At 62.0% G+C, this 55,374-nt stretch carries 54 protein-coding genes, 1 tRNA gene and 1 riboswitch (2 of these 56 running past the window's edge); of the genes, 25 read left to right on the top strand and 30 right to left on the bottom strand.

What is annotated here, in order from left to right; translation table 11 throughout:
* Positions 1-367, bottom strand: the 5' portion of a protein-coding gene (locus tag HFC70_RS09760; protein WP_168473047.1) for a DUF1203 domain-containing protein. The gene continues 107 nt to the left of window position 1, outside the view; only the first 367 of its 474 coding nucleotides appear in the window; its start codon is at positions 365-367; its stop codon lies beyond the left edge, outside the window.
* Positions 368-536: 169 nt separating this feature from the next.
* Between HFC70_RS09760 and HFC70_RS09755 the strand changes: the two genes are divergently transcribed.
* Positions 537-1,364: a DUF4344 domain-containing metallopeptidase gene (locus HFC70_RS09755; RefSeq protein ID WP_168473046.1), complete on the top strand. Its 828-nt coding sequence runs from the start codon at positions 537-539 to the stop codon at positions 1,362-1,364.
* Between the two features lie 29 nt (positions 1,365-1,393).
* Here the strand turns inward: HFC70_RS09755 and sseA are convergent, their stop codons facing one another.
* The 4 genes from sseA to HFC70_RS09735 all read right to left on the bottom strand — a co-directional run bounded on the left by sseA (position 1,394) and on the right by HFC70_RS09735 (position 6,231).
* On the bottom strand, positions 1,394-2,827 hold the full coding sequence (sseA, locus tag HFC70_RS09750; RefSeq protein ID WP_168473045.1) for a 3-mercaptopyruvate sulfurtransferase: 1,434 nt from the start codon (positions 2,825-2,827) through the stop codon (positions 1,394-1,396).
* Positions 2,828-2,850: 23 nt separating this feature from the next.
* Positions 2,851-3,588, bottom strand: coding sequence for an alanyl-tRNA editing protein (locus HFC70_RS09745; protein ID WP_168473044.1), 738 nt, complete (start codon positions 3,586-3,588; stop codon positions 2,851-2,853).
* A gap of 10 nt (positions 3,589-3,598) precedes the next feature.
* A complete protein-coding gene (locus HFC70_RS09740) occupies positions 3,599-4,636 on the bottom strand; it encodes a cysteine synthase A (RefSeq protein WP_168473043.1) in 1,038 nt (345 codons plus the stop codon).
* A gap of 143 nt (positions 4,637-4,779) precedes the next feature.
* Positions 4,780-6,231 (bottom strand): deoxyribodipyrimidine photo-lyase, encoded by a 1,452-nt coding sequence (locus HFC70_RS09735; RefSeq protein ID WP_168473042.1) that lies wholly within the window; start codon positions 6,229-6,231, stop codon positions 4,780-4,782.
* Between the two features lie 223 nt (positions 6,232-6,454).
* Between HFC70_RS09735 and HFC70_RS09730 the strand changes: the two genes are divergently transcribed.
* A complete protein-coding gene (locus HFC70_RS09730; RefSeq protein ID WP_168473041.1) occupies positions 6,455-6,790 on the top strand; it encodes a DUF3108 domain-containing protein in 336 nt (111 codons plus the stop codon).
* Positions 6,791-6,946: 156 nt separating this feature from the next.
* Here HFC70_RS09730 and HFC70_RS09725 read toward each other — a convergent pair whose 3' ends face one another.
* Positions 6,947-7,492, bottom strand: a complete 546-nt coding sequence (locus HFC70_RS09725) for a chloramphenicol phosphotransferase CPT family protein (RefSeq protein WP_168473040.1) — start codon at positions 7,490-7,492, stop codon at positions 6,947-6,949.
* A gap of 310 nt (positions 7,493-7,802) precedes the next feature.
* Positions 7,803-7,877: transfer RNA gene (locus HFC70_RS09720), tRNA-Asn, on the bottom strand.
* 160 nt (positions 7,878-8,037) lie between these two features.
* On the opposite strand from HFC70_RS09720, the gene HFC70_RS09715 reads away from it, so the two are divergent.
* The gene (locus tag HFC70_RS09715; RefSeq protein WP_168473039.1) at positions 8,038-8,319 is read left to right on the top strand and encodes a hypothetical protein; all 282 of its coding nucleotides are present in this window, start codon (positions 8,038-8,040) and stop codon (positions 8,317-8,319) included.
* 47 nt (positions 8,320-8,366) lie between these two features.
* Here the strand turns inward: HFC70_RS09715 and HFC70_RS09710 are convergent, their stop codons facing one another.
* A complete protein-coding gene (locus HFC70_RS09710; RefSeq protein ID WP_168473038.1) occupies positions 8,367-9,902 on the bottom strand; it encodes a HAMP domain-containing sensor histidine kinase in 1,536 nt (511 codons plus the stop codon).
* Positions 9,903-10,025: 123 nt separating this feature from the next.
* Here HFC70_RS09710 and HFC70_RS09705 point away from each other — a divergent pair, with 123 nt between their 5' ends.
* The 3 genes from HFC70_RS09705 (at position 10,026) to HFC70_RS09695 (ending at position 11,832) form a co-directional block, all read left to right on the top strand.
* Positions 10,026-10,586 carry a thermonuclease family protein gene (locus tag HFC70_RS09705; protein ID WP_168473037.1) on the top strand — a complete coding sequence of 187 codons (561 nt, stop codon included), beginning with the start codon at positions 10,026-10,028 and terminating at the stop codon, positions 10,584-10,586.
* Between the two features lie 51 nt (positions 10,587-10,637).
* Positions 10,638-11,279, top strand: coding sequence for a uracil-DNA glycosylase family protein (locus HFC70_RS09700; protein WP_168473036.1), 642 nt, complete (start codon positions 10,638-10,640; stop codon positions 11,277-11,279).
* A 64-nt stretch (positions 11,280-11,343) separates the two neighbouring features.
* Positions 11,344-11,832 (top strand): Lrp/AsnC family transcriptional regulator, encoded by a 489-nt coding sequence (locus HFC70_RS09695; protein WP_168473035.1) that lies wholly within the window; start codon positions 11,344-11,346, stop codon positions 11,830-11,832.
* Between the two features lie 3 nt (positions 11,833-11,835).
* Here HFC70_RS09695 and HFC70_RS09690 read toward each other — a convergent pair whose 3' ends face one another.
* From HFC70_RS09690 to HFC70_RS09680, 3 genes are all read right to left on the bottom strand, one after another.
* Entirely contained in the window at positions 11,836-12,525 is a 690-nt protein-coding gene (locus HFC70_RS09690; protein ID WP_168473034.1) for a DNA alkylation repair protein, read from the bottom strand.
* Positions 12,522-13,394: an NAD(P)-dependent oxidoreductase gene (locus HFC70_RS09685; RefSeq protein WP_168473033.1), complete on the bottom strand. Its 873-nt coding sequence runs from the start codon at positions 13,392-13,394 to the stop codon at positions 12,522-12,524. The genes HFC70_RS09690 and HFC70_RS09685 overlap by 4 nt, the downstream gene beginning before the upstream one ends.
* 115 nt (positions 13,395-13,509) lie before the next feature.
* Complete coding sequence (locus HFC70_RS09680; protein WP_168473032.1) at positions 13,510-13,785, bottom strand: helix-turn-helix transcriptional regulator; 276 nt, start codon at positions 13,783-13,785, stop codon at positions 13,510-13,512.
* A gap of 83 nt (positions 13,786-13,868) precedes the next feature.
* Between HFC70_RS09680 and HFC70_RS09675 the strand changes: the two genes are divergently transcribed.
* Positions 13,869-15,761, top strand: coding sequence for a cation:proton antiporter (locus HFC70_RS09675; RefSeq protein WP_168473031.1), 1,893 nt, complete (start codon positions 13,869-13,871; stop codon positions 15,759-15,761).
* A 58-nt stretch (positions 15,762-15,819) separates the two neighbouring features.
* Here the strand turns inward: HFC70_RS09675 and HFC70_RS09670 are convergent, their stop codons facing one another.
* Positions 15,820-16,650 carry a class I SAM-dependent methyltransferase gene (locus HFC70_RS09670; protein ID WP_168473030.1) on the bottom strand — a complete coding sequence of 277 codons (831 nt, stop codon included), beginning with the start codon at positions 16,648-16,650 and terminating at the stop codon, positions 15,820-15,822.
* 250 nt (positions 16,651-16,900) lie between these two features.
* Here HFC70_RS09670 and HFC70_RS09665 point away from each other — a divergent pair, with 250 nt between their 5' ends.
* Positions 16,901-17,533, top strand: coding sequence for a DUF2270 domain-containing protein (locus tag HFC70_RS09665; RefSeq protein WP_246735727.1), 633 nt, complete (start codon positions 16,901-16,903; stop codon positions 17,531-17,533).
* 26 nt (positions 17,534-17,559) lie between these two features.
* On the opposite strand, the gene HFC70_RS09660 is transcribed toward HFC70_RS09665, so the two are convergent.
* The 4 genes from HFC70_RS09660 to HFC70_RS09645 all read right to left on the bottom strand — a co-directional run bounded on the left by HFC70_RS09660 (position 17,560) and on the right by HFC70_RS09645 (position 20,580).
* The gene (locus HFC70_RS09660; protein WP_168473028.1) at positions 17,560-17,826 is read right to left on the bottom strand and encodes an usg protein; all 267 of its coding nucleotides are present in this window, start codon (positions 17,824-17,826) and stop codon (positions 17,560-17,562) included.
* Positions 17,827-18,054: 228 nt separating this feature from the next.
* Entirely contained in the window at positions 18,055-18,885 is an 831-nt protein-coding gene (locus tag HFC70_RS09655; protein WP_168473027.1) for an ABC transporter permease, read from the bottom strand.
* Entirely contained in the window at positions 18,882-19,685 is an 804-nt protein-coding gene (locus HFC70_RS09650; RefSeq protein WP_168473026.1) for an ABC transporter permease, read from the bottom strand. Before HFC70_RS09650 ends, HFC70_RS09655 begins: the two co-directional genes overlap by 4 nt.
* Before the next feature lie 112 nt (positions 19,686-19,797).
* Positions 19,798-20,580: an ABC transporter substrate-binding protein gene (locus HFC70_RS09645; protein WP_168473025.1), complete on the bottom strand. Its 783-nt coding sequence runs from the start codon at positions 20,578-20,580 to the stop codon at positions 19,798-19,800.
* Between the two features lie 299 nt (positions 20,581-20,879).
* Here HFC70_RS09645 and HFC70_RS09640 point away from each other — a divergent pair, with 299 nt between their 5' ends.
* On the top strand, positions 20,880-22,775 hold the full coding sequence (locus HFC70_RS09640; protein ID WP_246735714.1) for an OmpA family protein: 1,896 nt from the start codon (positions 20,880-20,882) through the stop codon (positions 22,773-22,775).
* An 81-nt stretch (positions 22,776-22,856) separates the two neighbouring features.
* Here the strand turns inward: HFC70_RS09640 and mobB are convergent, their stop codons facing one another.
* Genes mobB through HFC70_RS09620 form a run of 4 tightly spaced genes read right to left on the bottom strand, consistent with a single transcriptional unit; the run spans position 22,857 to position 26,173 of the window.
* Positions 22,857-23,378: a molybdopterin-guanine dinucleotide biosynthesis protein B gene (gene mobB / locus HFC70_RS09635; RefSeq protein ID WP_168473211.1), complete on the bottom strand. Its 522-nt coding sequence runs from the start codon at positions 23,376-23,378 to the stop codon at positions 22,857-22,859.
* Positions 23,378-24,001, bottom strand: a complete 624-nt coding sequence (gene mobA, locus HFC70_RS09630; protein ID WP_168473023.1) for a molybdenum cofactor guanylyltransferase MobA — start codon at positions 23,999-24,001, stop codon at positions 23,378-23,380. Before mobA ends, mobB begins: the two co-directional genes overlap by 1 nt.
* A complete protein-coding gene (locus HFC70_RS09625) occupies positions 24,001-25,224 on the bottom strand; it encodes a multidrug effflux MFS transporter (RefSeq protein ID WP_168473022.1) in 1,224 nt (407 codons plus the stop codon). Before HFC70_RS09625 ends, mobA begins: the two co-directional genes overlap by 1 nt.
* A 37-nt stretch (positions 25,225-25,261) precedes the next feature.
* A complete protein-coding gene (locus tag HFC70_RS09620; RefSeq protein WP_168473021.1) occupies positions 25,262-26,173 on the bottom strand; it encodes a DMT family transporter in 912 nt (303 codons plus the stop codon).
* Positions 26,174-26,421: 248 nt separating this feature from the next.
* Here HFC70_RS09620 and HFC70_RS09615 point away from each other — a divergent pair, with 248 nt between their 5' ends.
* Positions 26,422-28,974, top strand: coding sequence for a methyl-accepting chemotaxis protein (locus HFC70_RS09615; protein WP_168473020.1), 2,553 nt, complete (start codon positions 26,422-26,424; stop codon positions 28,972-28,974).
* A 12-nt stretch (positions 28,975-28,986) separates the two neighbouring features.
* Here the strand turns inward: HFC70_RS09615 and moaA are convergent, their stop codons facing one another.
* A complete protein-coding gene (gene moaA, locus HFC70_RS09610; protein WP_246735725.1) occupies positions 28,987-29,976 on the bottom strand; it encodes a GTP 3',8-cyclase MoaA in 990 nt (329 codons plus the stop codon).
* Between the two features lie 207 nt (positions 29,977-30,183).
* On the opposite strand from moaA, the gene HFC70_RS09605 reads away from it, so the two are divergent.
* Complete coding sequence (locus HFC70_RS09605) at positions 30,184-30,543, top strand: gamma-butyrobetaine hydroxylase-like domain-containing protein (protein ID WP_168473210.1); 360 nt, start codon at positions 30,184-30,186, stop codon at positions 30,541-30,543.
* Between the two features lie 18 nt (positions 30,544-30,561).
* Here the strand turns inward: HFC70_RS09605 and HFC70_RS09600 are convergent, their stop codons facing one another.
* Positions 30,562-31,029, bottom strand: coding sequence for a MarR family winged helix-turn-helix transcriptional regulator (locus tag HFC70_RS09600; RefSeq protein WP_168473018.1), 468 nt, complete (start codon positions 31,027-31,029; stop codon positions 30,562-30,564).
* Between the two features lie 47 nt (positions 31,030-31,076).
* On the opposite strand from HFC70_RS09600, the gene HFC70_RS09595 reads away from it, so the two are divergent.
* On the top strand, positions 31,077-31,979 hold the full coding sequence (locus HFC70_RS09595; RefSeq protein ID WP_168473017.1) for an alpha/beta fold hydrolase: 903 nt from the start codon (positions 31,077-31,079) through the stop codon (positions 31,977-31,979).
* 80 nt (positions 31,980-32,059) lie between these two features.
* Complete coding sequence (locus tag HFC70_RS09590; protein ID WP_168473016.1) at positions 32,060-32,668, top strand: pyridoxamine 5'-phosphate oxidase family protein; 609 nt, start codon at positions 32,060-32,062, stop codon at positions 32,666-32,668.
* A gap of 13 nt (positions 32,669-32,681) precedes the next feature.
* Here the strand turns inward: HFC70_RS09590 and HFC70_RS09585 are convergent, their stop codons facing one another.
* The 5 genes from HFC70_RS09585 to fumC form a co-directional block, all read right to left on the bottom strand.
* Positions 32,682-34,361 carry a hypothetical protein gene (locus HFC70_RS09585; protein WP_168473015.1) on the bottom strand — a complete coding sequence of 560 codons (1,680 nt, stop codon included), beginning with the start codon at positions 34,359-34,361 and terminating at the stop codon, positions 32,682-32,684.
* 37 nt (positions 34,362-34,398) lie between these two features.
* On the bottom strand, positions 34,399-35,463 hold the full coding sequence (locus HFC70_RS09580; protein ID WP_168473014.1) for a GGDEF domain-containing protein: 1,065 nt from the start codon (positions 35,461-35,463) through the stop codon (positions 34,399-34,401).
* Between the two features lie 226 nt (positions 35,464-35,689).
* Positions 35,690-37,297, bottom strand: coding sequence for a fumarate hydratase (locus tag HFC70_RS09575; protein ID WP_168473013.1), 1,608 nt, complete (start codon positions 37,295-37,297; stop codon positions 35,690-35,692).
* A gap of 105 nt (positions 37,298-37,402) precedes the next feature.
* Positions 37,403-37,663, bottom strand: coding sequence for a ribbon-helix-helix domain-containing protein (locus HFC70_RS09570; RefSeq protein WP_168473012.1), 261 nt, complete (start codon positions 37,661-37,663; stop codon positions 37,403-37,405).
* 85 nt (positions 37,664-37,748) lie between these two features.
* Positions 37,749-39,140 (bottom strand): class II fumarate hydratase, encoded by a 1,392-nt coding sequence (gene fumC, locus HFC70_RS09565; RefSeq protein WP_168473011.1) that lies wholly within the window; start codon positions 39,138-39,140, stop codon positions 37,749-37,751.
* 158 nt (positions 39,141-39,298) lie between these two features.
* Here fumC and HFC70_RS09560 point away from each other — a divergent pair, with 158 nt between their 5' ends.
* The 4 genes from HFC70_RS09560 to HFC70_RS09545 all read left to right on the top strand — a co-directional run bounded on the left by HFC70_RS09560 (position 39,299) and on the right by HFC70_RS09545 (position 43,074).
* Positions 39,299-39,631: a helix-turn-helix transcriptional regulator gene (locus HFC70_RS09560; protein WP_168473209.1), complete on the top strand. Its 333-nt coding sequence runs from the start codon at positions 39,299-39,301 to the stop codon at positions 39,629-39,631.
* 10 nt (positions 39,632-39,641) lie between these two features.
* Complete coding sequence (locus HFC70_RS09555; protein ID WP_168473010.1) at positions 39,642-40,139, top strand: arsenate reductase ArsC; 498 nt, start codon at positions 39,642-39,644, stop codon at positions 40,137-40,139.
* A gap of 39 nt (positions 40,140-40,178) precedes the next feature.
* Positions 40,179-40,853 (top strand): MIP/aquaporin family protein, encoded by a 675-nt coding sequence (locus HFC70_RS09550; protein ID WP_168473009.1) that lies wholly within the window; start codon positions 40,179-40,181, stop codon positions 40,851-40,853.
* Between the two features lie 322 nt (positions 40,854-41,175).
* Complete coding sequence (locus HFC70_RS09545; RefSeq protein ID WP_168473008.1) at positions 41,176-43,074, top strand: murein L,D-transpeptidase; 1,899 nt, start codon at positions 41,176-41,178, stop codon at positions 43,072-43,074.
* 28 nt (positions 43,075-43,102) lie between these two features.
* On the opposite strand, the gene gph is transcribed toward HFC70_RS09545, so the two are convergent.
* Positions 43,103-43,780, bottom strand: a complete 678-nt coding sequence (gene gph, locus HFC70_RS09540) for a phosphoglycolate phosphatase (RefSeq protein ID WP_368669604.1) — start codon at positions 43,778-43,780, stop codon at positions 43,103-43,105.
* A gap of 150 nt (positions 43,781-43,930) precedes the next feature.
* Here gph and rpiA point away from each other — a divergent pair, with 150 nt between their 5' ends.
* The 5 genes from rpiA (at position 43,931) to HFC70_RS09515 (ending at position 49,047) form a co-directional block, all read left to right on the top strand.
* On the top strand, positions 43,931-44,629 hold the full coding sequence (rpiA, locus tag HFC70_RS09535) for a ribose-5-phosphate isomerase RpiA (RefSeq protein ID WP_168473006.1): 699 nt from the start codon (positions 43,931-43,933) through the stop codon (positions 44,627-44,629).
* Positions 44,630-44,648: 19 nt separating this feature from the next.
* A complete protein-coding gene (locus HFC70_RS09530; RefSeq protein ID WP_168473005.1) occupies positions 44,649-45,197 on the top strand; it encodes a DUF2059 domain-containing protein in 549 nt (182 codons plus the stop codon).
* A 145-nt stretch (positions 45,198-45,342) separates the two neighbouring features.
* Positions 45,343-46,731, top strand: a complete 1,389-nt coding sequence (gene gor, locus HFC70_RS09525) for a glutathione-disulfide reductase (RefSeq protein ID WP_168473004.1) — start codon at positions 45,343-45,345, stop codon at positions 46,729-46,731.
* 393 nt (positions 46,732-47,124) lie between these two features.
* Complete coding sequence (locus tag HFC70_RS09520) at positions 47,125-48,501, top strand: class II 3-deoxy-7-phosphoheptulonate synthase (RefSeq protein ID WP_168473003.1); 1,377 nt, start codon at positions 47,125-47,127, stop codon at positions 48,499-48,501.
* A 120-nt stretch (positions 48,502-48,621) separates the two neighbouring features.
* Complete coding sequence (locus tag HFC70_RS09515) at positions 48,622-49,047, top strand: GFA family protein (protein ID WP_168473002.1); 426 nt, start codon at positions 48,622-48,624, stop codon at positions 49,045-49,047.
* Here HFC70_RS09515 and HFC70_RS09510 read toward each other — a convergent pair.
* The gene (locus HFC70_RS09510) at positions 48,972-49,958 is read right to left on the bottom strand and encodes a hypothetical protein (RefSeq protein ID WP_246735713.1); all 987 of its coding nucleotides are present in this window, start codon (positions 49,956-49,958) and stop codon (positions 48,972-48,974) included. The two genes, HFC70_RS09515 and HFC70_RS09510, sit on opposite strands and share 76 nt — an antisense overlap.
* A 175-nt stretch (positions 49,959-50,133) precedes the next feature.
* On the bottom strand, positions 50,134-51,978 hold the full coding sequence (locus HFC70_RS09505; protein WP_246735724.1) for an LTA synthase family protein: 1,845 nt from the start codon (positions 51,976-51,978) through the stop codon (positions 50,134-50,136).
* Positions 51,979-52,251: 273 nt separating this feature from the next.
* Here HFC70_RS09505 and HFC70_RS09500 point away from each other — a divergent pair, with 273 nt between their 5' ends.
* The 3 genes from HFC70_RS09500 to bluB all read left to right on the top strand — a co-directional run.
* Complete coding sequence (locus tag HFC70_RS09500) at positions 52,252-53,931, top strand: NAD+ synthase (RefSeq protein WP_168473001.1); 1,680 nt, start codon at positions 52,252-52,254, stop codon at positions 53,929-53,931.
* Positions 53,932-54,026: 95 nt separating this feature from the next.
* Positions 54,027-54,860: a PD40 domain-containing protein gene (locus HFC70_RS09495; RefSeq protein ID WP_168473000.1), complete on the top strand. Its 834-nt coding sequence runs from the start codon at positions 54,027-54,029 to the stop codon at positions 54,858-54,860.
* 41 nt (positions 54,861-54,901) lie between these two features.
* Positions 54,902-55,107: riboswitch (cobalamin riboswitch) on the top strand.
* A gap of 44 nt (positions 55,108-55,151) precedes the next feature.
* A protein-coding gene (bluB, locus tag HFC70_RS09490; protein ID WP_168472999.1) for a 5,6-dimethylbenzimidazole synthase crosses the window boundary here: on the top strand, positions 55,152-55,374 show its beginning. Its footprint extends 464 nt past the window's final position; the window shows 223 of its 687 coding nt (coding positions 1-223); it begins with the start codon at positions 55,152-55,154; the stop codon falls past the right edge of the window.

The following is a 55,374-nucleotide window of genomic DNA, read 5'->3' as shown; positions in this document are numbered from 1 at the left end:
TTTCCATCGGGGTGACGGCGCCGGTGCCGTAGACAATCCGGTCCTGGTGGCCATAGCCGCGCAGGATGTAGTCCGGGCTCGTCGTGAGGATTTCGGGGAGTGTGTCGCCACCGCCGAAGCGGTCGCAGGCCTCCGCGTGCAGGAAGATCGGGCCGGTTTCCGCATAGGGTTGAAGCACCGGAAACGGGCGATAGGCGAGGATGAGAAAGGGAGCACCTTTTTCGATCAGGCCCAGGCAGTGGCGGCAGGGCAGTCCGCCGCCGGGCGAGATTGCCCGTTCGGGCGCCATGTCATAGGCATCGGGCGCTCCGCCCCAGTACTGCTTTGCAGTCTCGGTCGGCATGGCGGTGAAACGGATATCGGTCATGGGGCTCTCCTTGGATGTGTGCCCCATTGTCACGGGCAGCCAACGCCCAAGCCACCCGAAACCTGCGCATCCCAGCGAATTCGCCCAATCTTGGCGTTTTATATCCTCTCGCCGCTCCGCTAACTTTGCCCGCGCCTTTGCATGACGCAGGCGGGAAACGGGGGTTTTCATGAAAACGCGGATCGTCGCACTGATTGCTGCTCTGGGATTGTGGGGAGCGCTGTCGGCGGCACCGGCCGAGGCGGTCGGCGACAGCGAAGGGCCGACGCCCGAGCAGGCGGCCGAGGCCCGCACCTTCATCGTCAACAATGCGATCTTCGTGCTGTTTCACGAAGCCGGCCATATGCTGATCTCGGAATTCGGCCTGCCGGTGCTCGGCCGCGAGGAGGATGCCGTCGATGCGCTGTCGGCCATCCTGATGCTCGAAAGCGACACCGACGAATTCGACCAGGCGATCCAGGATGCCGCCGACGGCTGGTTCCTGCTCGACGACAGCAAGGAGGTGTTCGTCGAAAGCGAGTTCCTCGATACTCACGCGCTGGACCGGCAGCGCGCCTATCAGATCCTCTGCATGATGACCGGCGCCGATGCGGAGTACTTCAAGGTATTTGCCGATTCGATGGATTTCCCGCAGTCCCGTCGCGAGGAATGCGTTGTCGAATATGAGCGGACCAAGGCGAGTTGGGCAAGCCTGCTGGAGCCTCACCTGGCGAAGAATGGCAAGGTCGCCAAGTTCGATATCCGCTACGAGCCGGCCGGCGAGGAGGCGCTGCAGATGTTCGCCGACGTGCTGCAGGACGCAAAGGTGCTGGAAATCGTCGCGGAAAGTTTTTCAGGCACCTACGCGTTCAAGGACGGCATCACGCTCACGGCGAAAAGCTGTGGCGAACCGAACGCCTACTGGCATCCGCAGGAGCGGCAATTGACGCTGTGCTACGAACTGGCGGTCCAGCATGTCTCCCTGATCGACGGCTATTTCAAGAGCCAGAAGAAATAGCCGTCGCAGGTCAGATCAAATGGGGCAGATCAGAGCGAGGCGCGATCGCGCCGCATCATCTGCAGGAGTTCCGCTTCCGAGACCGGCTCGACCAGCGCGTCATAGGTATTGACCGGCGAGAAGCCGAAGCGCTGGTAGAGCTGCAGGGCGCGCGGATGGTCCAGCGTATTGGTGGTGACCGTGACCTTCTGCGGATTGTTCTGCCAGGCGGCATAGAGCGCCTGCAGCAGGAACCATTTGCCAAGCCCCATGCCGAGCGCATGTTCGAATAGCCCGAAATAGGAGAGTTCGACCACCTCTTCGCTGACCTGCGAAAACTCGTAGAAGCCGGCCGGCGCGCCGTTGACGTAGAGCACGCTGATCGACACCTTGGGACTGTGGACGATGGCCTTCAGCTCGGCATCGCTCATGCGCAGCCGCTGGTACCAGTGCCAGCGCGCCCCGACCTGGCGGTGCAGAAAGCGGTAGAACGGCAGGGGAATGTCGATCGTGCGCATGATCGCCGTCTGGATATTGACCGGCACCGGCAGGCTCGCCTTCGGTGCTGCCGTCATCTCCAGCTGGGTGACATGGGCATGCAGCGGCCCATGCGGCGCATGGACCAGTTCCTCGGCCGCGCCGGTGACGACGGGCGTTTCCGCCCGGCTTCCCCATTCCGACCAGGAGCCGTCATAGAGCGTATTGTCGTGATGGCCGAGCGATTCCAGCGCCAGCGTGATCACGGCGGCGGTGACACCCGAGCCGCAGCTGGTGACGACCGGCTTCGAAAGGTCGATGTCGGCGGCGTTGAAGATCGAGCGGAGCGCTGCGAGGTCCTTCAACTGGCCGTTTTCGGAGAGAATGCTGGCCGGAACGCTGCGGGCGCCGGGCATATGGCCCGAGCGCATGCCCTCGCGCGGCTCGGGCTCGTCGCCGGTAAAGCGGCCGGCCGGCCGTGCGTCGGCGATCTGCCGTGTGCCGGCTTCAACGATCTCCATCATGTCGGAAAAGGACGTGACGCGGCTGCGGTCGAAGGCGACGTCGAAAATGGTGGTGGCCGGTTCCGGCAGGTCGGTCTGCAATGGCCGGTCGTCCTTCTTCCAGCCGTCCAGGCCGCCCTCGAGAATGTAGACGCTCTGAGCCCCCATGACGCGTAGCATCCACCAGATGCGTGGCGCCGAAAAGAATCCGGGGCCGTCGTAGACGACGATCGTGTCCGTGGTCCGCAGACCCAGTTTTCCCATTTCGGCGGCAAAGAATTCCGGCGCGGGCAGGGAGTGGGGAAGGTTGGTCGTGTGGTCGGCAATGGCGTCCTGGTCGAAGAATACAGCGCCGGGAATATGTCCCGCGGCGTATTCAAGCGCACCATTGCGCTTATGGGCCGGCAGATACCAGGAGGCGTCGACGATTCTGAAATCCGGCGCGCCGAGCTGTTTCTCCACCCAGTCGGCAGATACGACAAAACGGCTTTTTTCCGCTGGCATGCTATTCTCCCTTGGGCCTTGCGTCAGGCAGGATCGGCCGGGGCTCCGAAGCGAATGCGGAACCGGCGGTTCTCCTTGCCCTTCTTTTCGATTTTGGCGATGTGAATCGCGCCGACCTCTTGGGTCTCGGATACATGTGTGCCGCCGCAGGGCTGGCTGTCAACGGCGGAATTCTCGCCGATGCAGACCAGGCTGACGCGGCCAAGGCCGATCGGCGGGCGGACATTCTTCGATTTGACGATGCCCGGATTGGCGATCAACTCGTCGTCGGTGATCCATTGCAGCGTGATGGGATGGTTCTCTTCGACCAGTTTCATCAGCTCGGCCGTGACCTGGTCGCGGTCGATCGTCTCCGACATGTCGAAATCGACCCGGCTTTCCTCCTCGCCGACCGCCGCACCGGTGATGGGATAGGAGCAGACCACCGACAGCAGATGGCAGGCGGTGTGCATGCGCATCAGCCTGTAGCGCCGCGCCCAGTCGACATGCAGCACCAGCTTTTCACCGACCGAGGGCAAGACCTCGCCGTCCAGCGGCACGTGGATGATGATGTCCTTGGTTTCGCCATGCCGGGTCTGCCCGAGCGCGATCTTCGCCCCGTCGGCCCGCTCCAGAAATCCCGTATCGCCGGGCTGGCCGCCTGATGTGGCGTAAAAGCAGGTCTGGTCGAGTTCGATGCCGCCATCGTCATGCACCGCCGTCACCACGGCCTCGCAGGTCGCCAGGTAGAAGTCGTCGCGGTAAAGGGCTTGTGTCGGCATCGGTTCTGTCTCAGACAGTCTCGAGGGGCAGGGTGTAGTCAGTCACATGCGCCAGCCATTCCGGCTTCGGCAGGCCCTTGGAGGCCAGGAAGTCCGGGTTGAACAGTTTGGACTGGTAGCGGTTGCCGTAATCGCAGAGCACGGTGACGATCGTGTGCCCAGGCCCGAGGTCGCGCGCCAGCCGGATCGCGCCGGCAATGTTGATGCCCGACGAACCGCCGAGGCAAAGGCCTTCGTTCTCGACCAGATCGAAGATGACCGGCAGCGCTTCGCTATCGGGGATCTGATAGGCGAAATCCGGCGTAAACCCTTCGAGATTGGCGGTGATGCGGCCCTGGCCGATGCCTTCGGTGATCGACGAGCCCGAGGATTTCAACTCGCCATTCGTGTAGAATTCGTAGAGAGCCGCGCCTTCCGGATCGGCAAGGCCGATCTTCACGCCGGGCTTCATGGCGCGCAGGCCCATGCCGACGCCGGCCAGCGTGCCGCCCGAGCCGACCGCGCAGATGAAACCGTCCACTTCGCCGGCGGTCTGGTCAAAAATCTCGCGGGCCGTCGTGGCGATATGGGCATCGCGGTTGACGGTATTGTCGAACTGGTTGGCCCAGATGGCACCGTTCGGCTCGGATTTGGCAAGCTGGGCCGCCAGCCGGCCGGACAGTTTGACGTAATTATTGGGATTCTTGTAGGGAACCGCCGGCACCTCGACCAGCTCGGCCCCGAGCAGCCGCAGCGCGTCCTTCTTTTCCTGGCTCTGGGTTTCCGGAATGACGATGACGGTGCGATAGCCGAGCGCCTTGGCGACCAGCGTCAGGCCGATGCCGGTATTGCCGGCCGTGCCTTCGACGATCACGCCGCCCGGCCGCAGCAGGCCGCGTTTCTCCGCATCTCGGATGATGAACAGGGCGGCGCGATCCTTGACCGACTGGCCGGGATTGAGAAATTCGGCCTTGCCGAGAATGGTGCATCCGGTCGCCTGCGAGGCGCCTTTCAGGCGGATCAGGGGCGTATTGCCGATCGCGTCGAGAACGGAGGGGTGGAATGCCATGGGATCTGCCTTCTGTTTCCGCGGAAGTTAGGGCCTGTCTTTTCAGACCGCAAGCATCCGAAGGCAAGAAATGCCATTCCCTCCGTCGGTAAGGATCAGAAAAACCATGCCTCCAGCTCAGGTTTTCCGCCGGGCCGTTATCGTCAGTCGGACCCCGAAACCGCCTTATAGGCTGCAAGCGCCTGCTCGCGGGCTCGTTTGTGGTCGACGATCGGCGCCGGATAGGTCTTTCCCAGCACCACGCCGGCCCTTTTCAGCTCGCTTAAGGGAGCCTCGAACGGCTTGTGGATAAAGCGATTGTCGAGGCGGGCAAGCTCCGGCACGAACGCCCGCACATAATCGCCGTCCGGATCGAATTTCTCGCCCTGGGTGATCGGGTTGAAGATCCGGAAAAACGGAGCCGCATCGGCCCCCGATCCCGCCACCCATTGCCAGCTGGCGGCATTCGACGCCGGGTCGGCATCGACCAGCGTATCGCGAAACCAGCGCTCGCCGTCGCGCCAGTCAATCATCAGGTCCTTGATCAGGAAGGAGGCGACGATCATGCGCACCCGGTTGTGTATGATGCCATGCCGCCAGAGTTGGCGCATGCCGGCATCGACGATCGGATAGCCGGTCTCACCACGCGTCCAGCGTCTAAACAGATCCGGCGCCTCTTTCCACGGAAAGGCATCGAAGCGCGGGTTCCAGTTTTTCGTCGCAAGGTCGGGACAATGAAACAGCAGGTGATAGGAGAAATCCCGCCACACCAGTTCCTTGCGGAAATGCGTGATGTCCTCGGCGGCAATCCGATCCGACAGTCCGCGCGTCGCACGCCAGATACGCCGCGGTGAAATCTCGCCAAGCGCCAGATGCGGCGACAGCCGCGATGTCGAAGGCCGGGCCGGAAAGTCGCGCTCGGCCTTGTAGCCTGCCAATCCGTCTTTGACGAAATCACCAAGCCGCGCCAGGGCGCCGGTCTCGCCAGGCGTCCAGACCTCGGAAAAATGCCTTGCCCAATCGGGGCGCTTCGGTAGCAGGGACCAATCCTCCAAGGGCTCGCTTTGCGGCCAGTCGGTCGGTGCTGGCAGCATGTCCGGGGCGGCGATCGGTTCGGCCGGTTCGCCGCTCGCCTCCAGCGCCCGCCAGAACGGCGTATAGACCCGGTAGGGGCCGCCGCTGCCGGTCTTCACCCGTGAGGGCTCGTGCAGCAATTGCCCGGCAAAGCTCTTCACCTCGTATCCCTGCTCAGTCAGCATGGCCTTGATCGCCGTGTCGATCGCGATACCGGCCGGATCGTAGCGCCGGTTCCAGTAAACCGCTCCAGCCGAAGTCTGTTTCAGCAGATCTAGCAGCGCATCGGCACTGTCGCCGCTTCGAAGCACCAGCCGGCTGCCGATGCCTTTGAGCGATGCGTCAAGCGCCGTCAGCGAGTGATGCAGCCACCAGGCCTGCGCGCCGCCGAGAGGCCCGGTGCCGGCCGCCCCGGTATCGCGGATATAGAGGAGAATGACCGGCCGGCCGGTGGCCGCTGCCGCCGATAGAGCCAGATTGTCGTTCAGCCTGAGGTCCTTGCGAAACCACAGGAGGATGGGGGCATGGTCGGCATCTGGCATTGGCAACTCGATTTCTGGCAGGCGTTATCGGTGTGCTCTATACGGTGCGCCAACCGGTGCGGATTGGGCAGGGCACCATGCCGTCTACAACTTTCGGCGGATTTTGGCGCGAAATCGCCTCGTCGCCCGGACCATTATTGGGACAATGGGCCTGCACGATTGCGCTTTATTGCAGCTCAGATAAGAAATTTCCGCCCAATCTCGGGCTCGGAGATTTGCAGACATGACCCGCCTTCTTTCCGCTGCCGCCGTCCTGGCAATGGTGACCTTTTCCGCCGGTATCGCTCAGGCCGAAGACCTGGTCTTCACCTTGAAGAACAATACCAAATCCACACTGACCCATTTCTACACCTCACCGGTCGGCGTTGACGACTGGGAAGGCGATGTTTTCGGCTCGCAGGTGCTGGAGCCGGGCGAAACGATCGAACTGACGATCGCCGACGGCCGCACCGTCTGCGAATATGACATGCGCATGGAATTCGAAGGCAGCGCCACCCTCGACACCACCGAAGACACCCAGAACCTCTGCGAAATGGGATCGTACACCATCCACGAATGAGGCCTGAGGGCTTCGTTCAAGGACATAAAGCAGAGGCGGCCGCGAAGTCGCCTTTGTTCGTTTAGGGGGATTGGGAGTAGGGGGATACTTTTGTCACAAGTGATGCGTCAGGTGTCATGTAGAAAATGCCATTTCCCTCCAGCGGTCCTTTCGACCCTAAGCGGACTTCAGTTCGACGAAACTTGAAGAGCGACCGCCATTTCTCCATGCGATGAGTAGCTTCTCGACGTTTGCCACCGAGCCGTCCTCTGATCGCAATTCGATGTCATATGTCTTCCCGACATGTATTGTCTCGAAATCCCGCTTGGCACTCCCCATCGGCCTGTCACCTCGCGCCGCTTCGCGTTCAATCAAAAGTTCGAGCGGGCAGTGCACAGCGGCAAAGAAGACATCGTGCTTTGCCAAGAGATTGGCAAGTGTTTCTAGCCATCCCTCTGTATCAAGGATGTGTTCAAGAATGAGATCGTTACCGGCATCCGCGTAGGCCTTCAGAGACCTGTGAAATCCATCGAAGAAGGCCATCCGGGCATCAGCCCAGCGAAAATCACCGTTCTTAAATCGCTCGGTTGGAAGCACGCCGGCGTCACGCAGGTGATCAATCGATATATGCCAGAATGGTTTCTCGATGCGTTTCTGAAGAGTTTTCGCAATCGTTGATTTGCCGCTGCTCGAAGCTCCGTGCAGAAAAATTACCTGCGCCATTCAACGGCCTCCCGGTTTGAGACAGCCCCTAAGGCAATGATATGACACCATAATGACCGCAATTGGCGCAAAGTCGAAGTAGTTCTGAGTGAGGCAATTGTCCGCTTTGGGTCAAAAAAGCAGTTTTCCGAAAGCGAGCGTCGATCTGTCCAGAAGGACGCGCCGCAGAAAATGTGCGTCGCGCTATCTAATCTTACGCTTGCCGGCGTGTGACAAAGCTGACACTGATCTGTGCCAAAGGTCGCGCCGCGCCACACTCTGAATCCAAAAACCAAAAGGCCCGCTGATTGCTCAGCAGGCCTTGTGAATTTGGCTCCCCGGGCCGGATTCGAACCGGCGACCTGTCGATTAACAGTCGAATGCTCTACCGCTGAGCTACCAGGGAACAGCGCGTCGCCGCGTTGTGAGTGGGCTAATACAAATGCTTGGACGATTTGCCAAGCGGTTTTTCAAAAAAAGTGATGCCCTTGCTTTATTTTGTCCGTCTACCCATGTTTTCCCCAGGCCACGAGAACAGCCGGACAAGAGGAGAAAACGGATTCCGCATGGATAATCCCCGCAAATATCGCATTGATGCCGAGCGCGGCAAGCTGGTGCTCGGCCGCTTCGAGATGCCGTTTCCCCGCTCACCGATCGCCCGGATCGTGATCGGCAGTCTTCTGGTGTTCTTCGGCTGTCTGGGCTTTCTGCCCATTCTCGGCTTCTGGATGATCCCCTTGGGGCTTCTCGTCCTGTCCCATGATATTTCCGCCGTGCGCCGCTGGCGGCGCAAGATGGGGATCTGGTGGCGCAAGCGCTTTCCCCAGGTCAACCGCGCCGGCCGCTAGGCCATCGCCAGTCTCTCATCGGCTGGCAGGCGGTCGCAGGGGCGGCGTCAGGCGAAATGCCGCTTGCGTGGCTCCACGGCCTGAGTCTCCTCGATGGCCGGAATGCTCTGCAGCACGCGCTTGGCCGGCAGGATGGCGATCACCTCGGTGCCTTCGCGCAGCTTCGATTTCAGCTTGAACTCGCCGCCATGCTTGGCAAGGATGGCCTGCACGATCGGCAGGCCGAGGCCGGTGCCCTGTTCGGCGCTCTTGATGGCGATCGACCCTTGCCCGAAGGCCGACAGCACGACCGGGATTTCCTTCTCGTCGATGCCGGGGCCGTTGTCCTTGATCGAGATATACTGGCCGCCGCCGGCGGTCCAGCCGACCTTGACCATCACTTCGCCGCCCTGCGGCGTGAATTTGACCGCATTGGACAACAGGTTCAGCATCACCTGGCGCATCGATTTCTCGTCGGCCCAGACGGCCGGCAGGTCGGGTTCGAACTGCTCGGAAATCGAGATATTCTTCGCCTTGGCACGCAGCTGCACCATGCCGATGCAATCCTCCGCCAGTTCGAGCAGGAAGAGGGCGTCCTCGTTGAGATCGTATTTGCCCGCTTCGATGCGGGAAAGGTCGAGAATCTCGTTGATCAGGTTCAGCAGGTGCTGGCCCGATCGGTGGATGTCGCCGGAATATTCGCGGTAGAGCGGATTGTTGAGCGGCCCCAGCACTTCGCCTGCCATGACTTCCGAAAAGCCGAGGATGGCGTTGAGCGGCGTGCGCAACTCATGGGACATGGACGCCAGGAAGCGGGACTTTGCCATATTGGCTTCCTCGGCACGGCGCCGCGCCTCGTCGGACAGCGAGTTGGCTACTTCCAGTTCGGCGATCAGGTCGTCCTTTTCACTCTGGTAGGAGAGCAGCTTCAGATTGGACTGGTAGAGCCGGCCGGTAATGTAGACGAAGAAGATCAGCGAGGTGGTGAACATCGCCGTCAGGCCGATCTCCAGCACGTTTCTGGTGCTGACGGCCATCAGCAGCAGCGCGACCACCGTCGGCAGGAATCCGAACAGCACCGCCTGGCGCAGCATCAGATTGGCCATGGCCGTGACGGACAGAACGATCAGCAGGGCAGCGCCCTTGAAGAACAGGAAGGCGTCGGAGCCGCAGCTCGGGCAATCCTTCAGGCAGAACATCGCCCAGCAGAAACCCATGGTGGCCTGGCCGGCCAGCAGAATGCGCCGCCATTTCACTGTGCTGCGGGCGTTGAGTTCCTTCCTGCTGGCACGCAGGGCCAGAACGATATTGAGGGCATGGATGCTGAGGGTGAACAGCGCCCAGACATAATATTGCGGCTCGCGGGTAATATAGGCGGCGATGCCGCCGACCAGAATGATCAGGATCGGCATGACCGCAGCACCCTGCAGCATGGTATTGACATGCATGCCGAGCATTTCGCGGTCAAAGGCCGGCGTACCGGCCTGGCCCGACTGCAGCCGCTCACGCGTCGCGCGGACGGCCTTCGACACGGCCTTGTTGCGATGGCTGCGCGAACGGTCGACGATGATCTTATCGGTGGATGTGGAAACGCCTTTACTCATATGCCGATGATATGTTTGCCGCAGGTGTCGATAAGCCTATCGGCCAAGTCTTAAGAAGATACTGTCACGCAAGGATTTGTTTGCCATGATCCCACACGCTTTGTTGTTGAAGAGGGCAGGATTGTGACGCGATTTGTCCGGATACTGCGCGATGCGGTGGTCGGCGTGTCCATGCTTCTGCTGGCTTTGCTGATCGTTGCAAAGCTTGAAAAGGACAATGAGGTTCGCGTGTCCGGGGTCTTCGATGTGGTGGATGGCGACACCCTGTCGTCGCGCGACGGGCGCTTGAGATTGAGCGGCATCGACGCGCCGGAACTCGGCCAGGTCTGCCAGGACAAGGGCCGCGACTGGCCCTGCGGCCAGTCGGCCCGCCAGGCGCTGGCGGCGATGATGGCCTCGGCGGCCATAACCTGCGCCGGAGCCGCGCGGGATCGCTACGACCGGCTGCTGGTGGTCTGCAAAGCCGCAACCGCAGACCTCAATGCGCAGATGGTGCGGACGGGGATGGCTGTCGCCTACGGCGCCTACGAGGCCGAGGAGGGCATGGCGAGGGACGGGCAGATCGGCCTGTGGTCCGGCTCTTTCGAGCGGCCGGACGACTTTCGCCGCCGGCAGGGGCTGGCTGAAGAAGGGCTGGAAAGTGAGGGATTGCTCTCTATTCTCAAAGGGATCCTGCACTGGTGAATCCAACCCCGCGCATGACCCATCGCGATTGAATAGTGGTATGGAAGACGCATGACCTTGCCGAAACTTGAAACGATCGAACTGCTGCGTGCCACTATTGCCGCCTGCCGCATCTGTCGCGACTGTCCGGCCGGCGGCGAAGCAAAACGCCTGCCGCACGAGCCGCGGCCGGTGGCCGTCATCTCGGCGACGGCGCGGATCCTCATTGCCGGCCAGGCGCCGGGCAAACGCGTCCACGAAACCGGCCTGCCGTTCAACGATGCCTCGGGCGACCGGCTGCGGTCATGGCTCGGCGTCGATCGCGATCAGTTCTACGATGCGGCAAAGTTTGCCATCGTACCGATGGGCTTCTGCTTTCCGGGCTATGACGCCCAGGGTCACGATCTGCCGCCGCGGCGCGAATGTGCGCCGGCCTGGCGCCGATCCGTGCTGGCCGCCATGCCGCAGGTCGAGCTGGTGCTGGCCATCGGCCAGTATGCTCAAGGCTTTCATCTCGGCGAGCGCCGGCGCCCGACCATGACCGAGACGGTGCGTGGCTGGCGCGATTATTTTCTGACGAATCAGGACGGGCCGAAGGTGCTGCCACTGCCCCATCCGAGCTGGCGCAACACCGGATGGCTGAAGAAAAATCCCTGGTTCGAGGCCGACGTGCTGCCTTTGCTCAAAAGAGAGGTGGATCGTCTCGTTGCGTGAAACAATAGTCTTCACCTGCCGCATATATCCGATATAACGGAAAAAATTCTCGATAGGACTACGCATGGACCGTCTCGACCGTAAGATACTGCGCATTCTCCAGGAAGATTCGACGCTGGCCGTCGCCGATCTCGCCAAGAAGGTCGGCCTTTCCACCACGCCCTGCTGGCGGCGCATCCAGAAAATGGAAGAAGACGGCGTCATCCGCCGCCGGGTTGCTCTTCTTGATCCCGCCAAGGTCAATGCCAAGGTCACGGTCTTCGTGTCGATCCGCACCAACAGCCACTCGATCGAATGGCTGAAGCGGTTTTCCGAAGTGGTGGCGGATTTTCCCGAGGTCGTGGAATTCTACCGCATGAGCGGCGATGTGGACTATCTGCTGCGGGTCGCCGTGCCGGATATCGCCGCTTACGACGCTTTCTACAAGCGCATGATCGCCCGCATCGAAATCCGCGACGTCTCCTCGGCCTTTGCGATGGAGCAGATCAAATACACCACCGAACTGCCGCTCGATTACATGCTGCTCGACAACCAGAAGGCCGGCGAAGAATAGGCTTTACGGCTTGAGGCGGGCGAGGATCTTCTCGCTCGTCAACTCGCGCACCGCATCCTTGCCGATCCAGCGGGCCGTTTTGTCGGCGCTCTGCGCTAGCCTTTCGGCGAGCGCCAGTGCCGGGCCATGGCAGCGACGGTTTCGCTTGCCGATATTGCGCAGCGCCCAGTTGACGGCCTTTTTGACGAAATTGCGCGGATCGCTGCAATGGGCCTCGATCAGCGGCAGGAAGGCCAGCAGCATTTCGTCCGGCTCGGATTTCAGGTGCACGGCAGCGCCGGCGATCATTGCGAAGGCCGTCCGCCGCACGAATTCCCGCTGATCGGCGGCAAACACCGGGATGAGCACCTTTTCCAGCCGTGCCTCGACGAACAGATCGGCCGCCGTGTCGACGATCTCCCATGAATTGAAGTCGTCGGCCAGGCGTCGCGCCTCGTCCTGCGTCAGTTTGCCTGGCTCGAAGGTGTAGAGCGCCAGCATGCGCGCCTCGCGCACACCGCTTGCCCAGAGTTCAAAGGCGCGGGCATGGTTCTTCTTTGCCGCCTTTGCGATCTTCTGCATCTGCGGATTGGAAAGGCCAAGCGCCGTATCGGTGACGATGCCGAAGCGGCCCATGCCGGCGACGGTCTCCGGTGATTTCAGGCTTTCAAGATGCGCCAGAAGATCGGCGGCGCTGGAGGCGGGGCCGATCATTTCTTTTCCAACCTGGCCAGCAGCGACGACGTATCCCACCGCTTGCCGCCCATCGCCTGCACTTCGCCATAGAACTGGTCGACCAGCGCCGTGACGGGCAGGGTGGCGCCGTTGCGGCGCGCTTCGGTCAGGACGATATCGAGATCCTTGCGCATCCAGTCGACGGCAAAGCCAAATTCATATTGTCCTTTGTTCATCGTCTTGTGGCGGTTTTCCATCTGCCAGGAGCCGGCGGCCCCCTTGGAAATCACCTCGATGACCTTTTCGATATCGAGGCCGGCCTTCTTGCCGAAATGAATAGCTTCGGCAAGACCCTCAACCACGCCGGCGATGCAGATCTGGTTGACCATCTTCGTCAATTGCCCGGCGCCGGCCGGGCCCATCAGGCCCACCATGCGCGCATAGGCGTCGATCACCGGACGCGCCCGCTCGAAAACCGCATCTTCGCCACCGCACATGACGGTGAGAACGCCGTTCTCGGCGCCGGCCTGGCCGCCGGAGACCGGTGCATCGATGAAGCCGCAGCCCTTCGCCTTGGCTGCCGCATCGAGTTCGCGGGCTACTTCGGCCGAGGCCGTAGTGTTGTCGATCAGGATTGCGCCGCTCTTCATGCCGGCCAGCGCGCCGCTGTCTCCAAGCGTCACGGAGCGCAGGTCGTCGTCATTGCCGACGCAGGTGAAGACGAAGTCAGCATCTTTTGCCGCCTCGGCAGGCGTGTCCGCGGCCGAGCCACCATGCTGCTGTACCCAGGCTTCGGCCTTGGCGGCGGTGCGGTTGTAGACCGTCAGATCATGGCCGCCCTTGGCCTTGAGATGCCCTGCCATGGGATAGCCCATGACGCCCAAACCGATGAATGCTACCTTCGCCATCAACCACGCTCCTCTTTGAATGCGGGAAAAGACGTAACCGAAGAACGGCGGCGAGAAAAGGTCGGATCAAACTGCCGATGCCAGGTCGATCGCGGCAAGGCCGAATGGATCGGGCTCAGCCGGCCGGATCATCGGCGGGGTCGATCTTCTTGCAGAGCCCCATGCCGTGGCCGCTCACCTCTGTGAAAACAGCGCCGCCGTCTTCCAGGGCACGGCGTAGCTGGGCTTCGGTGGCGCGGTGCACATCGTGGCGGCTGCCTTCGTAATCGCGGATCGTGCTGCGCGACACTTCCGAATGCCGGGCCAGGTCTTCCTGCGTCCAGTCGAGCAGGCCGCGCGCCGCGCGACAGAGATCGGGCGTCAGAAGGGGTGTCTTAATGGCTTGACCCATCGCTAATAACTACCCATATTGGTCAACATAACTCATAATTATCATATTTCGGCGGAAGAATCCAGATACGGAGAGAATAGCCCATGCCTCACGAGACCCCGTTGATTTCGACGATTGTCGGTGGTCTTGTGCTGGCCTTTATTCTCGGCACCATTGCGCATCGGTTCCGCATGCCGCCGCTGGTCGGCTATCTCTTTGCCGGCATTCTGGTCGGCCCCCATACGCCCGGATTCGTCGCCGACCAGGGCCTGGCGCCGGAATTGGCCGAAATCGGCGTCATTCTGCTGATGTTCGGCGTCGGGCTGCATTTCTCGTTGAAGGATCTTCTGTCGGTGCGCGGTATCGCCGTGCCGGGGGCGATCGTGCAGATCGGCCTTGCCACGCTGCTCGGCTGGGGTATGGGGGCGATGATGGGCTGGCCGCTCGGCGGCAGCCTGGTCTTCGGCCTGGCCCTGTCCGTCGCCTCGACGGTCGTTCTTCTGAAAGCGCTGCAGGAGCGGCGGCTGGTGGAGACAGAGCGGGGCAAGATCGCGGTCGGCTGGCTGATCGTCGAGGACCTGGCCATGGTCCTGGCGCTCGTGCTCATTCCGGCCTTCGCCAGCATCAGTGGCGAGGCAAGCCATGCCGATCCGCTGGCCGTCTGGGTCGAGCACATGCTGGGGCTCGATTTCGGCATCGGTGGCATCATTGCCGTCACGCTGTTCAAGGTGGCGCTGTTCGTCGGCGTCATGCTGGTGATCGGCGGCCGGTTCATTCCCTGGACGCTGCATCACATCGCCCATACCGGATCGCGCGAGCTGTTCCGGCTTGGTGTGCTGGCGATTGCGCTCGGCGTTGCCTTCGGCGCCGCCAAGCTGTTCGGCGTGTCGCTGGCGCTCGGGGCATTTTTCGCCGGCATGGTGTTGGCCGAAAGCGAGCTGTCGCACCGCGCAGCACAGGAAAGCCTGCCGCTGCGCGATGCCTTCGCCGTCCTGTTCTTCGTGTCGGTCGGCATGCTGTTCGATCCGGCCATCGTGCTGACCAATCCGCTGCCGATTCTCGGAACCGTGTTCATCATCGTGGTGGGCAAATCGATTGCCGCCTTCGTGATTGTCCGGATGTTCGGCAAGAGCGTCTCGACAGCCCTGACGATTTCGGCGAGCCTGGCGCAGATCGGTGAATTCTCCTTCATCCTGGCCGAACTTGGCGTCGGCCTGAAACTGCTGCCGGAGGAGGGCCGCGACCTCATCCTCGCCGGCGCCATCCTCTCGATCATTCTCAACCCGGTAATGTTCTATCTCTGCGACCGCCTGGCGCCGAAGCTCGAAGCGCGGCTCATCCGGGCGCCTGGTGCAGCCGTGGAAACGGCAGCGGTCGATGCCGCCAAGCCGTCCTCTTCTGCCGGCGCGCCGCCATCACAGCCCTTGTCCAACGAGGAGGCCGCTTACACTTCCGCCGGCGAGGATGGCGAGCTGGCCAGCACCAAGCTTGCCAGCCATTCGGTCGTGGTCGGCTGCGGCCGGGTCGGCAGCCTGGTGGTCGCCAACCTCAAATCCTCGGGCGTACCCTTCCTGGTTATCGAGGATTCGGAGAGCCGCGTCGGCGAGTTGATGAAACAGGGTGTCGAGGTCATCGTCGGCAATGCGGCCTCGCCGAAGGTCACCGCCCTTGCCAATCTGGCGGCGGCAAAAAGTCTGGTGGTCGCCATTCCCAACGCGTTTGAGGCCGGCCATGTGATCGCCAATGCTCGGGCGGTCAATCCGGGCCTGCTGGTTCTCGCCCGTGCCAGCAACGACGCCGAGATCGAGCATCTGACAAAAATGGGCGCTGATACGGTGATCATGGGCGAGCGCGAAATCGCCTTTGGCATGCTAAGCCGCCTCGACCAGATCCATTATCATGTGCCGGTCGAGACGGAAGAAAGCGAAACGCCGCCTGCACCGGCCAACGACATTCCGCCCGATTCAACCATTGACGGAAAGCCCGCCGGCAACTGATTGCGGCGGGGAAGCGCGGATCCGTCAGGCGGCCGAAGCCGCCGAAACGTGTCATCGATTAATGGCTGCTTGGGATCACGCCGGCCCTTGCGATCACCAGATGGCCGGGTGACGGCTGGCCATCCTGCATGCGCACGTTGATGTCGGTGATTTCGACGAGCTCGAAACCCGTGGCGGCAAGCCGTTCCAGCACGTAGGCCTTGGAATGGGCAAAGCGCTGGTGCGGCCCGACCATATAGGGCCGGCCGGCAAGAACTTCGTCGGACAGCGTCTCGGAAGAGAAGATGAACAGGCCGCCCGTCACCAGGTTTTCGGCTGCTCCGAAGAACAACGGCTCCAGCGCGCCGAGATAGGGCAGCACGTCGGTCGCGGTGATCAGGTCGAAGGGCTCATCATCATTGTCTTCGAGAAAGTCCTCGACTTCGGCGACATAGAGCGTGTCGTAGAGATCCTTCTCATGGGCGATCTCGACCATGTTCTCCGACAGGTCGATGCCGGTGATGTCCTCCACCATGTCGCGCAACGTGCCGCCGGTCAGGCCCGTGCCGCAACCAAGGTCGAGCATGCGCTGGAACGGCCCGAGGTCGAGGGCCTGCAGGCGCTGGCGCACCATGACCGGCACGGCATATCCCAGCTGCTCGACGAGAATATCCTCGAATGCCTCGGCATGCTGGTCGAACAGGGTTTCCACATAGGCGTCGGGCGCCTTGGGCGGCGTCTCGCCGCGGCCGAGCGAGGCGATCCGCACCGATGCGCCGCCGTGATCCTCGGGGTCGATGACCAGAACCTCTTCATAGGCCTTGACGGCCGCGTCGATGTCGCCGGCCTTTTCCAGCGCCAATGCGCGGTTATAGGCCTCTGCCAGCGCTTCTTCGTCGATCTTTGCCATATCCAAACCTTCCGCCGCGATGCGTCCGTCGATTGCCGACCGTCTCAGCGTCTGCCTCTAATGGCTCGCAAAAGCTTTGGCAATGACTGGGCGCGCGGAACTGGCCGCCTTTGCCACCGTTATGCCTCATGCTAGCAGGCGTGTCAGGCAGGAGTGGATCATGGGCGAGCAGACGATAATTTCCGGCATGGAACCGACCAAGGAAACACATTCGCCGGCGCTCCCGGCATCCTCTGCCGAAAAGGCCAATATGATCATCCACTATTATCGCGGCGAGATTGGCCGGATGATCAGCTGGCGCGACCGCATCGACCGCACCTCCAACTGGGCGATGACCGTGGTCGCCGGTCTTCTGTCCGTCTCCCTGTCAACGCCGACCTCCCATCACGGGGTCGTGCTCTTCGCCATGCTGCTGATCTCGGTGTTCCTGATGATCGAGGCGCGGCGATACCGGTTCTTCGACGTCTACCGGGCCCGCGTCCGCCAGCTGGAACGCTATTATTTTGCCCAGGCCCTCAACCCGCAGGCCGAGTTGAACCCGGACTGGGCGCTGGCAATCGCCGTCAGCTTGCGCAATCCGGCCTTCCTGATGGGCTACCGGGAGGCACTGTTCCGCCGGGTGCGGCGCAATTATTGCTGGATGTACCTCATCCTGCTTTTGGCCTGGGGCCTCAAGATCTCGACGCCAAAACTCCTGCCGGACATGCCCGCCACCGAGACGGTGGCCTCCTGGATGGCCATTGTCGACAATGCGGCCCTTGGCCCGGTACCGGGCTGGCTGGTCCTCGCCACCATCGGCCTGATCTATTCAGGGATTGTCGTGGCCTCCCTGTACCGGGCACCCGACGACGGTGAATTCGCCCATGGCGAGGTGCATGTCTAGAAACGGCCCCCAGACGGCAATGCTATTCAATGCAGGATGAACTCGCCCTTCAGCGCCCGCCATTCATTGGCTGATATCAGCTGCTTGTGCACATAACGCACCGAGTGCAGCGGTCCGTCGAGCGTGTCTTCCCAGAATTTCAGGAAGCTCTTCATCTCGGGGAAATCCGGCGCCAGATCGTAATGCTGCCAGAGATAGCTTTGCAGAAGGGAAGGGTGGTCGGGCAGGCGGTAGAGAATCTGGGCGGTGGTCAGTCCGTAGCCCTTGAGCATCATTTCCATGTCGGTGTTCATGATAGCCTCGCTTTTGTTCCCACTCGAAAGTCAGGACGAAGGCCGGCAGTGTTCCGCTTCAGCACTTCATCCGGTGCACGCCGTCCAAGAACGGTCTTTCAAATGGAAACATCTTAAGCTTAACTAAGGCTTAAGAGTTTCGCGGTCATGAAGAAATTGTGTCATGAAAACAAAACATTAGCAGCCGTCATCATTGAGTGCTGCCAATCCGTCGGTGGCACGGCGCGCTTAGCGCTTCAGGTGCCGGGTGAGGCGGGCCTCGATGGCCGCCCAGGTGTGGCGCAGGGCTTCGACGATCGCCAGATAGAAGATCGCCGCCCAGAGATAGGCCTGGTAGTCGAAGGTGCGCGAAAAAGTGTAGCGCGTCTGGCCCATCAGATCGAAGACGGTGACGATGGCGACCACGGCCGAGCCCTTGATCAACAGGATGATCTCGTTGCCATAGGGCCTGAGCGCCACGATCAGCGCCTGCGGCAGCACGATCTTCCAGAAGGTCACGGTTCGCGGCAGGCCGAGCGACTTGGCGCCCTCGCTCTGGCCGCGCGGGACGCTCTGGATCGCGCCGCGCAGGATTTCCGCCTGATAGGCGGCGGTGTTGAGGGTCAGCGCCAGCAGGCCGCAATACCAGGCTTCGCGGAAGAACCACCAGAGGCCGACCGCGTCGAGTTGCGTCTTGAAGCTGCCAAGGCCGTAGTAGACCAGGAAAAGCTGGGCCAGCAGCGGCGTGCCGCGGAACACGTAGACATAAGAGTAGGAAATCCCATTCAGGACGGGGTTCTTCGACATGCGGGCAAAGGCGATCGGCGCCGACAGCAGGGCCCCGAAAAAGACCGACACCAGCACCAGCGAGATCGTCACCCAGAGGCCCGAGAGGAAGCGTGGGCCGTATTTGAAGAACTTGTCGTTGTCCCAGTTGCCGATCATCATCGACACGATGCCGACGGCAAGCAGCGCCCAGAGGGCAAGCAGGGCCATGCCGATGATACGGCCTGACGTCAGGCGCCTCGGACCAGGCGGCGGGGCGGGCTGAGCCTCGATCATGCGGTCGGCAATGCTCATCGCGGCACCTCGGCGCGTTTGGTCCAGCGTTCGATCATGCCGACGCCGATCGACGAGATGACCGCGAGCACCAGATAGAGACCGCAGGCCAGCAGATAGAAGAAGAAGGCTTCCTTGGTCACCTTGGCGGCAATGCCGGTCTGGCGGATGATATCGGACAGGCCGATGACCGAGACCAGCGCCGTGTCCTTCAACAGGTTCATCCACAGATTGACCAGGCCCGGCAGCGCGATGCGCAGCAGCTGCGGCAGGATGATCAGCCGCATCGTCTTTCCATGCGACAGGCCGAGCGCATAGCCCGCTTCGTACTGGCCGCGCGGGATCGCCTTGAAGGCCGATTGCAGGACTTCCGAGCAATAGGAGGAGAACACCACCGAGAGCGCGATCATGCCGGCGACGAAGGCGTTGATCTCGAGGCGCTGTTCGATACCGATCGACGCCAGCACGGATTGCAGCAGGATCTGCAGGCCGTAATAGACGATGAACAGGGTCAGCAGTTCCGGCAAGCCGCGGAAGATCGTCGTATAGATGCCGGCCGCCAGCCGCAGCGAACGCTCGGTGGACTGCGAGGCAAGGGCGATGAACAGGCCGATGGCAAGGCCGATCGGCAGGGTGACAAGCGCCAGGCCGACAGTCACCTTGAAGCCGAAGGCGATTTCATCGCCCCAGCCGTCACCGCCGCAAGAAACCAGTGTGGACGAACCAAACAGCGTGAAGATGCCGACAGGCCCGCAGAGCGGATCGAGGGTGTAGCCGATCCACGACCAGACCGTCGCCAAGGCGGAAAGAAATCCGCTCATTCAGAATATTCCCCTTGCGGACAAGCCGCTTATGTTCTTGCCCTCAAGTTTCAATGAAAAATGGCGGAAGGGCAAGCCTTCCGCCATCGACTTTCAACAGAATGAACGAGGATTATTCGCCGTAGACGTCGAAATCAAAATACTTGTCGTTGATTTCCTTGTACTTGCCATTGGCGCGGATCGCGTCGATCGCGGCGTTGAATTTGCCGGCGAGCTCGGTTTCGCCCTTGCGGATGGCAATGCCGGCGCCGACGCCGTTGATCTCGACGTCGATCGGCAGGGTCGCCAGGATCTTGCAGCAGGCGCCGGCTTCCGACTTCACCCATTCCGACAGAACGACGACGTCATCGACCACGCCGTCGATTCGGCCATTGGCGATGTCGAGCTTGTATTCGTCGGCGGTCGGATAGAGCTTCAGTTCCGACTTGGCCATATGCTTTTCGGCATAGTTGGAATGGGTCGTCGAGGCCTGCGCGCCCAGCGTCTTGCCGGCCAGCGCTTCAGGCGTTGCTTCGGTCAGGGCCGAATCCTTCGGCACGGCGATGGCCGGCGGCGTGTTGTAATATTTATGGGTGAAGTCGACCTTTTCGGCGCGCTCCGGCGTGATCGACATGGATGCGATGATCGCATCGAACTTCTTGGCCTGCAGGGCAGGGATGATGCCGTCCCAATCGTTGGTGACGAATTCGCAGGTCACCTTCATCTCGTCGCAAAGGGCTTTTGCGATATCGATATCGAAACCAGTCAGCGTTCCGTCGGATTCGAGGTTGTTGAAGGGCGGGTAGGCGCCTTCGGTGCCGATGATCAGCTTTTCGCCTTCAGCCATGGCGCTGCCGGCCATCAGCGACAGGGCTGCAATCGATGCAGCGGCCAGGAAACGGGTCGAGATACGCATGAGAATCCTCTCTGTTGGTCCCCCGCGCGGTTCTTCTGTCTTTTCCGCACGGGATGGAATTCGGCGGCTCTGGGTCCGCGCTGGCCCGCAGTCTTGCCGTTTTTGCGCAAATTGCAACCAGAATCATGTAGGGAGCGGCGGCGGATACTTGACCTGAACTGACCGTTCAGCGGGCGTTCAGACTGGAACCATCATCGTGTTGCCACCGTTACATGTTGTTACGTTCGTGCTTTGCCCGAACCGACAATAAAACAGAACACTACAGCGGAGCACACAGCTCCACCCACGAGGAACCATCCATGGCAGGAACTTCTAAGATCACCGGCTCCGTCTTGTTGGCACTCGCCACCATCGCGGTCCAGTCCGGTCAGGCCGGAGCGGCGATGCCGGGCGTGCAGCGCCCGTTCATTGCCGAAAGCGCCGTCACCCATGTGGCAATGAGCGTTGAGGAAGCAACGGCCCGCCTGCAGGCAGCCCAGCAGGCTTTTAAGGCTGCGAAGGCAAGCGGCGGCGATTTTAAGGCCGAGCAGGCCGAGGTATTGGCCGCGAAGAAGGCACTTAATCAAGCCAAGGCCGCTGCCGCCGGCCAGCAGCAGCCGGAGCGCAAGAAGCCGCAGCCCGCCGATGCTGCCAAGCCGAACCGCGAAAAGCCCAATCGCGACAAGCCGATCGAAAGCGATGCCCAGCAGCCGGATCGCAAGAAGCCGCAGCCGGCCGACGCTGCCAAGCCGAACCGCGAAAAGCCGAGCCGCGACAAGCCGATCGAAAGCGATGCCCAGCAGCCGGATCGCAAGAAGCCACAGCCGGCCGATGGCACCAAGCCGAACCGCGAAAAACCCAATCGCGACAAGCCGGTTGACGAAGAAACGCAGCAGCCGGAGCGCAAGCGTCCGCAGCCAGCGGATGACCAGCAGCCGAACGATGCCGGGAAGCGTCCGCAGAACGACAATACGGCTGTGGAGGGCGGCGATCGCCCGCGGCCGGACGCCCGTCCTCGCCCAACCCGCGCCGACACGCCGGAAGAGCGGGCCCGCAAGAAGAAGGTGGCTGACAATCCCGGCGAGACCGACGAGACCGTCGTTCTGCCGGTCGATCGCGGTGCGCCCGTTCTCGACAGCGACAAGAATGCCGGTCGCAGGGGACAGTCCGACCAGGACCGCCGCAAGCGTCGCGAAGACGGTGCCAAGCGCCCCGTTCCCAAGAACGATGCCGAAGCCCAGCGTGGCGAGAATGGCCGGCCGCGTCCTCCCGTACGGGTCGAACGTGCCGACCGCGAGCGCGGCGAGGAACTGCGGGACCGTCCACGCTATGAAACCCGGGATGACAGTCGCGTCGAACGTCGTGTCGACAACCGCCTTGTCATCGAGTTCGGCGACGACATCATCGTGCGGGGCGACGACAACGACCGCTTTGCCCGCTATGGCCGCCCGCCGGTCTACGAACAGCTGCCGGCCGGCCGCGTTCGCGAAACCGTGTTCAAGACCAACGGCGACCGTATTGTCAGCATCCGCAATCGCTACGGCGATCTGATCCAGCGTTCGCGCATCGATCGTCGCGAACGGGAATCGATCCTGTTCTTCTCGCCGGAACTCTTCTATGCCGACGATGCACCGCGTCCGGTCTATCGTGACCCGGGCCTCGACCTGCCGCCGATGCGCCTGCAGATTCCGGTTCGTGACTATATCATCGACACGACGAGCGAGCCGGACCGCGACTATTACGAGTTCATCGAGCAGCCGCCGGTCGAAGAAGTCGAGCGCGTCTATACGCTCGAGGAAGTCCGCAACTCGGCCCGTATCCGTGACAAGGTGCGCCGTATCGATCTCGATACCATCACCTTTGCCACGGGCAGTGCCGATATTTCGATGAACCAGGCCGGTTCGCTGCGCAAGGTGGCCGACGCGATCAACAAGTCGCTGGCCGAGGATCCGGGCGAAACCTTCCTGATCGAAGGCCATACCGACGCCGTCGGTTCGGACGAATCCAATCTGGTTCTGTCCGACCTGCGTGCCGAGGCGGTCGCCAACGTACTGACGGAAGCCTATGACGTTCCGCCGGAAAACATGGTGACCCAGGGCTATGGCGAGCAGTTCCTGAAGGTCGACACCGACGAAGCCGAGCAATTGAACCGCCGCGTCACCATCCGCCGCGTGACCGCCCTGGTCCGCCCGGTCGAAGCCGCCCAGCAGCAGTAACATCGCTGCCATCTGAAATGGAAAAGGCCGCCGGATCGTCTCCGGCGGCCTTTTTCTTTGCGCTTCAGCCGGCGCTGGCGTTCAGGCGGCGCGGTCCGGCAATCCGGTGACGCGGGCAATGAAATTGGCGATCGCCATGGTGTCGTCGAGATCGAAGACCGGCAGGCTGGTGTCTGAGACCGGATGGTCTGCTGCAATCGCGACGATATGCGGATCGGTCGGGGCCAGAGGTTCCCGGTTGGCCGATGCCAGCCGGCGCGCCTCGATCTTCGGAACGGGCTCGCGCTTGTAGCCCTCGATCAGCACGAGATCGCATAGCGCCAGGCGGGCAAGGATGTCTTCAAAGGCCGGTTCCGGTGCTCCCCGCAACTCGTGCATGATGGCATAGCGCGTGCCCGAGACGATGGTCACTTCATGGGCACCGGCCTCGCGGTGGCGATAGCTGTCGGCTCCCACCTTGTCGATGTCGAAATCGTGGTGCGCATGCTTGATCGTCGAGATCTTGTAGCCGCGCCGGGTGAATTCCTCGACCAGGCGCACCGCAAGCCCGGTCTTGCCGGAATTCTTCCAGCCGGAAATACCGAAAATGCGCGGTTTGGTCATCATGCAAGGGCCTCGTGATAGCGTTCCGCCTTAAGAAGATCCTCGGGCGTGTTGATGTTGAGGAAGGGGTCGAGCGGCCCCTCGGTGGTCTCAACCATATCGAAATCGACCACGACCACCCGCTGTCCCTCGATGAAGCGCATGAGTTTGCGGTTCTGCGGATCGGTGAGCCAGGCCTCGATGGCGGGGGCCAGCGAGACCGGCCAGAGCCCGACCACCGGATGCAGCCGCCCGTTCGACCGGGCCAGCACTATGGCCGATCCTGCGTCGAGGCCGGCCGACAGCCTGGAGACGAGGACGCGCGGCACGAAAGGGCAATCGGCCGGCACGATCAGCAGATGGCTGGCAGTCGGCGCCAGAATGGCGGCATGGCGCATGCCGGCGGCAATGCCGGCTAAAGGTCCGGGATGGCCGGCCAAGGTATCGGGCACCACAGGCAGGCCGAAGTCATTGGCGAAGTCCGCCGGCGCATTGATGGCGAGCAACGAGGTCTGCGTGGTCAGGCGCTCGATCACATGGGCAATCAGCGGCCGGCCGCCCAGAAGCGCTAAGGCCTTGTCGCGCCCCATGCGCCGCGACAGGCCGCCTGCCAGGATGATTGCCGGAGGCAGCATGTCCGTCATCAGCCCTCTCCGTTGCCGGCCGGATCCGGCATGTCTGCGGTGGCGCGAAGAAAGAGGATGGAGGCAACGGCGAGCAGGCCGCAGGCCAGCATCACGGCGAGCAGCGGCCACGAACCGGTCTCTTCCGTCAGGATAGCCGAGGCAAATACCGACAGCACAGCGCCGCCCGCCATGGTAATGGCGCCGCCAAGACCCGAGGCGGAGCCGGCCAGTTCGGGCCGCACGCTGACGATGCCGGCATTGGCGCTCGGCAGCGTCAGCCCGTTTCCGAAGCCCATGATGACCAGCGGGCCGAAGAAAGCCAGCGCCGAGGTGTAGCCGAAGCCTGCCAGCACCAGCGGGATGATCGTCCCCAGGAGGCAGAACAGGCTGCCGATCAGCATCATGCTGGCAATGCCGAGCCGTCTGGAAAAGCGGCCGGAAAAGAAGTTGCCGACCAGATAGCCGGCGGCGACGAAGAAGAACTGCACGCCGAGCATGCTGGGGCTCAGCTTCAGGATGGTGTTGCCGATGAAGGGCGCACCGCCCAGAAAGGCAAAGAAGGCGCCGGAGGTGAAGGTTGCCGTCATCGTATAGCCCCAGAAATGCGGCGAGCCGATCAGTTGCGGCCAGGCCTGCAATTGTTGGCGAAAACTGCCGGATTTCTGCCGGTTGGTTTCGCCGAGATCGAAGACCACCATGGCCAGAACAGCAAGCCCGAGCACGAGGAGGGCGACGAAATTGGCCTGCCAGCCGAACAGGTCGTTGAGAATGCCGCCAAGCGTCGGCCCGATCATCGGCACCACGGTCATGCCCATGGTGACATAGCCGATCATCGAGGCGGCGTCCTCCATCGGCACCATGTCGCGCACCACGGCGCGCGATAGCACGAGACCGGCGACGACGGCAGTCTGCAGCATGCGGCCGATCATGAAAACGACAAAGCTGGTGGCGAAGATGCAGACGAGGGTCGCCACGAGCAGCACGATCAGGCTGGCAATCATCGTCGGGCGGCGGCCGTAGCGGTCGGATAGCGGGCCGATGGCGATCTGCAGAACGGCGATGCCGGCCAGATATCCGGACACGGCCAGTTGCATCACGGCATAATCGACGTCGAAGAAGGCCGCCATGTCGGGCAGCGACGGCAGGAAGATATTCATCGACAGCGCCGACAGGCCGGCGATCAGCACCAGCGTGACGATATGGGGCGGTGACTGGCGATCGAGAAGCTTGCCCTGATTCACCGTTGCGCACTCCGTCGCAGACCTGCCGCGCGCATCATCAGACCGGCGATCCTGGTTGCGATTCCTGTCCGACCGGATCGGCCAATTGCCGCTTGTTTTCCCGGTAGAATGTGTAGAGCCCGGAGCAGATGACGACGGTCGCGCCAAAAATCATCCAGATATCCGGCGTTTCCCCGAAAAAGACGATGCCGAGGCCGAGCGCCCAGAGCAGGCTGGTATAGCGGAACGGTGCGATGAAGGAGATTTCGCCGGTGCGCATCGCCATGACGATGGATTGATAGCCGACGAAGACCAGCAGCGATGCCAGCGCTAACAATCCGAAGGTCGAGCCCGACATCGGCTGCCAGCCGCCCATCGGCACGATGAGAAGAGCGCCGACGATCGCGTTGCCGACGGCGGTAAACAGCGTCACCGTCAGGGATGGCGTGGAGGCGCCGATCTTCTTGGTCGCCAGGTCTCGCGAGGCGGCGGCAAAAACGCTGACGACGACATAGAGCGAGGCGAGGGTAAAGCCTTCCGGGCCGGGGCGAATGATGATCATGACGCCAAGAAAGCCGATCAGGATGGCGGTCCAGCGCCGCCAGCCGACGGGTTCTTTCAGCACCAGTGCCGCGCCGAGCGTCACGGCCAGCGGCAGCGACTGCAGGATCGACGAGGCATTGGCGAGCGGGATATTGCCGAGCGCGCTCAGATAGGTGATCGCCGCCAGGATCTCGAAGCCGATGCGCAGCAGGATCATCGGATCCTTCAGAATGCGGACATGCCGCAGAGCGCCCATCTGCCGGGCGATGACATAGACGAGAACGGTGGTCAGCGCTCCGCGGACGAACATGATCTGCCCGACATTCACGAAGGGCGTGACCGCTTTTACCAGCGCATCGTTGCAGGTGAATCCTGCCATCGAAAGTGCCATGAGAACGGCGCCTTTCATGTTGTTCGACAATGCCATGCTGGGGAGTATCCTGTTCGTCGGTGGCCCCTTCTAGACCATAAGTTAGCAATGCAAAATCGCTTTTCGGCAAATGAATGCGCTGAAAGGCTGCAAATCGATGCTGCGCCGCGAAAATCCATGTGGCGGATTAACCAAAGGTCAAACTTCATTTCCGAGTGTGTGTCATGATTTCGCATGAGGCGATGTCCGAGCGCCCGATACGCCGCAGATGCCTTGCGGACAAGGGATACCTGTCCGGAGTTGCCATGTCTTTCATCGATCGCCTTTTGCAGGGACGCCGTATCGTCACGAAGGTTTTGATCTTCGTCGTGCCCTTGGTGGTGCTGATGGCAGGCGTTGGCCTGCTGGGCTATCACACGGCCAACATGCTCAACGGCCACATGACGGTGACCCGCGCCACGATCGGCAATATCAGTGATCTGGAGGAGCTGCAGGCCGCCTTGCAGGAGTTCTCGATGGAACCGGCCGATGCGACCAAGGGTCAACTGACGCAGGCAATCGCCGATCAGCAAAGCGGTGTTGCGGTTCTCGACGGCGTGCTTGCGGGGCAGGCCAAGGCCGAAAGCCTGGACACGGTTCGCGCCCTTGGCGCCGCGGTCAGCGCCACGGTCGACCGAATGTGGGCCAACAAGGTCGAACGCGACGCGATCGGTGCCGATCTGGGCGCCACGCTTGCTGCCACCGACGCGGAAAGTGACCTTGTTGCCAAGCAGGTCGATTTCGTCAGTGCCGATTTCGTCGAGAAGGAGCGTTTTGCCAAGGAGCTGCTGTTCGATGCCGCAGCCTTCAAGGGGCTGACCGACAAGATGGGCAAGATGCGCGCCGCGGTACAGATGGCGTTTACGCCGGAAGAGCAGCTTGACGAGGTGAAACTCTATTCCAATTCCATCGTCAAGGAACTTGCCAAGGCCGAAGTGCTGATCTCCAAGAAGGGCGCGACGACGCTCGTCAAGATCCGTGACGCCATGGCCAAGCTGGATGCGATCGTCAATTCGACGGTCTCGCCGGATGAGAAGGCCTCCGCCTTGGCGCCGGTCCTGTCGTCCTTCGTGCTCATCGAGCAGGACATGGTTTTGCAGGCCGCCAAGAATTCCGACGTCGCCGCCGATCGTTTCGTCGGCCTCGACAAGCTGGTGGCCGGCCAGAAGGAATTGCTGGAGCAGGTGGACAATGTGCTGCGCCATCTCGATACGCTGCAACTGCATGCCGAGCGCATGATGAGCGCCCGCGACGACGCATCGCGCCAGCTTGTGCTGTCGGATCTGGCAACGATCCGCACGGCGGCGGCCAAGGTTTCGGAACTCGGCGCCAAGAACAGCACGATGCGCGATTTCGACGCCAAGGTCGAGCCGCTGGCCTTGGCCATCGAAAAGCGCTCGGCCGATCTTCTCGCCGCAGAAGCGGCCTGGAAGAACGAACGCCAGCAGGCGACCGCCACCGTGTCCGCCAGCATGGCGGCCTTGCGCGATTTTGTCAGCAATGCCCAGGAACTGGGCCGCGAGGACAGCGAACGCTCGGCCTCGATTTCCGTGATCGCCATGGTCCTCGGGACTTTGATGGCGATCATCGGCGGTCTGCTGTTGATCGAGACCCTGCGCTCGCCGCTACGCCGCATCACCGAGATCATGAGCCGGCTTGCCAGTGGTGACCTTGGCGTTGCCATCGACGGCCGCGGCCGGCGCGACGAGATCGGTGACATGGTGCGCTCGGTTTCGGTTTTCCGCGATGCGGCGATCGAGAACCGCCGGCTGGAGGAAGAGGCTGCCTCGGCGCGGCAATTGTCGACCGAGGAAAGCGAGCGCCGCATGCGTGAGCGCCAGCAGGTCGAGGCGGAACAGCGTGCAGCCCTTGAGGCGCTGTCCTCCGTGCTGCATGCGCTGTCGGAAGGCAATCTGGAACGCAAGATGAGCCGCGACCTGCCGGCCGATTTCGTCGACATGGCGGAAACCTATAACGAGGCCGTGGAAGCGCTGCGCGTCACGCTCGCCGATGTCCGCGATACCGCCGAGGAGATCAACGCCGGTACCGGTAATCTGGCCGTATCGGCCGACGATCTTGCCAAGCGCACCGAACAGCAGGCCGCTGCCCTGGAACAGAGCGCCCGTGCCCTGGCGCGCCTCGGCGATGTCGTCCGCAGCACCGCCGAAAGTGCCGGCCGCACCAAGCAGTCGGTCACCACGGCCCGTTCCCAGGCGCGCCGCTCGGGCGAAGTGGTCGACAAGGCGGTCGCCGCCATGGGCGAAATCAATCGCTCCTCGGAAAAGATCTCCACCATCATCGGCGTCATCGACGAGATCGCCTTCCAGACTAACCTTTTGGCCCTCAATGCCGGTGTCGAAGCTGCCCGCGCCGGCGAGGCGGGGCGTGGTTTTGCCGTGGTTGCCCAAGAAGTTCGCGAACTGGCCCAGCGCTGCGCCAATGCCGCCAAGGAGATCAAGGGATTGATTTCGGTCTCGGCGACGCAGGTACAGAGTGGCGTGCAACTGGTCGAGCAGACCGGCGAGGCGCTGGCCGAGATCATCCACCAGGTCGAAGATGTGCAGACGCTGGTCGAGAATATATCCTCGGCCACCAGCGAGCAGTCGGTCGGCATCAGCGAAGTGTCGCGCGCCGTGCAGGACGTGGAACTGATCACCCAGCGCAACGCCGCCATGGTCGAGGAAAACAATGCCGAGATTCATGGCCTGCGCCAGCGGGTTGAACTGCTGACCAGCAAAATCGAACAGTTCAAGACGCGGGATCTGACGGAGCAGACGCAGGGGCACGGCTACGCCCCGGCCCGTCGCCTTTCGGCATAGGTGAGCCGAAGGTCAGCCGCCCGTCACGCTCATGTGGCGGGCGACAGCCGGACGGTTGGCCTTGCGGTCGATGATGAAGTCGTGCCCCTTGGGCTTGCGGCCGATGGCCTCGTCGATGGCCGCCGACAGATAGGCGTCGTCGTCGGAGGCGCGCAGGGCGGTGCGAAGATCCGCCGCATCGTTCTGGCCAAGGCACATATAGAGCGTGCCGGTACAGGTGAGCCGCACCCGGTTGCAGCTCTCGCAGAAGTTATGGGTCATCGGCGTGATGAAGCCGAGACGCCCGCCGGTTTCCTGCACTGTCACATAACGCGCCGGTCCGCCTGTCTGGTAGCCATTGTCGGTTAGCGTGAAACTGTCCTCCAGCCGCGCCCGCACCGTCGACAGCGGCAGATAGCGGTCGGTGCGGTCCTCGTCGATCTCGCCCATCGGCATGGTTTCGATCAGCGTCAGGTCCATGCCCTTGCCATGGGCGAAGCGCATCAGCTCGGGGATTTCCTGCTCATTGAAGTCCTTCAGCGCCACCGCATTGATCTTCACATGGATGCCCGCTGCCTGCGCCGCTTCGATGCCCTCCAGAACCTTGTCGATTTCGCCCCAGCGGGTGATGGTGCGGAACTTGGCGGCATCCAGCGTGTCCATGGAGACATTGATGCGCCGCACGCCGCAATCGGCCAGTTCCGCCGCATAGCGCGACAGCTGCGAGCCGTTGGTGGTCAGCGTCAGTTCCTCCAGAGCACCGGTCTCAAGGTGCCGACCCAGTTGGCGGATCAGATGCATGATGTTCTTGCGCACCAGCGGCTCGCCGCCGGTCAGGCGCAGCTTGCGCACGCCCTTGACGATGAAGGCGGAACAGAGTCGGTCCAGTTCTTCAAGCGTCAGCAGATCCTTCTTCGGCAGGAAGGTCATGTTTTCCGCCATGCAATAGGTGCAGCGGAAATCGCAGCGATCCGTCACCGACACGCGCAGATAGGTCACGGAACGGCCGAACGGATCGACCATCGGCCCTCCTGTGAAGGCGAGCGGCTGTGCGTTGTCGAATGATCCGGAACTGTGGTCCAAGGGAAATCTCCTAGTCTCACCCATAAACTGGGTGTTTCGCCGGGCCGCGTCAAGTAAATGGCGCGTTATCTCAGGGGTAAAAGGTCTTGCACTGCACAAGTGGCACGCGTAGGTCTCATGTCCTTAACGAATGAACTGGGCGAAGTGATGAGCGATATCTGGCCGACTGAACTGAAGGTCTCGAAGGACCGGCGGCTGCTGTCCGTGGCCTTCAACGATGGCAAGAGCCACGATCTGCCGGCCGAAATGCTGCGCGTGCTGTCGCCGTCCGCCGAGGTCAAGGGCCATGGCCCGGGCCAGCAGGTGACCGTTCCGGGCAAACGCAACGTCGAAATCAACGCGGTGATTCCGACCGGAAATTATGCCGTGCGCATCGGTTTCAACGACGGCCATGACACCGGCATTTTCACCTGGGCCTATCTGCGCGAACTCGGCGAAAAGGGTGGCGAGATGTTTGTCGCCTATGAGGCGGATCTGGCGGCCAAGGGCCTTAGCCGCGGCAACTGAACCGGCTGCCGGGACGTTTTACAACTCCTCGGCAAATTCCTGTTGCAGCGCCTTGACGACGCCTTCCAGAACCTCCGCCATGGCCGTGCATTGCTCCAGGTTCGTGGTCGACAGGGTGCGTTCGATCAGGTCGGTCTGGATCGTCATGGCCTGCTCGGCCGTGTGGCGGCCGGCATCGGTCAGGTGCAGCCTGAGCACGCGCTTGTCGCGGGTATCGCCGCGCCGCTCGATCAGCCCGCGCTTTTCCATCTGCGGCAGCAGCATGCTCATGTTCGAGCGGCCGACCAGAAGCTTGCGGGCCAGTTCCTGCTGCGAAATGCCGTCGAAGCGGTAGAGATTGATCAAGATATCCAGATGCGGCGGCTTGATGTCGAGATCGGCAAGTGCGCGTGTCAGCACGGTCTGCATCATCTGGCAGCTGCGGCCGACCGCAATCCAGCTTCGAAACCGCGGATGATCCCACGGCAGGGCTTGCTTTTTGTTCATTCTTGCACTTTATTGTTCATCATTGAACATTAATCGGGAATCCCACTATGGCATCCTTCGCGCTCAACGTCATCCGTCTTGGCTTGGCCGCCGCCGGTCGGGTCGCGCCGAAGGTGACCGGCAGGCTGGCCTTCGAACTGTTCTGCCGCACACCGTCGCGCCGCCCGAAGGGTGGGAAGGCGCGGCTTGCGGTGGAGGCGGGCCGGCAGCGTCTATCTCGCGCTGTCGAAATGCCGTTCGACATGGCCCATGGGCAGGTCATGGCCTATCGCTTTGCCGGGGCACATCGCGCCGCAAAACGATTTCTGGTCGTCCACGGCTGGGGAGCAGGCGCCCTGTATGTCTCGGAACTGGCGGAAAGCCTGGCCTCGACCGGCGCCGAAGTGGTGGTGCTCGACCTGCCAGGGCATGGCAAGTCGGCCGGACGGCGGCTCAACATGCGCATGGCGGTCGATGCGGTCATCCAGGCGCAGGAGTGTTTCGGCCCGTTCGACGGAGCGGTCGGCCACTCCTTCGGCGGTGCCGGTCTGATGATCGCCCACGGCGGTGTCATGGCTGGGGCCGGGCAGTTGTATGTGGACAAGCTTGCCGTCATCGGCTCGCCGAGCGAAATTCACTGGCTGTTTCGGGATTTCTCAAACGCCCTGCTCCTGTCGCCCGCCGTTCGTCGTGAACTGGTGCGCCATGCCGAAACCGTGGCGGGCTGCAGTCTGGACGCCTTCGATACCGTGGCCATCTCGCAGCGGCTGCGAGCGCCGCTGCTGGTCGTGCATGCCGAGGACGACAAGGAAGTGGCGGTCGACCATGCCCGCCGCTATGCCTCGGCCGGTCCGCATGTGCGCTTTCACTGGGCCAATGGCTTCGGCCACCGCCGCATCGTCAGCGCGCCGGAGGTCATGCAGGGCATCTCCGCCTTCCTGCGGGACGATGCCGACAGCGCTGCCGCCTGATCAGGGCAGCGTTGCATTTTGTCATCCTATCGTCATGCTGGCCCTTTAGGCGGACTGCATTTCAAGGACAGGGCAGGGCGATGACGATTATCAGGACGGTGGAGGAACTGAAGGCGATCTATGACGGCGTGAGCGAGGCCTCGCTCGTCAAGGTGACGAGGACCTTGACGGCTGAATACCGCCAGATGATCGAAGCGTCTCCTTTCGTTGCTCTGGCGACCGTCGGCCCCGAGGGGCTGGACTGCTCACCGCGCGGCGATCTCGGCGGGGTGGTCCGCATCCGGGACGACGCCACGCTGCTCTTGCCGGACTGGCGCGGCAACAACCGAATCGACTCGCTTTTGAACATCGTCCGCGATCCCAGGGTAGCGCTGATGTTTCTCGTGCCGGGGTCGAATACCACCATGCGCATCAACGGGCGGGCCGAGATTTCAGTCGATCCCGCCTTGCTGGAAAGCTTCGACATGGATGGCAAACATCCGCGCAGCGTTGCCGTGATCGCCATCGACGAGGTTTATTTCCAGTGCGCCCGCGCCGTCATCCGCGCCGAGCTGTGGAACCCCGAGCAGTTCGTCGATCCGGCTGATTTGCCGACGCCCGGAACTTTGCTCAAAGCCGCGAAAGCCGATTTCGACAAGGATACCTACGACCGCGAATGGGCCGGCCGCGCCGCCAAGACCATGTGGTGACCGCCGGCGATCGTTATTGCGGGCAGGAGGGCGAGGAGACCGCGTCGATATCCAGCGGCACAGACCGATCGACCTTGTAGAGATCGGCAAAGCCGCCGTCGCGGATCAGCTGAAGCCCCTTGGGCCGTTCCTCGCCGGTGATCCGGTCCGGCATATCGGCATTGATCACCAGCACATAGTCGAAACGCTCATGCCAATGGGCGAGATAGGGCGCGAAGGCCTCGGCCTCCCGCCGCTTATTCGGGCATATCAATGTGGCGATCGAGGCGACGGCTCCGTCCTGCACGGCGATTTCGCTCCACGGCGGCAGAACCATCAGCGGCTGCTTGCCGCGCGCCGCAAACACGGTCGGCACGAAGGAATGGGCCATCGGCACGGCCAGCGTCGGCAGATGCCAGATGGTCGGGTTTCGCGGTCCGTAGAACCGCCACGGCGCGGCATAGCGGACGCTGACATCGACCTCGTGCAGCAAGGGCAGCACGGCCGACCCGGGAGGGATCAGTTCGATCGCCTGCAGCACGTCATCGACGTCGCTCTGGCCCTGCCACCAATTGTAGCCGATCCAGCCGGTCCGGCCGAACACCGCCAGGCAAAGAGCGATGACCAGCATGGCCGCCTGGCGGGGCGAGGCCTGCGGATAAGGGCAGATCATCGCCATCAGGGTCAGCCCGGTCATGATCGGAAAGCGCCAGCTGATCCAGCCGGTGCCCAGGATATGGGTCGGCGAAATGATCGAGATCAGCAACAGTCCGCAAGCGCCAAGCAACAGCCCGCCATGCAGGCGGTAGCGGCGCGTCACGAGCGCAAAACCTATGACGGCCACGATCGGCAGCAGGAACAGAAGATCGACGACCGGCAGGTAGGTCGAGATGCCGGACAAGAGGTTGGAGATAAGCAGGCCGAGATTGTCGGTCCATACCGTCGGTACCCGGCCCTGATAATCGGCCGGCAAGTTGTCGGTGCTCAAGAAAATATAGACGGGCGCCAGGGCAGCGGCTACGGACGCCAGCAACACCCGGCGTGCCGCACCGCCAAGCCTGCCGGGCTTGTGGAGTTCGCGCAGATCCGCCGGAATTTCCAGCGCACAGATCAGCACGATGAAGAAGCCGACCGAGAAGACATGGTTCAGCGTCAGGATCAGGCCGGCCGCGATCCGCCAGGCAAAGGTGATCGCCGGATGGCGCCGCTTCAGCGAGAGATCGGCGGCGGCAAACAGCAGGGCCAGCCCGAGCCCGATCTGGAAGTTGATGAAGCCACCGATCATGGTGGCGCACCACGATGTGAACAGCAGGGCGATTTGCCAGACATGGCTGCCGCCAAACAGCCGCCGGTGTAACGCAATGGCGCCAAGCGGCGGCAGGACGATGGCTAAAAACAGGAAGACATGCGCCAGAAGATCGACCCCGATCGTCGGACCGATCAGCCGCGTCAAGAGGTCGATACCGACATTGGTCGCCGTCCGGTCCCATTCGAGCGCGTAGACGCCGGGAAAGGGCGCGATTTCGATACCGCCTGAAATCAGCCACAGGCGCGCATAGTGGTTCGGAAAATCGAGGATCGGCGGAAAGCGGAAGGCCGCCACAAGTGCCGCGATCGCCAGTACATAGAGACCGATGACGGTATTGGCGGCCCTTTGGCCGCGCTCAAGCGTCTCCGATGATAGTCGCGTCGATGTGGGGTCGCTGGAATCCATACCGTCTCGCTCTGATGTCAGGCTGTGCGAGCCGGGCTCAACGCTTGTAGATCAGCCAGCTCTTGGAAAAGTCCTTCTTCATGCCTTCTTCAAAGAACCGGGTGCGGTTTCGTCCGGTGTTCTTCGCGCAATAAAGGGCGATGTCGGATTTGCTGTAGAGCTCGCCGGGATCCTCGCAATCGCCGGCCATGCTGTAGCCGAGCGAAATCGTCACGGGTCCGTAGTTGACGCCGGTCTTGGAATTCTTGAAGGGCGTTGTCTCCAGCGCGATGCGGATGCGCTCGCAGATCATGTTGACTTCATCAGGCGTATTGCCGTTGACGATCAGGGCGAATTCTTCGCCGCCGGTGCGTGCCACGAACGTATCCTTGCGCACATTGGCGCGGATGACGGTGGCGACGGTGGCGAGAATCTTGTCACCGACCGGGTGGCCATAGGTGTCGTTGATCTTCTTGAAATGATCGATGTCGATCAGGATGAGTGCCGTCAGGGCCGGGTTGGCCGAATGGGCATAAAGGCTGGCCAGCCGGTCGTCGAAGGCACGACGGTTGGCAAGCCTCGTCAGCGAGTCGGTGTTGGCGATCCGTTTGTACTCGTCCAGTTCCTTGCGGACATCGTCCATTTCCTGGGACTTCTGGCTGACGCTCTCGACGGTCTTTTCGCCATGCGCCATGGTATTACCGGTCGCTTCCGTCAGTATGTTGATGGCATTGCGCAGGATGTCAGCGCTGGCAGTGCTCTTAGTATTGATGCGCGAATAGGTTTCGCCAAGCAACTTGTTGTAGCTTTCCAGCGAATTCTGCTCCTGCCGGAGCAAACGCAGCAGCCCGTCGAGTTCGGCGACGATCTTGGAATGGGCCGTCTCGAAGACGCGCGTATGATTGCGGAAATACTGTTCGCCGATCGCGTCGAGGTCTTCCTGCGTGGCACGGCTGCCCAACGCGGCCAATTCGCGAGTGAGTGCGGGGTTGGCGCCGATGTAAGCCTCGTAAAACAGCTCATAATTGCGCGGAATCGGCGATATGCCCATCGTGCGCATCGCGAAGGTAATTTGCGCCGCAATGTCAGGAACTTGCGCCTTCGGCGTCGCTGCCGTGTTCATCGGCGAACTCCCAATCTCTCTGTAATCGCATCCACTCAGATAGTTACTCTGAATTTCTTTGGAAAGTTTTAATGGCGGATGCCCCAATTGTGGTTGGTAATTCTTTGTGGCAGGGCCGATATTACTGAATTAAAGCGTTGAAAATGAACGGCAAAAAATGCCGCAAACGACGAAGGGGGAGCATTTGGCTCCCCCTGTTGATCGGTTGATTGTGCCGCGCTGGACTTTATTCGAGCTTAAATTCTTGAAAAAAGTCATTTCCCTTGTCGTCGGTGACGATGAAGGCCGGGAAGTCCTCGACCTCGATGCGCCATACCGCTTCCATGCCGAGCTCCGGATATTCCAGCACCTCGACCTTGCGGATGCAGTCCTGGGCAAGGCGCGCGGCGGGGCCGCCGATCGAGCCGAGATAGAAGCCGCCATGGGCCTTGCAGGCCTCGCGCACGGCGCGCGAGCGGTTGCCCTTGGCCAGCATCACCATCGAGCCGCCGAACGACTGGAACTGGTCGACATAAGAGTCCATGCGGCCGGCAGTCGTCGGCCCGAACGAGCCGGAGGCATAACCGGCCGGCGTCTTGGCGGGTCCTGCATAGTAGACCGGGTGGTTCTTCATGTAGTCGGGCATGCCTTCGCCCTTTTCCAACCGTTCGCGGATCTTCGAATGGGCAAGGTCGCGGGCAACGATGATGGTGCCGGTCAGCGACAGGCGGGTCTTGACCGGATGCTTGGTCAGTTCGGCAAGAATGGCGCTCATCGGCTGGTTGAGATTGATCTTGACCACCGAGGAAGACAAGGCGGCTTCATCGATGTCCGGCAGGTATTTCGACGGATCGGCTTCGAGCTGCTCGATATAGATGCCGTCCTTGGTGATCTTGCCGAGTGCCTGGCGGTCGGCGGAACAGGACACGCCGAGGCCGATCGGCAGCGATGCGCCGTGTCGCGGCAGGCGGATGACGCGTACGTCGTGGCAGAAATACTTGCCGCCGAACTGCGCGCCGACACCCATCTGCTGGGTCAGCTTGTGGATTTCGGCTTCCATCTCCAGATCGCGGAAGGCATGGCCGGTGTCCGAGCCCTCCGTGGGAAGACAGTCCAGATAGCGCGCCGAAGCCAGCTTGACCGTCTTCAGCGTCATTTCCGCCGACAGGCCGCCGATGACGATGGCCAGATGGTAGGGCGGACAGGCCGCCGTGCCGAGCGACAGGATCTTGTCCCTCAGGAATTCGATCATCCGGTCATGGGTCAGGAGCGATGGCGTGCCCTGGTAGAGATAGGTCTTGTTGGCCGAGCCGCCGCCCTTGGCCATGAACAGGAACTTGTAGGCGTCGTCGCCTTCCTCGTAGATGTCGATCTGGGCCGGCAGATTGGTCTTGGTGTTCTTTTCCTCGAACATCTTCAGGGGCGCCAGCTGCGAGTAACGCAGGTTGCGGCGCTCATAGGCGTCGCGAACGCCGGCGGCCAGTGCGTCGTAATCGCCGCCATCGGTCCAGACGCGCCGGCCCTTCTTGGCCATGACGATCGCCGTGCCGGTATCCTGGCACATCGGCAGGATGCCGCCGGCCGCGATATTGGCGTTTTTCAGGAGGTCATAGGCCACGAAGCGGTCGTTGTCGGTGGCTTCCGGGTCGTCGAGGATCGAGGCGAGCTGTTTCAGGTGGCCGGGGCGCAGCAGATGGTTGATGTCGGCAAGCGCCGTCTCGGCCAGCAGGCGCAGGCCCTCCGGCGCGACGGTCAGGATGTCCTGGCCCTTGAACGTCTCGACCGAGACATGGTCGGAGGTAATCTTGCGATAGGGGGTGGTGTCTTCGCCGAGGGGAAACAGATCGTCAGCCATCAGTCAAAAGCCTTTCGGAGGCAGGTTGTCGGATGGCGTGGTGTACGGCGGCGCTGGTTAAATTTCAATGATTCTAAAGAGGGGGGCGGCATGTGGCGATTGCGCTCAGGCAAGGTCGCCCAATGCGCGAAGGAAGTTGGCAGCGTTGACATTGTCGCGGCCATTCTGGGCGATGCCACGCTCGTAGGTCTTCTTCAATTCCAGCTCGAACTCGCGCTGATCGAAGCCCGACTGCCACGCCGTCAGCGCCTCCTGCACCACCTCGCTGGCATTGGCGTAAACTCCCGCCATGACCAGCGCCTCGATCCGGGCGGCGAGGTCCGGATCGAGATACACCGTCAGTTGTTGTTTGGCGAGTTGCAGCATGAATGGAACATTAGCGGATTCGTAATCAAAGCGGAATCCCCCTTCTGCAGGTGCCGGCAGGGTGCAAAGGCGGTCGCGCCGTTGATCACTTCGGTCCGATCATCAGCTCCGGCCGCACATACTCGTCGAATTCCTCGTTGGTGAGGTATCCGCCGCCAACGGCTTCCTCGCGCAGCGTCGTGCCGTTCTTGTGGGCCGCCTTGGCGATCTTGGCGCAGGCATCATAGCCAAGCTTGCCGTTGAGGGCCGTCACCAGCATCAGCGAGTTCTCGACGCCCTTCCTGATATTGTCCTCGCGCGCCTCGATGCCGACCACGCAATTGTCGGTGAACGAGACGGCGGCATCGCCGAGCAGCTGCACCGATTGCAGGAAATTATAGGCCATCATCGGATTGTAGACGTTGAGCTCGAAATGTCCCTGGCTGCCGGCGAATGTGATGGCGGCGTTGTTGCCAAAGATGTGGGCGCAGACCTGGGTCAGCGCTTCCGACTGGGTCGGGTTGACCTTGCCCGGCATGATCGACGAGCCCGGTTCGTTTTCGGGCAGCGACAGTTCGCCCAAGCCGGCGCGGGGGCCGGAGCCCAGAAAGCGGATATCGTTGGCGATCTTGAACAGGGCGGCAGCGGCGGCATTGATGGCGCCGTGCGAAAACACCATGGCGTCATGGGCGGCCAGCGCCTCGAACTTGTTCGGCGCGGTGACAAAGGGCAGGCCGGTGATCGTGGCGATCTCGGCTGCCACCTTTTCGGCAAAACCGATCGGCGCATTGAGGCCCGTGCCGACCGCCGTGCCGCCCTGCGCCAGTTCGTAAAGGCCCGGCAGCGTCAACTCGATCCGCTTGATGGCCGAGGCGACCTGCGCGGCATAGCCGGAAAACTCCTGGCCGAGCGTCAGCGGCGTGGCGTCCTGGGTATGGGTGCGGCCGATCTTGATGATGGAAGCAAAGGCCTGCGCCTTGGCGTCGAGGGCTGCATGCAGGTGCTTCAGGCCCGGCAGCAGGTGGTGGACGATCTGCTCGGCGCAGGCAATGTGCATGGCCGTCGGATAGGTGTCGTTCGACGACTGGCTCATGTTGACATGGTCGTTGGGATGGACCGGCTTCTTCGAACCCATCACGCCGCCGAGCATTTCGATCGCCCGGTTGGAGATCACCTCATTGGCATTCATGTTCGATTGCGTGCCGGAACCGGTCTGCCAGACCACGAGCGGGAAATGGTCGTTGAGCTTGCCGTCGATGACCTCTTGTGCCGCCACGATGATCATGTCGCCAAGGCCCTGGTCCAGTTGACCAAGCGCGATATTGGCGCGCGCCGCCGCCTGCTTGACGATGCCGAGCGCACGCACGACGGCGGCGGGCTGCTTTTCCCAGCCGATCTTGAAATTGCCGAGCGAACGTTGCGCCTGGGCGCCCCAATAGCGGTCGCCGGCAACCTCGATAGGGCCGAACGTGTCGGATTCGATGCGTGTCTGTGTCATGTCAGGTCTCCGGGACTGCAAGGGACGAAAAGCTTCGCGCCTTATGTAGCGCCTCGACCGCATGCCGCCAACGCCAATCCATATCCTGAACTATAAATTCAACTTATTTGCGCGCTTTTGTCGCTTGCAATGTTCTATAATTCATGATTTATGGAAATATGAATAAGAGGCACACTTTGGAAGCAATGTCGGCGCTGGCTCATGAGGGGCGGCTCGATGTTTTCCGGTTGCTGGTGCGCGCCGCGCCGCTCGGGATGAACGCTGGCGATATCGCCGCAGCCCTCGACGTGCGCGCCAATACGCTGTCGGCCAACCTGACCATTCTGTCCAATGCCGGACTGGTGCAAGGGGAACGGGAGGGGCGCAACATCCGCTATCGTGCCGATATGGACGCGATGCGCGGCATGCTGGCCTTTCTTCTTGAGGATTGTTGTGGAGGATCGCCAGAGCTGTGCCAGCCTGTGCTGGATGAAATAGCCTGTCGTTGTTGAGGGACTGATCATGGAAAATTCGCATTTCAACGTGCTCTTCCTGTGCACGGGCAATTCCGCACGCTCCATCATTGCGGAAGCATGCCTCAATCGGGAAGGGCAGGGCCGGTTCACCGCCTATTCTGCGGGCTCGCATCCCAAGGGCGAAGTCCATCCTCTCGCCATTGAACTTCTGAAGCGCTTGAATCACGATACGTCAGGTTTACGCTCCAAGAGCTGGGAGGCGTTTGCCGTTCCCGGCGCGCCGAAGATGGATTTTGTTTTCACGGTTTGCGATCAGGCGGCGGCCGAATCCTGTCCTGTCTGGCCGGGTCAGCCGATGACCGCCCATTGGGGCGTTCCCGATCCCGCTGCCGTCGAAGGCACCGAACCCGAAAAGGCGCTCGCCTTTGTCGACACCTATCGCATGCTGAGCAACCGCATCTCGATCTTCGTCAACCTGCCGATGGCAAGCCTCGATCGGCTGGCGCTGCAGAAACGGCTGACCGATATCGGCACGGAGCGCTGATTTCGTGGCCAGTGGCATCCGGTTTGATCAAGGGAGACGATGCCTGTGACATTGGCACAACGGCTGGCGGCCGAATTCGTGGGGTCATCGATGCTTCTGGCAACCGTCGTGGGGTCCGGCATCATGGCCGAGGCGCTGGCCGGCGGCAATATAGCGGTTGCTCTGCTTGGCAACACGATCCCGACGGGTGCCATGCTCGTCGTGCTCATCACCATGCTCGGGCCGATCTCCGGCGCCCATTTCAATCCCGCGGTGACGCTCGTCTTTCGGGTGAAGGGCGAAATCAGCAATGCCGATACGCTTGCCTATATCACGGTCCAGCTTGCCGGAGCGCTTTGCGGCGTCCTGCTGGCGCATCTGATGTTCGATCTGCCGATCTTGCAAGCCTCTGCAAAGGTCAGGACGGGCAACGGGCAATGGGTCTCGGAAGCTGTCGCCACATTCGGCCTCGTGTTCACAATATTGGCCACCCGCCGGTTCCGGCCCGAAACCATCCCCATGGCGGTCGGCCTCTATATCACCGCCGCATACTGGTTCACCGCCTCGACCTCTTTCGCCAATCCTGCCGTGACGGTGGCGCGCGCCTTTTCAAACAGTTTTGCCGGTATCCGTCCAGCGGATGTCCCGGGCTTCGTTCTGGCGCAGATTGCCGGAGCCGGCCTGGCGCTCCTCTTCGCCGACTGGCTTCTGGCGACGCGTCAGACGAGGCCCTGACAGCATTCCGGCCGGTTGCTGTCGTTTGCGTGTCATTTTTGGCACGGCGAGCGGCAATCTTGGTAAGTGGCTGAGCGCAAAAGCGAGCGATTCTGACGCTGATCTGCTTGCGTAAATAAAAAATTCACGAATATTTACATTAGATTTACCGATTGCCGGGCACCTTGGTGGCGCGGTTCTCACATTAATTTGACATCCGCATTCATTGACGGTTGGCATACGGAATCTTTTCAATGGCGAAGCTATGGGCTAGTCATCCGTCAAACGTCAATCCGGCGCATGTCCGGCTGGCTGCGACATTAGATTGGGATTGAAATTGCGAATGACCAGACATAGACGAATCGCAGTAACGGCAATGCTGGCTGCGATGACGGCCCTGAGCGGTGTTCCGGCGACGGCTGATGCCGCAACGCTCATGGACTTCCTGCGAGGCGGCCCGGGCCGCACAAAAAACCAGAGCGTGTTCGGCTCGCAACAGCAAACCATGTTCGGCTCCGACCAGCGCGGCGGCGCAGCCGGTTTGGCCGATATGAGCGATCCGGAACCTCTGCCGAAGATCAGTGGCCCGCGTTACTATACCTACAAGCCCGAGCCGCAGCGTGCGGTGGTGATCAGGCAGACCGCGTCTGTCGCCGTCGACGCCGATATTGCCACAGGTTCGATCGCGGCAGGGCAGGCGGGCGATCCGCGTGCTGCCATGGCGTCGGTGAAGGTTCAGGCAACCAAGGATGTCGCCGACGCCGTCGAGGCCTATTATAACGACAATCGCCCGCTGCTTTGGGTGCTGGATGGCGCAGTCACGGAAAAGGCGCACAAAGCGCTTGAGGCGATGAGCCGGGCGGCTGAAGTCGGCCTTGATCCGCAGGATTACAGCGTCACCCTGCCGGCCGATCCGGTCGAGGGCGCCGATCCGGCAGCCCGCTTGGCGGACCTTATGCGGTTCGAACTGGCGCTGTCGGCCAAGGCGCTCACCTACGTGCAGGACACGGTGCGCGGCCGCATCGATCCCAACAAGCTGTCGGGCTATCACGATCTGAAGCGCAAGACGGTCAATCTCGCGCCGGTGCTCAACATGATGCGCCTGAGCCCCGATGTTGCCGCCTATATCAAGAGCCGCGATCCGTCGACGAGCCAGTTCGTGGCGTTGAAATCCGAACTCGCTCGGCTGCGCATCGAGGACAAGAATGCCGGCCCCGGTATTACCATTGCCGCCGGCACGCTTTTGAAGCCGGGCAACAGCAATCCCGAAACGGCCAATATCATTGCCGCCGTTCGCGAGAATGCCAGCGATGCGCTGAAGGTCGAGCATGCCCTGACGCTCGCCAATTACACGGGCACGCCGGAATACACACCTGAACTGGTGGCCCTGGTCGAAGGCTTCCAGAAGGAACGCGGCCTGAAGCCGGACGGCGTCGTCGGTCAGGCGACGATCCGGGCCATGACCAGTCACAGCAATGCCGAGAAGATCGAAAAGCTGATCGTTGCCATGGAGCAGCTGCGCTGGATGCCGAGCGATCTCGGTGCGCGCTACGTGTTCATCAACCAGCCCGCCTTCCAGGCCTATTATGTCAACGACTACAAGCAGGAAGTCGCCATGCGGGTCGTGGTCGGCTCCCGCTCGAACCAGACCTATTTCTTCAACGACCAGATCGAAACGGTCGAGTTCAACCCGTATTGGGGCGTGCCGCAGTCGATCATCGTCAACGAGATGCTGCCGAAACTGCGGTCGGATCCCGGTTATCTCGACCGGTTGGGCTATGAGGTCAGCTATGGCGGCCGCAAGGTGTCCTCGACGGCGGTCGACTGGAACACCACCCATAGCGTCGACGTGCGCCAGCCGCCGGGCGGCGACAATGCGCTCGGCGAGTTGAAGATCCTGTTCCCCAACAGCCATGCGATCTACATGCATGACACGCCGTCGAAGAGCTTCTTCCAGCGCGACATGCGCGCTTTGAGCCATGGCTGCGTGCGCCTGGCCGAACCGCGCGTCATGGCGGCGGCGGTCATGGGCACGAATGTCGCCGATATCGCCAAGCAGATCGCGTCCGGCCAGAACCGTGCCGTGCAGGTGCCGCAGAAGATCCCGGTCTATGTGTCCTACTTCACGGCCTGGCCGAATGATGCAGGACAAGTGCAGTTCTTCGACGACGTCTATGGGCGCGACGACTATACCCGCAAGGCCTTCGCGGCCACGACTGCGGCGCGCGAAGCCAGAAGCTGATCGGTGTTCGTCAATGCCAGGGGGCCGCTCAGGCCCTCTGGAGCAGCGCCGTCAGCAGACCGGTCGTCAGCTCGTCGAAATGCCGGATGATCACGTCGGCGCCCAGCGTCTCGACCGGTTCGTCCGCATAGCCGAACGGGACGGCAACGGACGGCACATTGGCATTTCTGGCCGCAAGGATATCGTTGATGCTGTCGCCGACCATCACGGCGAACCGTGCATCGCCGCCGGCCCGCTCGATCGTGCCGAGCAGGTGGCCGGCATCCGGCTTGCGCATGGCGAATGTATCGCCGCCGGTCACCGCCGCGAAATAATGGGCAAGGCCCAGGCTCTCGATCAGCGGCACCGCCAGCTTTTCCATCTTGTTGGTGCACACCGCCAGGCGGAAGCCTGCAGCACCGAGCCGGTCGAGAGCCGCCGTCAGCCCCGGATAGGGCAGGCTGTCGCCTGGCATCGTGGCGCTGTAGTGATCGACGAAACGCTCGAGCAGGGCTGGTAGCATATCGGTATTGAGCGGCGATCCGCGCAGCGCAAAGGCCCGCTCGATCATCACTTTGGCACCCTGGCCGACCAGGTGCGTCAGGTCGTCGAAGCCGACCGGAGCCAGATCGGCGATGGCGATCGTGTGGTTGAGGCTGGCGATCAGGTCCGGTGCCGTGTCCACCAATGTCCCGTCGAGGTCGAATACGATTGTCGGTGTCGTCACGGCAGCGCTCCGGATCGGGTTTGTCCTGCCCAAAGCGGTTAGGGGAAGAGACCGAAAAAAGCAACGGTTTCGGCCCGGTGAAAGGGCTTTCGTTTGGGCGAAGAGCCGTGTAAACACCAACACAACGAAACTGACGGGAGCTTTTGGCGCATGGATATTCGCCAAATGAAGATAAAAGCGGCTGAGGCGGCACTGTCTCATGTCGAGGATGGCATGCGCCTTGGCATCGGCACGGGATCGACTGCCGAGGAGTTCGTGCGGCTGCTTGCCGAACGGGTGGCCGGCGGACTGAAGGTCGAGGGCGTGCCGACATCGGAACGTACGGCGCGCCTCTGCGTCGAGCTTGGCGTTCCGCTGAAGTCGCTGGACGAATTGCCTGAACTCGACCTGACGATCGACGGCGCCGATGAGGTCGATGGCCGGCTGCGGCTGGTCAAGGGTGGCGGCGGTGCGCTGCTGCGCGAAAAGATCGTCGCCGCGGCCTCACAGCGGATGATCGTCATTGCCGACGAGAGCAAGGTCGTGGACATGCTCGGGGCCTTTCCACTGCCCATCGAGATCAACCCTTATGGCCAGGTCTCGACGCGGCTGGCCGTCGAAAAAGTCGCTTCGACCCTTGGTTTGTCAGGGGAGCTGCACCTGCGCAGTTCCGGAGACGGCGTCTTCACCACGGATGGCGGCCATTACATTCTGGACGCATCTTTTGGCCGCATTCCTGAGGCAGAGGCCTTGGCGGAAGCATTGAATTCCATACCCGGTGTCGTCGAGCACGGGCTTTTCATCAACCTGGCCACGCTTGCCATCATCGCCGGTCCGGCCGGTGTGCGTGTGCTTGAGGCAAAGACATAAGACAGGAGCATAGGATTTCATGATCAGGTATCAAGGTTTCGGCCGCGTCGCTGCTGCCGCCATCGTCGTCGGATGCGTCATGCTGGGTGCTCCTGCCAAGGCGCAGGAAATTCCCGAAGCCCACGTGCAGGCGGCCCGCAGTGCGATTACCGCTCTTGGCGTCACCAACGGTTTTGACAATATTCTACCCAGTATGTCCGGCCGCCTGAAGGCGCAGCTTATCCAGGTCTACCCGAACCTCGAGGATGCCATCACCAAGACGGTCGACGAGCAGACTCTGGCGCTGGCGGCGCGCCGTGGCGATCTGGAAAAGGAAGCAGCCCTCGTTTACGCCAAGGCTTTCTCGCAGGAGGATCTGACCAAGATGGCCGAGTTCTTCACCAGCGAGACCGGCAAGAAGCTCCTGAAGGACCAGCCTATCGCCAATCGCGAACTGGGCAAGGCTGCGGAAATCTGGGCTGCGGGCGTTGGTCGCGATCTGGAAAAGAACGCCAACGACGCCCTGCTGAAGATCGTCGGCGCCGAGATGCAGACACCGGCTGCGGCACCGGAAGCACCCAAGCCCTGATCCGGAATCCGATCCCTGGCGCAAGCCGCTGAATTTTGAAGCCCGGAAGCGATTCCGGGCTTTTCATTTCGCACCGCGGCACCCTATATCAGGGCCTGCAATACACCCGCCAAACCCATTTGAATGTGCCACAGGAGCTGCCGCGATGTCCTCTTTCGACTATGATCTTTTCGTGATCGGCGGCGGCTCCGGCGGCGTGCGCAGCGCACGGCTGGCAGCCGGCCTCGGCAAGCGCGTGGCGATTGCCGAGGAATACCGGTTCGGCGGAACCTGCGTCATCCGCGGTTGCGTGCCGAAGAAGCTGTTCGTCTATGCCTCGCAGTTCCACGAGCATTTCGAGGATGCCGCGGGCTTCGGCTGGACGGTCGGCGAAAGCAGCTTCGACTGGAAGAAGCTGATCGCCGCGAAGGATATCGAGGTCGCCCGGCTGGAAGGGCTCTATCGCAAGGGCCTGGAAAGTGCCGGCGCCGAGATCATCGAGTCCCGGGCCGAACTGACCGGGCCGCACAGCATCCGGCTCGTCAAGTCGGGCAAGGTGGTGACGGCCGAACGTATCGTCATTGCGGTGGGTGGCGGCGCCAACCCCCATGCCGCGCTGCCGGGCCACGAGCACTGCATCACCTCCAACGAGGCCTTTCACCTGGAAAAGCTGCCGCGCTCGATCGTCATTGCCGGCGGCGGCTACATTGCCGTCGAGTTTGCCAATATCTTCCACGGCCTCGGCGTCGACACGACCCTGATCTATCGCGGCAAGGAAATCCTGTCGCGCTTCGATCACGACATGCGTCAGGGCCTGCATCAGGCCATGGAGGCCAAGGGCATTCGTATCATCTGCTCGGACCTGATGGAGAAGGTGACGAAGACGGCCGCCGGCGGCTTGAGCGTCGAGACCCTGAACAACGGCACTTTGTCGGCTGATCAGGTCATGTTGGCGCTGGGGCGCGATCCCTATACCACAGGCCTCGGCCTGGAGGCGGCGGGCGTGGCTGTCAACGAGCGCGGCGCCATTGTCGTCGATGCGTATTCCCGCACCAATGTTCCGGGCATTTTCGCGCTGGGCGACGTGACCGATCGCGTCCAGTTGACGCCGGTCGCCATTCACGAGGCCATGTGCTTCATCGAGACCGAATTCAAGAACAACCCGACATCGCCCGATCATGACCTGATCGCCACGGCGGTCTTCTCTCAGCCTGAAATCGGCACGGTCGGCCTTTCGGAAGAGCAGGCGGCCAGCCGCTTTGACGAGATCGAGGTCTATCGCGCCCAGTTCCGCCCGATGAAGGCGACCCTGTCGGGCCGGGCCGAGAAGACCATCATGAAGCTGATCGTCAACGCTGCCGACCGCAAGGTGCTCGGCGCCCATATTCTCGGCCACGATGCCGGCGAAATGGCGCAACTGCTCGGCATCACCCTGAAGGCCGGCTGCACCAAGGACGACTTCGACCGCACCATGGCCGTGCATCCGACGGCATCCGAGGAACTGGTGACCATGTACAGCCCGAGCTACCGGATCCGCAACGGCGAGCGGGTCTGACCGGCAACGCTGGCGCGATCGAAAGGTCGCGCCACGGTTTCGGCAAAAGGGGGTATGCTGGGGGGATCTGGTCGGCATCGGGGCGACGTGGCGAACCACGCATGATGAATGCCTTACGCACTACCTGAAACGGCATCATCATGGTGCTCTTGCACGGTCGAGACAATTGACCGGTACAGCTCCACTTACCGTTTATTGTGTTGCTCATCCGTTAATGCCGCCAAAAAAATGCGTCGGAACTGAAAATTTGCAGTCCGGCGCCATTGGAACACGAACGATTGCATCGTGACAGCGTGTTCGAAACTTCGGCTTTGCAAGACTTCATTAAGAGTTTATAAGCCCCCGACCAAAGGTGGCCGGAGGTAGTGGCCCCATCAAGAGTAGGTGAAGATCATGGCACAGAATTGGACCCCGAGCAGCTGGAGGCAGAAGCCGATCAAGCAGGTTCCGGCCTATCCGGATCACGCAGCTCTGGCTGCAGCCGAAGGCCGTCTCGCCAAGTTTCCGCCGCTGGTCTTTGCCGGTGAAGCCCGCCGCTTGACCAAGGCGCTTGGCAATGTCGCAGAAGGCAACGGCTTCCTGCTGCAGGGCGGCGATTGTGCCGAAAGCTTTGCCGAACACGGCGCCGACACCATTCGCGACTTCTTCCGCGCCTTCCTGCAGATGGCCGTCGTCCTGACGTTCGGCGCGCAGCTGCCGGTCGTCAAGGTCGGCCGCATTGCCGGCCAGTTCGCCAAGCCCCGCTCGTCCGACATGGAGAAGCAGGGCGATATCGAGCTGCCGAGCTACCGTGGTGACATCATCAACGGCATCGAGTTCACCTCCGAGGCCCGCATTCCGAGCCCCGAGCGCCAGATCATGGCCTATCGCCAGTCCGCGGCCACGCTGAACCTGCTGCGCGCGTTTGCCATGGGTGGTTATGCCAACCTGGAGAACGTGCATCAGTGGATGCTGGGCTTCGTCAAGGACTCACCGCAGGCCGAACGCTACCGCAAGCTCGCCGACCGGATCTCCGAGACCATGGACTTCATGAAGGCGATCGGCATCACCTCGGAAAACAATCCGAATCTGCGCGAGACCGATTTCTTCACCAGCCATGAAGCGCTGCTTCTCGGCTATGAAGAGGCGCTGACTCGCGTCGATTCGACCTCTGGCGACTGGTATGCCACATCGGGCCACATGATCTGGATCGGCGATCGCACGCGCCAGCCAGACCACGCCCATGTCGAATATTGCCGCGGCATCAAGAACCCGATCGGCCTGAAATGCGGTCCGTCGATGACGGCTGACGGCCTGCTGGAACTGATCGACATCCTCAATCCTGCCAATGAGGCCGGCCGCCTGACGCTGATCTGCCGGTTCGGCTACGACAAGGTTGCCGATCATCTGCCGCGCCTCATTCGCGCTGTCGAAAAGGAAGGCCGCAAGGTCGTCTGGTCCTGCGATCCGATGCATGGCAATACGATCACGCTCAACAACTACAAGACCCGGCCGTTCGAGCGGGTCCTGTCGGAAGTCGAGAGCTTCTTCCAGATCCATCGCGCCGAAGGCACCCATCCGGGCGGCATTCACATCGAGATGACCGGCAATGACGTAACGGAATGCACCGGTGGGGCGCGGGCCGTGACGGCGGAAGCCCTGCAGGATCGCTACCATACCCATTGCGATCCGCGTCTCAATGCCGATCAGGCCCTGGAACTGGCCTTCCTGCTTGCCGAGCGGATGAAGGGTGGCCGCGACGAAAAGCGCATGATGGCCGCCAACGGCTGACGGATCCCGTCTGCCGCTTGAATTTGGCTGATGCTTGCCATCAGCCGTCTGAAATTGACGAACCGGGCCGGCTGTACAAAGCTGGCCCGGTTCTGTTTTCGGGCAAGGGGCGGGGAAGACATGCAGGAAAATCACAATGGCTCGTGCCTTTGCGGCGCGGTGCGTTTTACTATCCTAGGCCCGCTTGGCAAAGTCAGCTTCTGCCATTGCTCCCAGTGCCGCAAGCAGACCGGCCTCTATTACGCATCGACGGATGTCGCCAACGACCACGTCGAGGTCACAGGCGCGGACAACATCACCTGGTACAGGTCGAGCGACAGCGCCGAGCGCGGCTTCTGCTGCGTCTGCGGCTCGGCATTGTTCTGGCGCGGCGATGGCGCGGATCAGGTCTCGATCCTGGCTGGCGCATTTGACCAGCCAACCGAACTGGTGGTCGGAAGCCACATCTATTGCGCCGACAAGGCCGATTTCTACGAGATCGTCGACAATCTGCCGAGATTCGAAGCGGGCAGATCGTCCACCTCTTCTCCCGGTGCGGCCGGCTGAGCGGCTCCGTCGCCCATGGCAAGCTCGGCGGCGGCTATGCAATAGGCCTCATCGAGGGCGGCAAACTTGGCGGACTGCCAGCGGAAATAGTCGCTGATGAACGTGTCCGACAGCCAGAGGTCACCGCGTCGGCGCGGCAGGGTCCAGCCGAGCAGGCCTTCTGTTTCGGCCCGTTTGAACATGCGCTTCAGATTGGTGGCCGAAACCAGATATCGTTCGCCGATCACCGACAGTGCCACCGGGCCGATCGACACGCGCCCGGCCTGCGCCGGCGCGGCGTCCAGCCGGGAAATCAGGTCATGCAGCACCATGCCGCCCATGTCGGAGTTGAGGAAGTGGCCGATGCTGTCCGGCGGATTGCGCCACTCCGGGTCGGCCACCAACGTCGCGGCGGCGATCGGCTGGGCGATGCGGAACAGGCGCGGATCGGCGGTGCAGACCGCAAGCCGCCGACCGCCGTCGAGCTGATCGAGGCAGGCCATGTGGCCCATGAACCAGCCGATCATCGCCTGGTTGCTGATCTCCGTCGTCTCGAGAACCCGAACGCGGCGGTCGGTGACCCCGGGAACGTCGCGCAGGAACTTGTAGGCCACCAGTTCGGCGAGAAACGCCGCTGCCGTGTTACGGCTGGCCGCGCCGAGCTGCATGACGATCTCGATGAAACGCGTCGCTGTCAGGCCCGAAAGAGGGTCGCTTTCCACTCTCTGCAGCGACAGTGCGTAGAGGGAATGGGTCATCAGCCACTTGCGATGCGACGCTTTCAGCCGCGACAACCGTGGTGTCCGGTCATGAATGGCGATCAGATGGTCGGCGATTTGCCGCTCGATCGCCGGGAACTTCGGGTGAACGGCGATTTCCTCGCGGGTCAAAGCCCGTCCGGTTGAAAAGACGCTATCCAATTCCTGAAGCATGGAGATATCGACTGAACTCTTATGTCATCCGCTGTGGATGAGCCTTTCCGGGAAGGTGGTGCAATGCCGCGATACAGAAATCCTCCGGGCTGCGGTGTCAACGGTTTTTTTTAATACAAGCGGTCATGCGCAGGCCTAAACATCACGCCGATGGCGGAGCGGTCGCGATGACCTGTCAGCTGGAGGGATCGCGCCGGTCGGCGTCTTCGGGGAAGAACCGCTGCGCGCCATGGCGGTCGCCGAACATCATGTCATGCTGCAGCAGCTGCTGGTCGCGAATGGCCCGATCGATCCGGCCGCCGGACAGGCTCCAGTCGGGCTGGGCAAGACCGTCTCGGCCGATCAGCTGGTAGCGGTCGATAATGCCGTACTGGCGCTGAACGCGACCGAGCAGGCCGGTATAATAGGGGTGCCGGAAACCGGCCAGCTTGACGATGTGATAGGGCAGCAGCGACGGGCTGATCGTGCCGATATCCTTCTGCAGGCCCTTTTTCGACGACCATATGACCAGCGGCGTCTCATGCTGGCGTTTCATCACCAGCGGTGACGCCTTGCGGGTCGCGACCTCGTCCCGCATGAAGCCACTTTCCGGATAAACGCTGCCAAGCGGCGGCAGATGGTCGCCGAACAGCACGATGATGGTTTCCCGGTCGCGGCCCTTGGCCCAGTCCATCAGCGTCTTCAGGCTCTGGTCGGCCTCACGGATGCCCTGGGCATAGGTTGCGACCGAATCCTGGCTCTGCGCTGAAAGGCCCGGGGCCGACACCGAGATGGTGTTGCGGGCATAGCGGTTGGCCTCATAGGGGCCGTGTCCCTGCAGCGACACCGCGAAGTAGAAGAACGGGTTTTCGGCATTGTCGGCCTGGCGGATGATTTCCTGCGTCAGGGCTTCGTCGGAGGCGAAGATGCCGCGCTTTTCCATGGGCGGCATGCTTTCCTCGGATTCGAAGCTCTCGAAGCCGAAGGCGGAATAGACGTCGCTGCGGTTCCAGAACCAGCTCTGGAAGGGATGGAAGGACTTTGCGGTGTAGCCTTTCGAGCGGAAGAAGGTGGCGAGCGACGGCAGCGGATGTCGGACATACTGCTGATAGGGAATGCTGCCATAGGGCAGATAGGCATTGGAAAAACCGGTTAGCGCCTCGAACTCGACGTTCGCCGTCATGCCGCCGAATTCGGGCGAAAAGACGTGGCCGGACTGGTTTTCCCGCACTGTCGGCATCGGATCGGGCGACAGGCCGACATTGGTGAGCCGCGTCGGATCCCAGAAGGATTCGCTCATGATCATGATGACGTCAGGTTCGCGGCGCGGGCCGAACTGCACGATGGTCGGCCCCGGTGAGATGGCGTCGATCGCATCCGGGCTGTAGCCGACAGGTGCGGTAATCTTGGCCATCGGCAGATTGAAGGTGAAGGCCAGCAGAAAGCCGTTGTGGCGGTAGTTTTCTGTCTGGTCCCACATCATCGGGATGATGTTGAGCCGATCGCGCAGCGGCGAATAGCGGGCGTAATCCATCAGCGGCAGGAAGAGACCGATCAATGGCAGGGCAAGGGCAAGGCGGGCCAGCTTGGAGCGTGCCGACAGCTCGGGAAAACGCCGCCAGGCGAAGAACCAGAAATAGACCAGCAGGCCGATCGCCGCCGCAGCCGAAAGCGAGATCGCCACGGCGGCCAGGGGCCGTGCCGCAACCATGACCGGCAGCAGTTCGGCGATCTGCCGGCCGAACAGGAAGTCGCTTGGATAAAGCGGATCGGACAGGAACAATTGCTTCTGGCCGGACACGAAAGCCGGCAGCAGCGCGATCGGCGCGACGATCAGGGCCGACTGATAGGCCCGCCCGAGCAAGGCGTCGAGCGCCAGCATCATGAGGAACAGCAGGCCGATCGCCGTCAGTCCCGGGCGTGACAGCGAGGTCATGAACTCGGCAACGCCGTCGAGGCTGCCGCGCGCCAACCACTCGACACCCATGATCGTCAAGGTCGCCAGCAGCAGCGAATTCACGATGCAGATCGCACCCCGCAGGGCCTGCGCCCTTGTGTCACTGACATCAGGCCGGGTCGCCGTAACGGCGATCGTATTACTGCTTGTCTGGATTTTGGAGGCGACTTCAACCAAGAGCGGAGTCCAATCGTCATAAATATTTCATCTAAATGTCACACGCCCGTCATGAACGCTACATGAACCATCCCGTGGCTCCAATATGTCCCCGGCTTTTGGCCGCGGGCGAGCGCGGCGGGCCGCCGATTTTCGCGGCGCGCCGTTGCGCGGCCATGCCGCGCGGGGTAAACAATTGTCATGAGCGACACACCGATCAGACCCGATACGTTTCGCATTGCGATTGCGCAGTTCAATCCGACGGTTGGCGACATTGTCGGCAACCTAGCCAAGGCGCGCGAGGCGCGTGCCGAGGCGGCCGCCCACGGCGCCGACCTGCTTTTGCTGACCGAACTGTTCCTGTCCGGCTATCCGCCGGAGGATCTGGTGCTGAAGCCATCCTTCCTGCATAACTGCCTGTCCGCCGTCGAAGAACTCGCGGCTGATACGGCCGATGGCGGCCCCGGCATCGTCGTCGGCTTCCCGCGCCAGGGCGAAAAGGGGCGACACAATTCCGTGGCCGTGGTCGACGGCGGTCGCATCGTGGCGATCCGCGACAAGATCGACCTGCCCAATTATGGCGAGTTCGACGAGAAGCGCGTGTTCGTCGCCGGCGATATGCCTGGGCCGGTGAATTTCCGTGGCGTTCGTATCGGCATTCCGATCTGCGAGGATATCTGGGGAGATCTCGGTGCCTGCGAGACGCTGGCGGAATCGGGCGCGGAAATGCTGCTGGTGCCCAATGGCTCGCCCTACTACAGGGGGAAGGTGGATATTCGCCACCAGGTCGTCCTGAAGCAGGTGATAGAGACCGGCCTTCCCATGGTCTATGCCAACCAGTTGGGCGGGCAGGACGAACTGGTGTTCGACGGCGCGAGCTTCTGCTTCAATGCCGACAAGACGCTCGCCTTCCAGATGAGCCAGTTCGAATCGACGTTGTTCGTCTCGACCTGGCGCCGCGAGGCCGGTGGCTGGCGCTGCGACGCCGGTCCGGTCTCGCATGTTCCCGAGGCCGAAGAGGCCGATTACCGAGCCTGCATGCTGGGCTTCCGCGATTACGTCAACAAGAACGGCTTCAAGAGCGTCGTGCTTGGCCTGTCCGGCGGCATCGATTCGGCGATCTGCGCAGCCATCGCCGTCGATGCGCTGGGCGAGGAGCGGGTGCGCACGGTGATGCTGCCCTACCGCTACACGTCGGAGGAATCCTTCGCGGATGCGGCCGCCTGCGCCAAGGCGCTCGGCTGCCACTACGATATCGTGCCGATTTCAGAGCCGGTCGAAGGTTTTCTTTCGGCGCTGGCCGACATGTTCGAGGGAACGGAAAGCGGCATCACCGAGGAAAACCTGCAGAGCCGGACGCGCGGCACGATCCTGATGGCGATCTCCAACAAGTTCGGCTCGATGGTGGTCACAACTGGCAACAAATCGGAAATGTCGGTCGGCTATGCGACGCTGTATGGCGACATGAACGGCGGCTTCAATCCGATCAAGGACCTCTACAAGATGCAGGTCTATGCGCTGGCCGCCTGGCGCAACAAGCATGTGCCGCCGGGTGCACTAGGTCCTTCCGGCGAAGTCATCCCGGCCAATATCCTGTCCAAGGCGCCCTCGGCGGAACTCCGGCCCAACCAGACCGACCAGGATTCGCTGCCGCCCTATCCGGTGCTCGACGATATCCTGGAATGCCTGGTCGAGAAGGAGATGGCGGTCGAGGATATCGTGGCGCGCGGCCATGACATCGCAACCGTGCACCGCATCGAGCATCTGCTCTATCTCGCCGAATACAAGCGCCGCCAGTCGGCGCCGGGCGTGAAGATCACCAAGAAGAATTTCGGCCGCGACCGCCGCTATCCCATCACCAACCGGTTCCGTGACCGCTAAAGCAATTCCAGCAAAAGTGGGAACCGGTATTGCGTCCGGAATTGCGGTAAAGCAAAGAACAGACGGGCGGTGGTCCGATTCGGGAGGCAAGCCAGATGCGCAGTTCCGTCGAGATCTTCAACCTTGCGACCCGCAGCCATCGGGTGGTCTGGCAGAGCGAGGCCCTGTTCGAAGCGCCGAACTGGACACCTGACGGGCGACATTTGCTGATCAACGGCGATGGCGGATTGTACCGGCTGCCGGTCGACGGCAGCGCGCTGCCGCAGCCTGTGGATCTCGGCTTTGCCCGCCAGATCAACAACGATCACGGCCTGTCGCCCGATGGCACGCTGATTGCCATCTCCGACAAGACCGAATTCGGCAAATCCTGTATCTATGTCCTGCCGTCTGCCGGCGGAGACCCCCGCCAGGTGACCTTGAACCTGCCGTCCTATTGGCACGGCTGGTCGCCGGACGGTCGGCGGTTCGCCTATTGCGGTATCCGCGAAAATGTCTTCGATATCTACACCATCTCCATCGACGGCGGCGAGGAGACGCGGCTGACCTTCGGCGAAGGCCGCAATGACGGTCCCGACTATTCCGCCGACGGCCAGTGGATCTATTTCAACTCGAGCCGGACGGGCCTCATGCAGATCTGGCGTATCCATCCCGATGGCGCAGGACTTGAGCAGGTCACCCGTGACGGTTTCGGTGACTGGTTTCCCCATCCATCCCCGGACGGAGCCAAGGTGCTGCTGCTGTCCTACGCCCCCGACGTGTTCGATCATCCGCGCGATCTCGATGTCAGGCTGCGCCTGATGGATCCCGACGGCGGCAATATCGAAACCCTGTTCGAACTGTTCGGCGGGCAGGGCACGATCAATGTGCCGTGCTGGTCGCCGGATGGCCAGGAATTCGCCTATATGCGTTATTTTCCGGTGGTCGGTTGAGCCGGATCGGCTGACCTCACTTGCACTGAAGGCCGCTTTGTGGCCAGTGTCGTCCATCAGGTGCCCGTCCTCGACGGGAGAATCGGGAATTCGGTGCAAATCCGGAACGTGCCCAACGCTGTAAGGCTGATGTCTGCCGCAATCGGTTGCCGCTGTGCAACCACGCCACTGACCCCATCCGGTCGGGAAGGCCGCGGCTTTCAGGTGACGCCCAGTCAGAAGACCGGCCTGATATCATAGACGGTTCTGCTTGGACGGCAGGCGGTTGCAGGCATTGTTGGGGAGTTGACGATGCACTTAGAACCAGCGGACCATCTGGTCCAGGCGGGCGCGTTTTCCATCGAGGAGCGCGACGCCGTCTACCGGGCAATCATGACGCGGCGCGATGTCCGCAATGAATTCCTGCCCAAACCCGTGGCGGAGGATGTGCTGCGCCGCATCCTCTCGGCCGCCCATCATGCGCCCTCCGTCGGCTTCATGCAGCCGTGGAATTTTATCACCGTGCGTGACGAAC

This window comes from Agrobacterium sp. a22-2 (assembly GCF_012276985.1).
Taxonomy (GTDB): Bacteria; Pseudomonadota; Alphaproteobacteria; order Rhizobiales; family Rhizobiaceae; genus Allorhizobium.
The sequence above is the reverse complement of the archived record's forward strand: the minus strand, read 5'-3'. Positions and strand labels throughout refer to the sequence as shown.

Excerpts from the sequence above, each read along its gene's own strand:
- HFC70_RS09755 (WP_168473046.1), top strand. The coding sequence starts at position 537 with ATGAAAACGCGGATCGTCGCACTGATTGCTGCTCTGGGATTGTGGGGA.
- sseA (WP_168473045.1), bottom strand. The coding sequence starts at position 2,827 with ATGCCAGCGGAAAAAAGCCGTTTTGTCGTATCTGCCGACTGGGTGGAG.
- HFC70_RS09745 (WP_168473044.1), bottom strand. The coding sequence starts at position 3,588 with ATGCCGACACAAGCCCTTTACCGCGACGACTTCTACCTGGCGACCTGC.
- HFC70_RS09740 (WP_168473043.1), bottom strand. The coding sequence starts at position 4,636 with ATGGCATTCCACCCCTCCGTTCTCGACGCGATCGGCAATACGCCCCTG.
- HFC70_RS09735 (WP_168473042.1), bottom strand. The coding sequence starts at position 6,231 with ATGCCAGATGCCGACCATGCCCCCATCCTCCTGTGGTTTCGCAAGGAC.
- HFC70_RS09730 (WP_168473041.1), top strand. The coding sequence starts at position 6,455 with ATGACCCGCCTTCTTTCCGCTGCCGCCGTCCTGGCAATGGTGACCTTT.
- HFC70_RS09725 (WP_168473040.1), bottom strand. The coding sequence starts at position 7,492 with ATGGCGCAGGTAATTTTTCTGCACGGAGCTTCGAGCAGCGGCAAATCA.
- HFC70_RS09715 (WP_168473039.1), top strand. The coding sequence starts at position 8,038 with ATGGATAATCCCCGCAAATATCGCATTGATGCCGAGCGCGGCAAGCTG.
- HFC70_RS09710 (WP_168473038.1), bottom strand. The coding sequence starts at position 9,902 with ATGAGTAAAGGCGTTTCCACATCCACCGATAAGATCATCGTCGACCGT.
- HFC70_RS09700 (WP_168473036.1), top strand. The coding sequence starts at position 10,638 with ATGACCTTGCCGAAACTTGAAACGATCGAACTGCTGCGTGCCACTATT.
- HFC70_RS09695 (WP_168473035.1), top strand. The coding sequence starts at position 11,344 with ATGGACCGTCTCGACCGTAAGATACTGCGCATTCTCCAGGAAGATTCG.
- HFC70_RS09690 (WP_168473034.1), bottom strand. The coding sequence starts at position 12,525 with ATGATCGGCCCCGCCTCCAGCGCCGCCGATCTTCTGGCGCATCTTGAA.
- HFC70_RS09685 (WP_168473033.1), bottom strand. The coding sequence starts at position 13,394 with ATGGCGAAGGTAGCATTCATCGGTTTGGGCGTCATGGGCTATCCCATG.
- HFC70_RS09680 (WP_168473032.1), bottom strand. The coding sequence starts at position 13,785 with ATGGGTCAAGCCATTAAGACACCCCTTCTGACGCCCGATCTCTGTCGC.
- HFC70_RS09675 (WP_168473031.1), top strand. The coding sequence starts at position 13,869 with ATGCCTCACGAGACCCCGTTGATTTCGACGATTGTCGGTGGTCTTGTG.
- HFC70_RS09670 (WP_168473030.1), bottom strand. The coding sequence starts at position 16,650 with ATGGCAAAGATCGACGAAGAAGCGCTGGCAGAGGCCTATAACCGCGCA.
- HFC70_RS09665 (WP_246735727.1), top strand. The coding sequence starts at position 16,901 with ATGATCATCCACTATTATCGCGGCGAGATTGGCCGGATGATCAGCTGG.
- HFC70_RS09660 (WP_168473028.1), bottom strand. The coding sequence starts at position 17,826 with ATGAACACCGACATGGAAATGATGCTCAAGGGCTACGGACTGACCACC.
- HFC70_RS09655 (WP_168473027.1), bottom strand. The coding sequence starts at position 18,885 with ATGAGCATTGCCGACCGCATGATCGAGGCTCAGCCCGCCCCGCCGCCT.
- HFC70_RS09650 (WP_168473026.1), bottom strand. The coding sequence starts at position 19,685 with ATGAGCGGATTTCTTTCCGCCTTGGCGACGGTCTGGTCGTGGATCGGC.
- HFC70_RS09645 (WP_168473025.1), bottom strand. The coding sequence starts at position 20,580 with ATGCGTATCTCGACCCGTTTCCTGGCCGCTGCATCGATTGCAGCCCTG.
- HFC70_RS09640 (WP_246735714.1), top strand. The coding sequence starts at position 20,880 with ATGGCAGGAACTTCTAAGATCACCGGCTCCGTCTTGTTGGCACTCGCC.
- mobB (WP_168473211.1), bottom strand. The coding sequence starts at position 23,378 with ATGACCAAACCGCGCATTTTCGGTATTTCCGGCTGGAAGAATTCCGGC.
- mobA (WP_168473023.1), bottom strand. The coding sequence starts at position 24,001 with ATGACGGACATGCTGCCTCCGGCAATCATCCTGGCAGGCGGCCTGTCG.
- HFC70_RS09620 (WP_168473021.1), bottom strand. The coding sequence starts at position 26,173 with ATGGCATTGTCGAACAACATGAAAGGCGCCGTTCTCATGGCACTTTCG.
- HFC70_RS09615 (WP_168473020.1), top strand. The coding sequence starts at position 26,422 with ATGTCTTTCATCGATCGCCTTTTGCAGGGACGCCGTATCGTCACGAAG.
- moaA (WP_246735725.1), bottom strand. The coding sequence starts at position 29,976 with ATGGTCGATCCGTTCGGCCGTTCCGTGACCTATCTGCGCGTGTCGGTG.
- HFC70_RS09605 (WP_168473210.1), top strand. The coding sequence starts at position 30,184 with ATGAGCGATATCTGGCCGACTGAACTGAAGGTCTCGAAGGACCGGCGG.
- HFC70_RS09600 (WP_168473018.1), bottom strand. The coding sequence starts at position 31,029 with ATGAACAAAAAGCAAGCCCTGCCGTGGGATCATCCGCGGTTTCGAAGC.
- HFC70_RS09595 (WP_168473017.1), top strand. The coding sequence starts at position 31,077 with ATGGCATCCTTCGCGCTCAACGTCATCCGTCTTGGCTTGGCCGCCGCC.
- HFC70_RS09590 (WP_168473016.1), top strand. The coding sequence starts at position 32,060 with ATGACGATTATCAGGACGGTGGAGGAACTGAAGGCGATCTATGACGGC.
- HFC70_RS09585 (WP_168473015.1), bottom strand. The coding sequence starts at position 34,361 with ATGGATTCCAGCGACCCCACATCGACGCGACTATCATCGGAGACGCTT.
- HFC70_RS09580 (WP_168473014.1), bottom strand. The coding sequence starts at position 35,463 with ATGAACACGGCAGCGACGCCGAAGGCGCAAGTTCCTGACATTGCGGCG.
- HFC70_RS09575 (WP_168473013.1), bottom strand. The coding sequence starts at position 37,297 with ATGGCTGACGATCTGTTTCCCCTCGGCGAAGACACCACCCCCTATCGC.
- HFC70_RS09570 (WP_168473012.1), bottom strand. The coding sequence starts at position 37,663 with ATGCTGCAACTCGCCAAACAACAACTGACGGTGTATCTCGATCCGGAC.
- fumC (WP_168473011.1), bottom strand. The coding sequence starts at position 39,140 with ATGACACAGACACGCATCGAATCCGACACGTTCGGCCCTATCGAGGTT.
- HFC70_RS09560 (WP_168473209.1), top strand. The coding sequence starts at position 39,299 with ATGAATAAGAGGCACACTTTGGAAGCAATGTCGGCGCTGGCTCATGAG.
- HFC70_RS09555 (WP_168473010.1), top strand. The coding sequence starts at position 39,642 with ATGGAAAATTCGCATTTCAACGTGCTCTTCCTGTGCACGGGCAATTCC.
- HFC70_RS09550 (WP_168473009.1), top strand. The coding sequence starts at position 40,179 with ATGCCTGTGACATTGGCACAACGGCTGGCGGCCGAATTCGTGGGGTCA.
- HFC70_RS09545 (WP_168473008.1), top strand. The coding sequence starts at position 41,176 with ATGACCAGACATAGACGAATCGCAGTAACGGCAATGCTGGCTGCGATG.
- rpiA (WP_168473006.1), top strand. The coding sequence starts at position 43,931 with ATGGATATTCGCCAAATGAAGATAAAAGCGGCTGAGGCGGCACTGTCT.
- HFC70_RS09530 (WP_168473005.1), top strand. The coding sequence starts at position 44,649 with ATGATCAGGTATCAAGGTTTCGGCCGCGTCGCTGCTGCCGCCATCGTC.
- gor (WP_168473004.1), top strand. The coding sequence starts at position 45,343 with ATGTCCTCTTTCGACTATGATCTTTTCGTGATCGGCGGCGGCTCCGGC.
- HFC70_RS09520 (WP_168473003.1), top strand. The coding sequence starts at position 47,125 with ATGGCACAGAATTGGACCCCGAGCAGCTGGAGGCAGAAGCCGATCAAG.
- HFC70_RS09515 (WP_168473002.1), top strand. The coding sequence starts at position 48,622 with ATGCAGGAAAATCACAATGGCTCGTGCCTTTGCGGCGCGGTGCGTTTT.
- HFC70_RS09510 (WP_246735713.1), bottom strand. The coding sequence starts at position 49,958 with ATGCTTCAGGAATTGGATAGCGTCTTTTCAACCGGACGGGCTTTGACC.
- HFC70_RS09500 (WP_168473001.1), top strand. The coding sequence starts at position 52,252 with ATGAGCGACACACCGATCAGACCCGATACGTTTCGCATTGCGATTGCG.
- HFC70_RS09495 (WP_168473000.1), top strand. The coding sequence starts at position 54,027 with ATGCGCAGTTCCGTCGAGATCTTCAACCTTGCGACCCGCAGCCATCGG.